At 69.2% G+C, this 55,926-nt stretch carries 50 protein-coding genes and 4 tRNA genes; 17 read left to right on the top strand and 37 right to left on the bottom strand.

Going from position 1 to position 55,926, the window contains the following annotated elements; translation table 11 throughout:
• Positions 1-131: 131 nt before the first annotated feature.
• The 7 genes from V1318_RS16075 to V1318_RS16045 all read right to left on the bottom strand — a co-directional run bounded on the left by V1318_RS16075 (position 132) and on the right by V1318_RS16045 (position 6,733).
• Positions 132-953: a trypsin-like serine protease gene (locus V1318_RS16075; protein WP_332940733.1), complete on the bottom strand. Its 822-nt coding sequence runs from the start codon at positions 951-953 to the stop codon at positions 132-134.
• Between the two features lie 1,317 nt (positions 954-2,270).
• Complete coding sequence (locus tag V1318_RS16070; protein WP_332940732.1) at positions 2,271-3,284, bottom strand: alcohol dehydrogenase; 1,014 nt, start codon at positions 3,282-3,284, stop codon at positions 2,271-2,273.
• Entirely contained in the window at positions 3,281-4,456 is a 1,176-nt protein-coding gene (locus tag V1318_RS16065; protein WP_332940731.1) for an FAD-dependent oxidoreductase, read from the bottom strand. Before V1318_RS16065 ends, V1318_RS16070 begins: the two co-directional genes overlap by 4 nt.
• Positions 4,453-5,121, bottom strand: a complete 669-nt coding sequence (locus tag V1318_RS16060; RefSeq protein ID WP_332940730.1) for a cupin domain-containing protein — start codon at positions 5,119-5,121, stop codon at positions 4,453-4,455. Before V1318_RS16060 ends, V1318_RS16065 begins: the two co-directional genes overlap by 4 nt.
• A 25-nt stretch (positions 5,122-5,146) precedes the next feature.
• On the bottom strand, positions 5,147-5,488 hold the full coding sequence (locus V1318_RS16055; protein WP_332940776.1) for a carboxymuconolactone decarboxylase family protein: 342 nt from the start codon (positions 5,486-5,488) through the stop codon (positions 5,147-5,149).
• Between the two features lie 62 nt (positions 5,489-5,550).
• Entirely contained in the window at positions 5,551-5,832 is a 282-nt protein-coding gene (locus V1318_RS16050; RefSeq protein WP_332940729.1) for a hypothetical protein, read from the bottom strand.
• 127 nt (positions 5,833-5,959) lie between these two features.
• The gene (locus V1318_RS16045) at positions 5,960-6,733 is read right to left on the bottom strand and encodes an SDR family oxidoreductase (protein WP_332940728.1); all 774 of its coding nucleotides are present in this window, start codon (positions 6,731-6,733) and stop codon (positions 5,960-5,962) included.
• 172 nt (positions 6,734-6,905) lie between these two features.
• Here V1318_RS16045 and gcvA point away from each other — a divergent pair, with 172 nt between their 5' ends.
• A complete protein-coding gene (gcvA, locus tag V1318_RS16040; RefSeq protein WP_332940727.1) occupies positions 6,906-7,817 on the top strand; it encodes a transcriptional regulator GcvA in 912 nt (303 codons plus the stop codon).
• A gap of 227 nt (positions 7,818-8,044) precedes the next feature.
• On the opposite strand, the gene V1318_RS16035 is transcribed toward gcvA, so the two are convergent.
• The 4 genes from V1318_RS16035 to V1318_RS16020 form a co-directional block, all read right to left on the bottom strand.
• Positions 8,045-8,120, bottom strand: a tRNA-Lys gene (locus tag V1318_RS16035).
• A gap of 50 nt (positions 8,121-8,170) precedes the next feature.
• A tRNA-His gene (locus V1318_RS16030) sits at positions 8,171-8,247 on the bottom strand.
• Positions 8,248-8,285: 38 nt separating this feature from the next.
• Positions 8,286-8,362, bottom strand: a tRNA-Arg gene (locus V1318_RS16025).
• 42 nt (positions 8,363-8,404) lie between these two features.
• Positions 8,405-8,481, bottom strand: a tRNA-Pro gene (locus V1318_RS16020).
• A 154-nt stretch (positions 8,482-8,635) separates the two neighbouring features.
• Here V1318_RS16020 and V1318_RS16015 point away from each other — a divergent pair.
• Positions 8,636-9,394 (top strand): Bax inhibitor-1/YccA family protein, encoded by a 759-nt coding sequence (locus tag V1318_RS16015; protein WP_332940726.1) that lies wholly within the window; start codon positions 8,636-8,638, stop codon positions 9,392-9,394.
• 66 nt (positions 9,395-9,460) lie between these two features.
• Here V1318_RS16015 and V1318_RS16010 read toward each other — a convergent pair whose 3' ends face one another.
• From V1318_RS16010 to grxC, 5 genes are all read right to left on the bottom strand, one after another.
• Positions 9,461-10,804: a Na+/H+ antiporter NhaC family protein gene (locus V1318_RS16010; RefSeq protein ID WP_332940725.1), complete on the bottom strand. Its 1,344-nt coding sequence runs from the start codon at positions 10,802-10,804 to the stop codon at positions 9,461-9,463.
• Between the two features lie 223 nt (positions 10,805-11,027).
• On the bottom strand, positions 11,028-12,041 hold the full coding sequence (locus V1318_RS16005; protein ID WP_332940724.1) for an isocitrate dehydrogenase: 1,014 nt from the start codon (positions 12,039-12,041) through the stop codon (positions 11,028-11,030).
• Positions 12,042-12,185: 144 nt separating this feature from the next.
• On the bottom strand, positions 12,186-12,635 hold the full coding sequence (locus V1318_RS16000) for a hypothetical protein (protein WP_332940723.1): 450 nt from the start codon (positions 12,633-12,635) through the stop codon (positions 12,186-12,188).
• 37 nt (positions 12,636-12,672) lie between these two features.
• Complete coding sequence (locus V1318_RS15995) at positions 12,673-13,074, bottom strand: carboxymuconolactone decarboxylase family protein (RefSeq protein ID WP_332940722.1); 402 nt, start codon at positions 13,072-13,074, stop codon at positions 12,673-12,675.
• On the bottom strand, positions 13,071-13,364 hold the full coding sequence (grxC, locus tag V1318_RS15990) for a glutaredoxin 3 (protein WP_332940721.1): 294 nt from the start codon (positions 13,362-13,364) through the stop codon (positions 13,071-13,073). Before grxC ends, V1318_RS15995 begins: the two co-directional genes overlap by 4 nt.
• Before the next feature lie 227 nt (positions 13,365-13,591).
• Here grxC and V1318_RS15985 point away from each other — a divergent pair, with 227 nt between their 5' ends.
• From V1318_RS15985 to V1318_RS15960, 6 genes are all read left to right on the top strand, one after another.
• Positions 13,592-15,232, top strand: coding sequence for a M48 family metalloprotease (locus V1318_RS15985; protein ID WP_332940720.1), 1,641 nt, complete (start codon positions 13,592-13,594; stop codon positions 15,230-15,232).
• 225 nt (positions 15,233-15,457) lie between these two features.
• The gene (gene phoB, locus V1318_RS15980; RefSeq protein WP_332940719.1) at positions 15,458-16,165 is read left to right on the top strand and encodes a phosphate regulon transcriptional regulator PhoB; all 708 of its coding nucleotides are present in this window, start codon (positions 15,458-15,460) and stop codon (positions 16,163-16,165) included.
• Between the two features lie 11 nt (positions 16,166-16,176).
• Positions 16,177-17,526: a phosphate regulon sensor histidine kinase PhoR gene (gene phoR, locus V1318_RS15975; RefSeq protein ID WP_332940718.1), complete on the top strand. Its 1,350-nt coding sequence runs from the start codon at positions 16,177-16,179 to the stop codon at positions 17,524-17,526.
• A 41-nt stretch (positions 17,527-17,567) separates the two neighbouring features.
• On the top strand, positions 17,568-19,667 hold the full coding sequence (gene ppk1, locus V1318_RS15970; protein ID WP_332940717.1) for a polyphosphate kinase 1: 2,100 nt from the start codon (positions 17,568-17,570) through the stop codon (positions 19,665-19,667).
• Positions 19,664-21,193 carry an exopolyphosphatase gene (gene ppx, locus V1318_RS15965; protein ID WP_332940716.1) on the top strand — a complete coding sequence of 510 codons (1,530 nt, stop codon included), beginning with the start codon at positions 19,664-19,666 and terminating at the stop codon, positions 21,191-21,193. The genes ppk1 and ppx overlap by 4 nt, the downstream gene beginning before the upstream one ends.
• Before the next feature lie 101 nt (positions 21,194-21,294).
• On the top strand, positions 21,295-21,678 hold the full coding sequence (locus tag V1318_RS15960) for a hypothetical protein (protein WP_332940715.1): 384 nt from the start codon (positions 21,295-21,297) through the stop codon (positions 21,676-21,678).
• A 22-nt stretch (positions 21,679-21,700) separates the two neighbouring features.
• Here the strand turns inward: V1318_RS15960 and mdoH are convergent, their stop codons facing one another.
• From mdoH to V1318_RS15930, 6 genes are all read right to left on the bottom strand, one after another.
• Positions 21,701-23,590 carry a glucans biosynthesis glucosyltransferase MdoH gene (gene mdoH, locus V1318_RS15955; protein ID WP_332940714.1) on the bottom strand — a complete coding sequence of 630 codons (1,890 nt, stop codon included), beginning with the start codon at positions 23,588-23,590 and terminating at the stop codon, positions 21,701-21,703.
• 11 nt (positions 23,591-23,601) lie between these two features.
• Complete coding sequence (locus V1318_RS15950) at positions 23,602-25,125, bottom strand: glucan biosynthesis protein (protein WP_332940713.1); 1,524 nt, start codon at positions 25,123-25,125, stop codon at positions 23,602-23,604.
• A gap of 219 nt (positions 25,126-25,344) precedes the next feature.
• Entirely contained in the window at positions 25,345-27,429 is a 2,085-nt protein-coding gene (locus V1318_RS15945) for a prolyl oligopeptidase family serine peptidase (RefSeq protein ID WP_332940712.1), read from the bottom strand.
• 159 nt (positions 27,430-27,588) lie between these two features.
• Positions 27,589-29,406: a hypothetical protein gene (locus V1318_RS15940; protein WP_332940711.1), complete on the bottom strand. Its 1,818-nt coding sequence runs from the start codon at positions 29,404-29,406 to the stop codon at positions 27,589-27,591.
• Positions 29,407-29,433: 27 nt separating this feature from the next.
• Positions 29,434-30,363 carry an ABC transporter ATP-binding protein gene (locus V1318_RS15935; protein WP_332940710.1) on the bottom strand — a complete coding sequence of 310 codons (930 nt, stop codon included), beginning with the start codon at positions 30,361-30,363 and terminating at the stop codon, positions 29,434-29,436.
• 36 nt (positions 30,364-30,399) lie between these two features.
• The gene (locus V1318_RS15930) at positions 30,400-30,810 is read right to left on the bottom strand and encodes a GntR family transcriptional regulator (protein WP_332940709.1); all 411 of its coding nucleotides are present in this window, start codon (positions 30,808-30,810) and stop codon (positions 30,400-30,402) included.
• 193 nt (positions 30,811-31,003) lie between these two features.
• On the opposite strand from V1318_RS15930, the gene V1318_RS15925 reads away from it, so the two are divergent.
• On the top strand, positions 31,004-32,185 hold the full coding sequence (locus V1318_RS15925) for a glycosyltransferase family 1 protein (RefSeq protein ID WP_332940708.1): 1,182 nt from the start codon (positions 31,004-31,006) through the stop codon (positions 32,183-32,185).
• Between the two features lie 5 nt (positions 32,186-32,190).
• Entirely contained in the window at positions 32,191-32,733 is a 543-nt protein-coding gene (locus V1318_RS15920; RefSeq protein WP_332940774.1) for a phosphatase PAP2 family protein, read from the top strand.
• Between the two features lie 109 nt (positions 32,734-32,842).
• On the opposite strand, the gene V1318_RS15915 is transcribed toward V1318_RS15920, so the two are convergent.
• The 6 genes from V1318_RS15915 to creB all read right to left on the bottom strand — a co-directional run bounded on the left by V1318_RS15915 (position 32,843) and on the right by creB (position 38,536).
• Positions 32,843-33,733, bottom strand: coding sequence for a carbon-nitrogen hydrolase family protein (locus V1318_RS15915; RefSeq protein ID WP_332940707.1), 891 nt, complete (start codon positions 33,731-33,733; stop codon positions 32,843-32,845).
• A complete protein-coding gene (locus tag V1318_RS15910; protein WP_332940706.1) occupies positions 33,730-34,338 on the bottom strand; it encodes a GNAT family N-acetyltransferase in 609 nt (202 codons plus the stop codon). Before V1318_RS15910 ends, V1318_RS15915 begins: the two co-directional genes overlap by 4 nt.
• Positions 34,339-34,418: 80 nt before the next feature.
• Positions 34,419-34,763, bottom strand: coding sequence for a hypothetical protein (locus V1318_RS15905; protein WP_332940705.1), 345 nt, complete (start codon positions 34,761-34,763; stop codon positions 34,419-34,421).
• 89 nt (positions 34,764-34,852) lie between these two features.
• On the bottom strand, positions 34,853-36,232 hold the full coding sequence (gene creD / locus V1318_RS15900) for a cell envelope integrity protein CreD (RefSeq protein ID WP_332940704.1): 1,380 nt from the start codon (positions 36,230-36,232) through the stop codon (positions 34,853-34,855).
• A 168-nt stretch (positions 36,233-36,400) separates the two neighbouring features.
• Positions 36,401-37,849 (bottom strand): two-component system sensor histidine kinase CreC, encoded by a 1,449-nt coding sequence (gene creC, locus V1318_RS15895; protein ID WP_332940703.1) that lies wholly within the window; start codon positions 37,847-37,849, stop codon positions 36,401-36,403.
• 9 nt (positions 37,850-37,858) lie between these two features.
• The gene (creB, locus tag V1318_RS15890; RefSeq protein WP_332940702.1) at positions 37,859-38,536 is read right to left on the bottom strand and encodes a two-component system response regulator CreB; all 678 of its coding nucleotides are present in this window, start codon (positions 38,534-38,536) and stop codon (positions 37,859-37,861) included.
• Between the two features lie 146 nt (positions 38,537-38,682).
• Between creB and rlmJ the strand changes: the two genes are divergently transcribed.
• Positions 38,683-39,546 (top strand): 23S rRNA (adenine(2030)-N(6))-methyltransferase RlmJ, encoded by an 864-nt coding sequence (gene rlmJ / locus V1318_RS15885; protein WP_332940701.1) that lies wholly within the window; start codon positions 38,683-38,685, stop codon positions 39,544-39,546.
• Between the two features lie 13 nt (positions 39,547-39,559).
• Here rlmJ and V1318_RS15880 read toward each other — a convergent pair whose 3' ends face one another.
• From V1318_RS15880 to V1318_RS15855, 6 genes are all read right to left on the bottom strand, one after another.
• Positions 39,560-40,006 (bottom strand): GNAT family N-acetyltransferase, encoded by a 447-nt coding sequence (locus tag V1318_RS15880; RefSeq protein WP_332940700.1) that lies wholly within the window; start codon positions 40,004-40,006, stop codon positions 39,560-39,562.
• Positions 40,006-40,986, bottom strand: coding sequence for a DUF1963 domain-containing protein (locus V1318_RS15875; protein WP_332940699.1), 981 nt, complete (start codon positions 40,984-40,986; stop codon positions 40,006-40,008). The genes V1318_RS15880 and V1318_RS15875 overlap by 1 nt, the downstream gene beginning before the upstream one ends.
• A gap of 112 nt (positions 40,987-41,098) precedes the next feature.
• Positions 41,099-41,737: a 2-dehydro-3-deoxy-6-phosphogalactonate aldolase gene (locus V1318_RS15870; RefSeq protein WP_332940698.1), complete on the bottom strand. Its 639-nt coding sequence runs from the start codon at positions 41,735-41,737 to the stop codon at positions 41,099-41,101.
• Positions 41,734-42,615, bottom strand: a complete 882-nt coding sequence (locus V1318_RS15865; protein ID WP_332940697.1) for a 2-dehydro-3-deoxygalactonokinase — start codon at positions 42,613-42,615, stop codon at positions 41,734-41,736. Before V1318_RS15865 ends, V1318_RS15870 begins: the two co-directional genes overlap by 4 nt.
• Before the next feature lie 28 nt (positions 42,616-42,643).
• Complete coding sequence (locus V1318_RS15860; protein ID WP_332940696.1) at positions 42,644-43,402, bottom strand: SDR family oxidoreductase; 759 nt, start codon at positions 43,400-43,402, stop codon at positions 42,644-42,646.
• 1 nt (position 43,403) lies between these two features.
• Positions 43,404-45,128, bottom strand: coding sequence for an SMP-30/gluconolactonase/LRE family protein (locus V1318_RS15855; RefSeq protein WP_332940695.1), 1,725 nt, complete (start codon positions 45,126-45,128; stop codon positions 43,404-43,406).
• A 92-nt stretch (positions 45,129-45,220) separates the two neighbouring features.
• On the opposite strand from V1318_RS15855, the gene V1318_RS15850 reads away from it, so the two are divergent.
• The 4 genes from V1318_RS15850 to V1318_RS15835 all read left to right on the top strand — a co-directional run bounded on the left by V1318_RS15850 (position 45,221) and on the right by V1318_RS15835 (position 52,303).
• Positions 45,221-46,372: a mandelate racemase/muconate lactonizing enzyme family protein gene (locus V1318_RS15850; RefSeq protein WP_332940693.1), complete on the top strand. Its 1,152-nt coding sequence runs from the start codon at positions 45,221-45,223 to the stop codon at positions 46,370-46,372.
• Between the two features lie 103 nt (positions 46,373-46,475).
• Complete coding sequence (locus V1318_RS15845) at positions 46,476-48,848, top strand: TonB-dependent receptor (protein WP_332940692.1); 2,373 nt, start codon at positions 46,476-46,478, stop codon at positions 48,846-48,848.
• Positions 48,849-48,915: 67 nt separating this feature from the next.
• Positions 48,916-50,625, top strand: a complete 1,710-nt coding sequence (locus V1318_RS15840; protein WP_332940691.1) for a hypothetical protein — start codon at positions 48,916-48,918, stop codon at positions 50,623-50,625.
• A gap of 223 nt (positions 50,626-50,848) precedes the next feature.
• The gene (locus V1318_RS15835; protein WP_332940690.1) at positions 50,849-52,303 is read left to right on the top strand and encodes a hypothetical protein; all 1,455 of its coding nucleotides are present in this window, start codon (positions 50,849-50,851) and stop codon (positions 52,301-52,303) included.
• Between the two features lie 99 nt (positions 52,304-52,402).
• Here V1318_RS15835 and V1318_RS15830 read toward each other — a convergent pair whose 3' ends face one another.
• Together V1318_RS15830 and V1318_RS15825 are read right to left on the bottom strand one after the other, a co-directional pair.
• Complete coding sequence (locus V1318_RS15830; protein ID WP_332940689.1) at positions 52,403-53,317, bottom strand: cation diffusion facilitator family transporter; 915 nt, start codon at positions 53,315-53,317, stop codon at positions 52,403-52,405.
• Positions 53,318-53,410: 93 nt separating this feature from the next.
• On the bottom strand, positions 53,411-53,746 hold the full coding sequence (locus tag V1318_RS15825; protein WP_332940688.1) for an MmcQ/YjbR family DNA-binding protein: 336 nt from the start codon (positions 53,744-53,746) through the stop codon (positions 53,411-53,413).
• Positions 53,747-53,810: 64 nt separating this feature from the next.
• Between V1318_RS15825 and V1318_RS15820 the strand changes: the two genes are divergently transcribed.
• A complete protein-coding gene (locus V1318_RS15820) occupies positions 53,811-54,365 on the top strand; it encodes a GNAT family N-acetyltransferase (protein WP_332940687.1) in 555 nt (184 codons plus the stop codon).
• 144 nt (positions 54,366-54,509) lie between these two features.
• Complete coding sequence (locus V1318_RS15815; protein ID WP_332940686.1) at positions 54,510-55,559, top strand: class I SAM-dependent methyltransferase; 1,050 nt, start codon at positions 54,510-54,512, stop codon at positions 55,557-55,559.
• Between the two features lie 125 nt (positions 55,560-55,684).
• Here V1318_RS15815 and V1318_RS15810 read toward each other — a convergent pair whose 3' ends face one another.
• Positions 55,685-55,840 (bottom strand): hypothetical protein, encoded by a 156-nt coding sequence (locus tag V1318_RS15810; RefSeq protein WP_332940685.1) that lies wholly within the window; start codon positions 55,838-55,840, stop codon positions 55,685-55,687.
• Positions 55,841-55,926: the final 86 nt, after the last annotated feature.

Here is a 55,926-nt window from a genome sequence, read left to right as displayed (position 1 = left end):
AACGGCTGCGGCTCGGATGAATTGGAATGGCTGCGCCTGAACTTTCGCACCGGGCGCAGGGGCCGGACACGATAGCCGGACAGTGTCCAGCGAGCGCCAGCGAGCGATCCGTCGCCGCGCCGCTTCGGCGCTCAGCGGGCCGGCCCGGCTTCGCCGCCCGCGATCGTCTTCCCGATCCAGTCCGCGTAGTTCCCCAACCGCACGCCGTAGCTGGTCTCGCCGTACCGGCCTGGGCGGACTTCGGTGCCGCTGACTTCGCCGCGCTTCCAGGCGGTGATGCCGGCGACCTGCCATTGCTTGCCCACGGCGACCAGGATCGGCCCGCCGCTGTCGCCGCTGCCGGCCGAGGCCTCCAGGGCAAGCGCGTTCGGCGGCCGGTCGAAGGTGTATCCGATCCATCGCGCCTCGACGGCGCTCACCCGGTTGTAGCCCTGGCGCAAGTCGGTCCGGTTCGGCCCGTGCAGAGGGTGCCCTTTCGATCCCGTCCCGGTGGCGCCGCGTCCCATGATACGAATGAGCTTGCCCATTGCCGGGCCGCTGTAGATCCGCGCTGGCGCAACGTCGCGCACCGGTTCGGAAAGCTCGATCAAGGCGATGTCGTCGGACGAAGCGACGAACTCGAAGAAGGCCGCCCAATCACCGGATTTCATGGCGGCGTCGATCATCTCCTGCGGAGGCTTCCTGTAGCCCGGATGGACGACGACCCGGCGCACCGCTCGGGGCGTACCGCCGACGACCACCACATCCACTGCGTGCTGCCAGCTGACAGCGTGGGCGGCGGTGACGACCCACCGCGGCGCGATGAGGACGCCATGGCCCTCGCCCGGCACATCGGCCAGCGCCGGAAACTCCGAGGCCGCCATCCGATATCGCAGATCCGGGACGTCGTCGCGAATGACGACCGCGCCGGCGCCGAACGACGCCAGGAGCAACAGCAGCGCGGCAGCCCGCATGCGCAACATCCGTTGTTGGGAACCCCATTGTCGGGTCCCGAGCGCCGCGTTGACTATAGGCCAAGGGTGACCCTTGCTTTCGGGCCGGAACGGGCGCCGCTATGCACGGCGGACGATGCAATTCGGGCCGACCGGCCCGACGCCCTCGCCGTCGCCCTCCCACAGGCTGCATCCATCGTCCTACCCGCCGCGCTCGAACCGGGCGGCGGCAACGACGGTCGCGCTGACTACTCCAGCATTGCCGGCGGGGCTATTCCACGCACCGACGATCGACGGCGTCAGCCTGCCGGCGGTGCTTTGCGTACTGCGCGCGGGCAAACACGCGGGAAAGCGATCGTCCGCCGTGAGAGCGGGGGCGCGCGGCTAAGTCTACGTCGGACATGCGTCCGGATACGACTGTTTGCCGCGCTCGTACCTCACCGAGCCGAGGCGAATCGCGTCGGGCGAAACCTGCCGAATCGGCAAATCGAGGGGCTCCGGAGCAACCGTCGGGGGAATGCATCCATCGCATCCGGCGTAACGCAAAACCGCTCTGCCGTTCTCCAGCGGACCCAGCACTTCGCCTTCGTATGAAACCGCACCGCCATCGCCTTCCGAAGAGAAGACGCGACCCGATGCGCAGAACACCGTCCGCTTGTGCAACACGATGCGCGTGTCCTGGATTTGGAGCGAGTCCTGATAGAACCACTGGGCGTCGATGCCCGGCTGGTCCAGGTTCGCGGCGCGTTCGAAACCGACTTAGGCGTTTGCGTGCCACGGCAAAGGCGGCGGAAGCGGCGGATCCGCGCGCACCGGCGCAAACACGGCGAGCAGCGTGGCAAGCGCAGCTCCCGCCACGAGACAAATGCGCGTGGCCATTGCGGTACTCGGTTGCGGCATGACCGTCTGTCTCCCTCGCATTCGTACGATCCGCAGGCCTGGATCAATCCGTTGGGAAGCGCATTGGCCATGGCGATCCCAACGGGTCGGCACGCGCCCAGGCCCAGGCGAAAAAAGCTGGGGAGCACTATGGATCGGAATCCGAGCGCCGATCGATCGGGCCAGCGCGCCGGTCATGGGTCGCGCAGCGGCGTCGGACGCTGGCAGGGGCGGCTTTCGAGGCCGAAAAAGAAAAGGACCTAGCGTTTCCGCTAAGCCCTTCTTTTGATTGGTGGGCCGTCAAGGATTCGAACCTTGGACCTACTTGATTCTAGAGTTTGGGCAACTTTGCTATTGAATCAATGGCTTAAGCCGTTTCTCAGCATCCTACCAGCCATTTTCCCGATGTCCGCTAACGGCCAGGAACGGACACTGGAAGAGGTGGCTAGCTGGCGTGCACTAGTGCCCCATCGTCAACACTATGCGGTACTTCACGCTCCCTGATTTCATTCGTTGATACGCGTCGCGTGCTCGCTCCAACGGCATCGTCTCGATGCGAGGGCGCACGTCGGCCAGAAGGCTGAAATCGAGGGTTCGCTCGTTCTCGTACGGCGACCCCGTGATGGATCCCACTACGCTACGTTCGCCAACGACCATGTGCCCAGCAGCAATCGGCAGAGGGTCTTTGCCGGCACCGAGCAAGACGAGGCGGCCGTTAGGCGCCAAACCTCGCATGAGTGCCGATACCGTGCTCGCGTGCCCAACGGTGGTCACGATGGCCTGTGCACCACCCATGCCTTGCAGCTTTGCCACGGGATCTTCCTGGTTTGTGTCGATGTAGACATGCGCGCCGAGCGCCAGTGCATCGCTTGCGATGTCAGTGCCACGCCCGATGGCGACGACCTTGAAGCCCATCTTGCGCGCGTACTGCAGGGCCATGTGCCCTAGACCGCCGATCCCAAGGATGGCCACGGTGTCGCCCGCTTGAGCGCCGCACTTCTTCAGCGCGTTGAAGGTGGCGATGCCCGCGCAGAGAATGGGTGCGGCTTCTTCGGAATTCAGTTCATCCGGTATGGATACCAACCCGGTTGCGCGGGCCAGCATCATCTCGGCGTATCCGCCATCGCTCGTGGCACCGACGAAGGGCTGGTACAACTGGAAGTGTCCTTGGCGGCATTGGATGCACTCATTGCAGTAGCCGCCCAGTCGGCCCACGCCGACGCGTTGTCCTACTTTCCAGATCGAGGGCGTATTGGCACCCAAGGCGGCGATGCGCCCTACCACTTCATGGCCGGGTACCCGCGGGGGCTGTACCGGCTCGGCCCGCTCGATGTCGCCGACGTCCGCGCCGCAGATCCCGCAGGCTTCGACCTCGATCAGCACTTCACCATTGTTGGGGGCAGGCGTGTCGCGCTCCACCAGCTCAAGGATGCCTGGCTGACTTACCTGCACGGCACGGTATGTGGCCTTCATTGTGAGCTTCCCATCTGGATCAGGGAGTTAACCGGGATGTCCGATCGGGCGGGGAGCGACTGCAGCCCCAGGCGCGCGGCATCGATGGCACCGGCGACATAACCGGGAAACTGCCGCGACCATTCGCTCGCGATGCCGGTGAGCCGGCTGCGCCAAGGGCCGGCTCCGGCACCGGCCGCGGGCGCTTCACCGTGCTGGCCGGCGCTCTCCAGGTCGGCGGACGTCGCTGTGTACGGATCGAGCGCCCAGTCTTTAAGGAATTCCGCTTTGGGCTGGGCGGCCTGCGGCCCGAACAGTCGTGCGAGCTGCGCGCGGCAATGGGCGCGCAGGACCTCATCCGCAACACTCTTGCGGATGCGCGCGGGGATGCCGAAGAACCCGAACAGTGCCGCGCTACCGCCAGGCATGGACGCGTCGTGGATTTCGCCCAGTGGTCCATGGGAGCTTCGGGCTTCGCCCGATAAGCCTTGCTCGCGCCAGAAGGGAACGTCGTAGATTGCAATGTACTTGGCGTGGGGAGCCATCCACGTCGCCGTCGCGCGCCATTGCTGGGCCAACGGCTGCGGCAAGGGTGGAGTGAAATCGATTCCCGCCTCGGCCAAACGGGGCGGAATCGCGAGGAGCACGTGTTCGGCAAGCCAGGTCGCGGTTCGGCCGGAAGCGTCGATGCTCTCGACTTCGACGTGGGAATCGGTGGCGCGCATCAGGCGTACCGCCTGACCGGTGACGATCCGCGTCGCGTCCAGCCTTAGGTGCAGCGCATCAACGAGCTCACCCATCCCGCCCACCAGACGCATCGAGGCCGGCGAGCTCGCGTATCCGCGCACGCGCATGGGTGGCTCGTTCGGCGCACGCTCCGCCAGCGTGTCGCCCGCATCGAACTGCTCGAAACGCTGCAAGTTCAAATCTCTGATCAAGCGATCCAGTTCGGGTTGGAAAGTGGGCCAGAACCATGTCGGACCCAAGTCGAATCGATCCACATCTTTCGCCATGCTGGCAGGCACAGGGCCTGGATTCGCCGGCATGGAGGCGGATGCAATCCGGCCTCCCACCCCATCGCGGGCTTCGAGCAGCACGTAGTCGTGGATACCCTGCTGTTCCAACAGGAACGCCGCATATAGACCACTCAGGCCGCCACCGACGATCACTACACGCAGCGGTCGCATGTTCATGCAGCCGCCTTGATGCCGAACGGTTTCCCGGTCTTGAGGTACAGCTTCGCGCCTCTCGCCCCGGTGGTAATTGAGGCGTGCTTGCCGGCGGGCAGTCGCATCCAGGTACCACGCGGGTGGGACTGCCCGTGGATTACCACGTCGCCAGCCAACACCAACAATTCGCCACTGTCTACGATGTCCGAAAATACGGTCTCGCCCGGCGGCACACGCTGCAGGCAGATCTGCTCGGCATCGTTTTCGACCAGCGGGCAAAACTCGCGCCCGTTCCGCCGATGCCAGGACACCTGATTACCGGTATCGACGCGCACACGGCGAGTATCGCCCGGCGCCATTTGCCCGAGCTTGACGAAGATGATCGCGCCTTCGTTGGTGAAGGGCCGGTGGCTCGACCCGGGCGGATTGCGCAGATACCACCCAGCCGGATAGTTCCCGCCCTCGTCGCTGAAGGTTCCGGACAGAACCAGAATCTCCTCGCCATCCGGGTGCACATGGCGCGGGAACCAGGCATCGGGCGCGTACCGCACGATGCTGGTGGCACGCGCCTTCTCCCCGCCGATGCGATCGAGCATTACCCGCTCTACACCGCTTTGAGGCGAGCACACCCATTGGTAATCATGGGGTGCCACAACGGCGGGGTTCTCGAAATCAGCGTTGATGCGCACAGGAGTCTCCGGATGCAGTCCCGGCTTACCTGACAGGCAGCTGCGCGTGGGCTTCGAGAACCCGTGCCGAGTAGGTCAACGCAGCGCCCGCGTTCAGGGCGATGGCGACGCCAAGCGCCTCGGATATCTCCTCCCGCGTGGCGCCGTGCTCCACCGCCTTCTTGGTGTGGAGGGAGATGCACCCATCGCAACGCGTCGTCACGGCTACAGCCAGCGCGATCAGTTCGTGGATCTTCGGCTCGAGGTGGCCGGTCTTTTCGGCGGCCTGATCGATCGCGACGAGACCGCGCATCACGTCAGGGCTCAGCTTGCCGTAATCGCCGACGCGTTCGAGGAGCGAAGCGCGATAGTTGTTCCAGTCTTGCATCATGGTGGGATTCTCAATTGGAGGAGATCTCGGGGAGCCGATCCGGGCCCGGAAACACGGCGTTAAGCGACCTGATAGATGCGCACGTCGGGCGCGGCATCGAGCAGCGGCTGGAGACCGCCGACGACATCCGTGGTGAACAACTCGCTGGTCAGGTAGGCACTCGCGTTCTGCGTGCTGTCGAAGCCGTGCAGCACCTGCACGTCCTCATCGCGCACCAGCAGCTCCTTCGACTTCGCGCCGGCGATCGTGTTGAGGAAAGGGGCTTTGTACTTTTGATAGATCGCCGCAGCGGCAGGCCGATTGGCATCGGCGATCTTCAGCGTGATTTGCAGGAAGGCCATGTTGCTTCTCCGATTGGCTGTTGGACGCACGAGCTCTTCGGCTGCCGCGCGGCCGTCAGCCGACCGCGCGACACCGCGGGTTGGTGCTGATTGAATTTCGCGAGACAGCGCCTCGCGTACTGCGGACTTAGTTGCGGCCGGCCATCACGCCGCCATCCACATCCCAGATCGAGCCGGTGACCCAGCTCGCCTTGTCCGACAGCAGGAAGGTGATCACCTCTGCCACGTCCTGCGGAGTGCCGACACGGCCGATCGGATGGAAGTTGTTGAAGCCCTGCAGCGCGCCATGCACCTCGGCCTTCGGGATGAAGCCTTCGTAGATCGGCGTCTGGACGACCGCCGGCGACACCGCGTTGACGCGGATGCCCTTCGGCGCCAGTTCCATGGCCAGGTGCTGGGTCAGCGAGTGCAGTCCGGCCTTGGCCATCGAGTAGGCCGACGACGGCGTGGCCGCGATGGCCTGCTTCGCCCACATCGAACCGATGTTGACGAAAGCGCCCTGGCGTTCCTTGGCGACCAGGTTGGCGGCGATCTTCTGCGTGACGAAGAAGAACGCCTTGTTCAATTTCATGTACTGGTCGTAGTCCGCGTCCTGGTGCTCCAGGAAGGGCTTCGGGAAGAACACACCCGCCGCGTTGACCAGCAGGTCAATGTCCGAATGCTGTTCGTCAATCGCCTGAAGCAGCGCAGCCAGCCCCGAGTCGCTGGACAGGTCGGCCGTCAGTGCCGCGACCGGGCCCAGCGCGGCCAGTTCGGCGCGAGCCTCCTCGGTCTTGTCCGCCCGGTGGCCCACGATGACCGCGCTGCCGCCTTCGGCGAGGACCATCCGCGCCGTCTGCAGGCCCATGCCGCTGGTGCCGCCGACGACCAGCAGCTTCTTGCCCTTGAATTGATTAGCCATGGTGAAAACCTCTGAACGCTGGAAGAAAAACTATTGATTGACCGGGCCAAAGGCCTTCGGCGCTAGCCGAGAGCCATGCGTAGTAGCCTTCGACGGGAAGGATTCTTCGCTTGCTTGCGCCTCGCGGCAAACGAGATAAAGTGTCCAAGCCTGATAGAAAACCTTTATCGCCATGAAGACGCCGGTTCATCTGAACGCCTTGCGTGCCTTCGAGGCCAGCGCCCGCCATCAGAGCTTTTCCGCGGCGGCGGCCGAGCTGCACGTCACGCCCGCCGCCGTCGGCCAACTCGTGCGCACGCTCGAAGACTGGCTGGGCACGCCTTTGTTCCATCGCGGCACCAGCGGCAAGGCGCGCCTGATTCCCACCGAAGCGGCAGAGCGTGCGCTACCGGATATACGTGCCGGTTTCGATCGGCTGGTGGTGGGTCTGGAGCGGCTCAAGGAGGAAGCGACGAGCGGCGTGTTGACTGTCACTGTCAGCCCCGCGTTTGCCGCGAAGTGGCTGCTGCCACGCATCGACAGGTTTCAAGCCGCTTGCCCTGATACGGATGTGCGCCTGGAAACCAGCCTCAAGCCGGTCGACTTCGTCGCCCAGCGCGTGGATATCGGCGTGCGCTATGGCACCGGTAACTGGCCGGGTCTCACGGCGGAAAAGCTGTTGGATGAGGAGATCTATCCGGCATGCTCACCGGAGTTGCTGCGAGAGCCGGGGCGTTCGCAAACCCCAAGTGACCTGGCGAAAGAAACCCTGATCCACGACCTGTCGATGGAAAGCCATGCAGGGTTTCCGTCCTGGAATGCGTGGCTGCAGCGAGCAGGCGTGACCAACGTGACCGCCACGCGCGGTATGAAGATCAACAATTCCGCGGCGGTGCTGCAGGCGGCGATTGAAGGGCACGGCATCGCTCTCGCACGTAGCGTGATGGCAGAGGATGATCTTGCGGCAGGCCGACTGGTACGCCTGTTTCCGGAAGTCGAATTCCCTTCCGCATTGGCGTACTACGTCGTCTATCGTCCCGAATGCTCCAGCTTGCCGAGACTGGTGGCGTTCCGCGATTGGCTGCTCAGAGAGGCCGTATCGTAGGGGCACGACGGCAGTGCAACGGGATTGGGCTGTGACGGCTTTGGGTCGAAAGCGGACATTAGCGCCCCGCCGCGGAAGTGGCCGCGTGGTCGGCGCACGCTCGATCAACTGCCCTGCTCCCCGCAGACTCCTGGCGCGCGTCGGTCGCGCGTTGCGCTGCGCGCTCCATTTTCCCGGACCGGGAAAAGAAAAAGCACCTAGGCTCGCGCCTAAGTGCTTGTTCGGATTGGTGGGCCGTCAAGGATTCGAACCTTGGACCTATTGATTAAGAGTCAACTGCTCTACCAACTGAGCTAACGGCCCGGTACATCAGGAGCGAAATTGTAGCAGAAGCTTTTCGGTCCTTACAACAATGGGGTGGCTGAGGGGACTCGAACCCCCGACATCTGGAATCACAATCCAGTACTCTAACCAGCTGAGCTACAGCCACCGTAAAACGTGAACGTACTGCGTAAATCGGTTGCGAATTGGCGCGCCCGGCGGGAATCGAACCCACAACCACCGGCTTAGAAGGCCGGTGCTCTATCCAGTTGAGCTACGGGCGCCAGTCGAACCATCTTAACTGACGCCCCAGCCTGCCAGCGGGATGGTCGGGGCAGAGGGATTCGAACCCACGACATCCAGCTCCCAAAGCTGGCGCTCTACCAGGCTGAGCTATACCCCGAGCCGGGACTCTCGTTGCGCGCCAACGCCGCGAAAGGTCGAGTAGTTTGGGCGGCACCGCCGCCGCTGTCAACGAGGCAGCGACGAAAACCGCCGGCGTGTATGCTCCCGGCATCGTGAACAACCGTTCATTCGGGACATCAGGGGGCAAAGGTATGCGCAGCGGAAATCCGGCATTGAAGGAATCGACCTTCCTCGACCTCGCCACCGGCTCGGTGGTCCAGGGCGACAGCCAGGCCATGAGCTTGAACGGCACGGTCAACAAGACCGGCCTGCTGTTGCTGCTGACCGTGATCACCGCGGCTTACGCCTGGAGCCAGATCCGCATCACCCCCGAGGGCGCGACCGGCCTGATGCCGTTCATGCTGATCGGCGGCCTGGGCGGCTTCGTCCTGGCCATGGTGACGGTGTTCAAGAAGACCTGGGCACCGGTGACCGCGCCGGCCTACGCGCTGGTCGAGGGCCTGTTCCTGGGCGCGATTTCGTCGATGTTCGAGGCGCGCTTTCCGGGCATCGTGATGCAGGCGGTGATGCTGACCTTCGGCACCCTGTTCGCCCTGCTGCTGGCCTACCGCTCCGGCCTGATCAAGGCCACCGAGAACTTCAAGCTGGGCGTGGCCGCCGCCACCGGCGGCATCTTCCTGCTGTACCTGGTCAGCTTCGGCATGAGCCTGTTCGGCAAGAACATCCCCTACATCCACGAATCGGGCCTGATCGGCATCGGCTTCAGCCTGTTCGTGGTGGTGGTGGCGGCGCTGAACCTGGTGCTGGACTTCGACTTCATCGAGACCGGCGTCGAGCAGCGCGCGCCCAAGTACATGGAGTGGTACGCCGCGTTCGGCCTGATGGTCACCCTGGTGTGGCTGTACATCGAGTTCCTGCGCCTGCTGTCGAAGCTGCAGTCGCGCAACTGAGCGCAGCGACAGCCGAAAAGAAAAGGGGCGCGATCGCGCCCCTTTTTTTCGTCCGCGCCCCGCCCCTCAGCCGCGCTCTTCGGCCGCCTGTGCCAGAGGCTGCGGCGCGCGCCTGCGCGAGGACCACAGCATGGCCAGGACCGTGATCGCGCCCAGCAGCCAGCTGTAGTGCACGCTGCCGGCCAGGGCCAGGGGCGAGACCGCGCCCAGCGAGGCGGCCAGCAGGATCTGCGCGCCGTACGGCAGCACGCCCTGGGTCACGCAGGCGAAGATGTCCAGCACGCTGGCCGCGCGCGCCGGCGGCACGCCGTGCTGCTGGGCGATGTCGCGGGCCAGGCCGCCGCTGATCAGGATCGCGACGGTGTTGTTGGCGGTGAACACGTCGGTGGTGGCCGACAGCGCGGCGATGCTGACCTCGCCCGCGCGCCGGCTCTTGTGCCCGCGCGCGAAACGGCCGATCGCCTGGGCCAGCCAGGCCAAGCCGCCGGTGGCCTTCATCAAAGCGCCCAGGCCGCCGACCAGGAGCGACAGCAGGGTGATCTCGACCATGCTCTCGAAACCGTCCCAGATGTGCCCGGCGTAGGCCGCCAGGCCGAAATCCTCGGCCAGGACGAAGCCGAAGCCGCCGGCCACCAGCAGGCCCACGCTCAGCACCACGATCACGTCGACGCCGGCCAGGGCCAGGCCCAGCACGACCAGGTAGGGCAGGATCAGCCAGGCCGAGACCGGCTCCAGCGGCGCCACCGGCGCGGTCTCGCCGACGAAGCCGAGCACGACCAGGGTCAGCAGCGCGGCCGGCAGGGCCAGCTTGAGGTTCTCGCGGAACTTCTCGCGCATGCTGCAGCCCTGGGTGCGGCTGGCGACGATGGCGGTGTCGGAGATCACCGACAGGTTGTCGCCGAAGGTGGCGCCGCCGATCACCGCGCCCAGCACCAGCGCACGATCCAGGCCGGAGGCGTCGGACACGCCCAGGGCGATCGGGGCGACCGCGGCGATGGTGCCCATCGAGGTGCCCAGCGACAGCGAGATGAAGCCGGCGACCAGGAACAGGCTGGGCAGCAGCAGGGCCGGATGCACGTGGCCGATGCCGAGCGAGACGATCGCGTCGACCGCGCCGATCGCCTTGGACACTTCGACGAAACCGCCGGCGAGCAGGAAGATCAGGCACATCAGCACCACGTTGCTGTCGCCCATGCCCTCCAGCAGCGTGTCCAGCGGCTTGAGCTTGCGGCGCCAGGCGATGAAGGCCGCCAGCGCCAGCGCGGGCAGGATCGCCACCGGCGCGCGCAGTTGGTAGAAGCCCATGGCCTCGCCGTGGGCGGTGAAGTAGATCCCCGCGCCGAAGAACAGCGCCAGGAACAGCAGCAGCGGCGTCAGCGCGAGCGCGCTGGGGCGGACCGGGGCATTCATCGCTTCATCCGAATGGAACTAATGAACTATCTATTTTGCGGTGCAACATGGGCGCTGTCGAGGGCCGTGCCGGGCCCAGTGGCGCCCGGCGGTTCAGGCTGGGCATCAGCGGACGGGCCGGCCCCGCCCCACTCCGCCTCCCGCCAGCGGGAGCAGGCTTCAAGCCTCTAAAACGCAACGAGGCGCCCGAAGGCGCCCCGTGGCGGTACCGCATGCGCCCGAATCAGGCGGCGGCGCGGCTGGCGATGGCCTTGGCGAAGGACATGGTATTGCCCTCGCCGCCCAGGTCCGGGGTCAGCGAATCCTTGGCTTCGAGCGTGGCGATGATGGCCTCGCGCAGCTTGGTCGCCTTCTCGGGCTGGCCGATGTGGTCCAGCAGCTGGGCCGCGCCCAGCAGCAGGGCGCAGGGGTTGGCCTTGCCCTGGCCGGCGATGTCCGGCGCGGTGCCGTGCACGGCCTCGAAGATCGCCGCGTCGGTGCCGATGTTGGCGCCCGGGGCCAGGCCCAGGCCGCCGACCAGACCGGCGCACAGGTCGGAGATGATGTCGCCGAACAGGTTGGTGGTGACGATGATGTCGAACTGCTCCGGACGCATCACCAGCTGCATGCAGGTGTTGTCCACGATCATCTCGTTGCACTGGATGTCCGGGTACTGCTGCGCCACTTCGCGCGCGGTCTTCAGGAACAGGCCCGAGGTCGACTTCAGGATGTTGGCCTTGTGCACCACGGTGACCTTCTTGCGGCCGGTCTTGCGGGCCAGGTCGAAGGCGTAGCGCACGATGCGCTCGGAGCCGCGGCGGGTGATCTTCTGCACCAGGGTGGCGGTCTCGCCGTCCGCGGTCAGCGACTGGCCTTCGCCGATGTAGGCGCCTTCGGTGTTCTCGCGCACGGTGATCAGATCCACGCCCGAGGGGAAGCGCGACTTGGTGTTCGGGAACGACTTGGCCGGACGCACGTTGGCGTACAGGTCGAAGCGCTTGCGCAGTTCGACGTTGATCGAGCTGAAGCCCTCGCCGACCGGCGTGGTCAGCGGGCTCTTCAGGGCGATGCGGTTCTTGCGGATCGAGTCCATGGTCGAAGCCGGCAGCAGCTCGCCGTGCTTCTCCAGCGCGACCAGGCCGGCATCGGCGAATTCGTAGGACAGGCCGACGTTCATCGCGTCGAGCACGTGCAAGGTGGCGTCCATGATCTCCGGGCCGATGCCGTCGCCACGGATGACCGTAATGGTTTGCGTCATGAGGGAGTTCTTCCAGCAATAGGGCGCGGCGCAAGCGGCGCGGCGCACGAGGTGTGAGCCCCGTAATTATGCCGGAAGCGGCCCCGGCCTGCATTCGGCTGCGTATTGGACGATGGTCGGGTGGACGCGCCCGGGCGCTGAAAGCTAGGCGGGACGGGGCTGCGCCGGGCCGGGACGCGCGAATGTCGCGTTCATGCTTCGGCCAGCCTTGCCGCGCGCCAGCTCGACGCGCGAGGGCGCCCGCCCCCCCCGGCAGCGCCGTAGGGTGTGGTGAGCGCATGCGAACCGCACCGCCGCGCCATTTCGGCCCATGGCGATGGTGCGGTTGTCACCGCACCCTACGAGCGACGCGGGCAGGCCGTTCATGGGCAGCCGTAGGGTGTGGTGAGCGCATGCGAACCGCGCCGCCGCGCCATTTCGGCCCATGGCGATGGTGCGGTTGTCACCGCACCCTACGAGCGACGCGGGCAGGCCGTTCTTGGGCAGCCGTAGGGTGTGGTGAGCGAATGCGAACCGCGCCGCCGCGCCATTTCGGCCCATGGCGATGGTGCGGTTGTCACCGCACCCTACGAACGACGCGAGCAGGCCGTTCATGGGGCAGCGCCGCTACGGACGCCACCCCGCCTTCGCCTCAGCCGTGATCGTGGCCCGCCGGGGCCGCGGCCTCGCCCTGTTCCAGCCGGTCGAGGAAATCGACCGCGCGGCGCAGATGCGGGATCACGATCGAGCCGCCGACCACCAGGCCGACCGAGAAGGCTTCGAACATTTCGTCGCGGTTGACCCCGGCTTCCTTGCATTGGGCCACGTGGTAGCTGATGCAGTCGTCGCAGCGCAGCACCATCGAGGCGACCAGGCCCAGCAGCTCCTTGGTCTTCAGGTCCAGCGCGCCGGGCTGGTAGGTCTGGGTGTCGAGGGCGAAGAAGCGCCGCACGACCTGGTTGGGCTCGGCCAGGATGCGTTCGTTCATGCGCTTGCGGAACGCGGTGAACTCGGCCACGCGGTCCTTTTCGCCCGTATCGTCGGCCGCGCTCATGCCGCACCCGCCAGAAGAGGTTCGAGGCCGCCGGCGCGATGCAGGGCGATCATGTCGTCGTAGCCGCCCACGTGGGTGCCGCGGATGAAGATCTGCGGCACGCTGGTGCGCCGGGTCAGGCTCATCATCTTCTCGCGCTGGGCCGGGTCCAGGTCGATCCGGACCTCGGTCCAGGCCTCGCCCTTGCTCTTGAGGAAGTTCTTCGCGGCCACGCAATAAGGGCAGATCGCGGTGGTGTAGATCACGATCTTCTCGGGCGCTTCGGACGGCGCGGTATCGGTGACGCTCAAGACGGTTCTCCTGATGAAACTCGGCGGGGTGCTTGCGGTCGAATATGGGCCCGCAGGCTGCGCCATTAAACCGCGCCCGCGGAACGCTGTCGTCCACCGGCGCCGTCCAGGGGCCCGTGGGAGGCTCCAATTAATGGACGATTCACACCGCCGGGCATGGCGGACCGCATCCTGCCGTGCGAACGTGCACTGCCGTCCGCGACCACCCGCGACCGAGGAACGCCTGCTTGCGCCGCATCGCCCTGCTCTCCGCCGCCATCACCCTCGCCGTCGCCAGCCTTTGCGCGCCGGCCCAGGATTCGAGCCTGCCCGACATCGGCTCGTCCGCGGGCGAACTGCTGACCCCGGCCCAGGAGCGCGAATACGGCGCCATGTTGCTGGCCCAGCTGCGCCACTACGACTATCTGCTGGAAGATCCGCTGATCAACAGCTGGCTGGACACCCTGGGCACGCGGCTGGCCGCCAGCAGCGACCGCCCGCGCCAGCCCTTCACCTTCTTCGTGATGCGCCAGCGCCAGATCAACGCCTTCGCCACCCTGGGCGGCTACATCGGCGTCAACGTCGGCCTGGTGCTGGCGGCCGAGCGCGAGGACGAAGTGGCCGCGGTGCTGTCGCACGAAATCGCCCACGTCACCCAGCAGCACGTGCTGCGCGGGGTCGAGCGCGCCCAGCGCGACCAGTTGCCTATCCTGCTGGCCATGCTGGGCGCGATCGTCGCGGCCCAGGCCGCCGGCGGCAATTCCGCCGACGACGCCGCCCAGGCGGCGATGGTGTCGGCGATGGGCCTGATGCAGCAGCGCCAGATCGACTACACCCGTTCCAACGAATCCGAGGCCGACCGCCTGGGCATCCAGACCCTGGCGCGCAGCCAGTACGACCCGACCGCGATGGCCGATTTCTTCGCCAAGATGCAGGCCAAATCGCGCAGCAACGCGGCCGGCTATTTCGGTCCCACCCCCGACTACCTGCTGACCCACCCGGTCACCACCACCCGCATCAGCGAGGCCAAGGCACGCGCCGAGCAGATCGCGCGCAGCACCGTGGTCGCGACCACCACCACCCCGAACGCGACCCGCAGCGAGCGCATCCCCAAGAACGGCTACAGCCTGCCCGGCGACGCGCGCGGGCTGGACAACCCGCTGCTGCCCAGCTCGCTGCGCCTGCAGGGCTATGCGCTGTCCGGCGGCGACACCGGCCAGTTCGAGTTCGCGCGCGAACGCATGCGCGTGCTCAGCGCCGAGTCGGCGCGCGACGCGATCGCCGAGTACGAGCGCCTGGGCAAGGTCAAGCTCGACGATGCCCAGCGCTACGGGCTGGCGGTGGCGCGCATGCGCGCCAACCAGGCCGGCGCCGCGGCGCCGGTGTTCGCCGAACTGCTGGAGCAGCACCCCGGCCACCTGTGGCTGAGCCTGGCCTTGAGCGAGGCCGAAGCGCTCAGCGGCAAGACCGCCTCGGCCGACGCCCGTTTCGAGTCCCTGCTGCGGCAGATGCCCAACAACCGCGCCGTGGCCCTGACCTACGCGCGCACCCTGTCCGAGCGCAACACGCTGGAGGCCGGCAAGCGCGCCCAGGCCGTGCTGCGCCCCCTGCTGGGCGCGTCCAGCGAGGATGCCCTGTTCCAGCAGGCGTTCGCACGCGCCTGCGAGATCGCGGGCGACCCGATCCGCGCCGGCGAGGCCTATGCCGAGGCCGCCTACCTGGGCGGGCGCCCGGAACAGGCCCTGGTCCAGCTGAACACGCTCAAGAAGCGTCCGGAGCTGGATTACTACGCCCGCGCCCGCATCGAGGCGCGGATCGCCGCGATCACCCCGACCGTGCTGGAGCTGCGCCGCCAGGGCGTGAAGGACGAGGACCTGCGCAGGCGCTAAGCGCCCGCGCCCGCGCCTGGGGATCAGGGATAGGGGGACTTGTCACAGTCCCGCCGCGGCGCATACACCCGCCAACCGCCGCGGTTTTGCCCACCGAATCCCCAATCCCGAATCCCCAATCCCGGCCTTTAAGACATTGTCACGCGGGCGTCACAAAACGGTAGTGTACTGGCGCGGTTTCAGGCAGCCCTGTTCCAGCCCCGCCTCCACTCCCCCGGTGACCGCGTGCAGAAGCGCATCCTCATAGTCGAAGACGAACCCGCCATCCGCGACATGGTGTCCTTCGCCCTGCGCAAGGGCGAATACGACCCGATCCATGCCGGCGACGCGCGCGAGGCCCAGGCGGCGATCGCCGACCGCGTCCCCGACCTGATCCTGCTGGACTGGATGCTGCCCGGCACCAGCGGCCTGGAGCTGGCCCGGCGCTGGCGCAAGGAATCGCTGACCCGCGAGATCCCGATCATCATGCTGACCGCGCGCGGCGAAGAGAACGACCGCGTCGGCGGGCTCGAGGCCGGCGTCGACGATTACGTGGTCAAGCCGTTCTCGGCGCGCGAGCTGCTGGCGCGGATCCGCGCCGTGCTGCGGCGCTCGCGCGAGGACGACGAGGACGGCAGCGTCGGCATCGGCCCGTTGCGCATCGACGGCGCCGCCCACCGCGTGTTCGCCCAGGGCGACGGCGGCGACCAGGCCGTGCAGATCGGCCCCACCGAATACCGCCTGCTGCACTTCTTCATGACCCATCCGGAGCGGGTGTACTCGCGCACCCAGCTGCTGGACCACGTCTGGGGTGGCAGCGTCTACGTGGAAGAGCGCACGGTCGACGTGCACATCCGCCGCCTGCGCAAAACCCTGGAGCCGCACCACCTCGACGGCATGGTCCAGACGGTACGCGGCGCCGGTTATCGTTTTTCTGCCTCACTCGCCGCGTAAGCTTGGCGGGTATGCCACCCCGCGCCCGATCCGCCTGGTTCCGCACCCTGGGACAGCTGCTGCTGATCCTGGTCGCCGCGGCCGTGGCCGGGCTGCTGATCGGCCAGCCCTGGCCGACCGTGACCCTGGCCGCGCTGGGCGTGGTCGCCTGGCACTACTGGCGGCTGCGCAGCGTGCTGATCCGGCTGACCGCGCGCCAGCGCCTGACCCCGCCGCTGGGCGAAGGCATCTGGAACGAGCTCGACCGCCTGCTGCACCGCAGCCAGGCCGAGATGCGCGGGCGCAAGCGCCGCCTGATCGAAATGCTGCGCGCCTACCGCGCCGCCGCCGCCGCCCTGCCCGACGCGATCGTGGTGGTGGAGCGCAACAGCCAGCGCATCCAGTGGTTCAACGAGGCCGCCAACGGCCTGCTCGGCCTGCGCTACCCGCGCGATATCGGCGGCTCGCTTTCGCAGAAGCTGCAGCCGCTGCAGCTCGCCCACTGGCTGGCCGCGGGGCGTAACGCCGAGCCGCTGGAAGCCGCCTCGCCCTGGAATCCGGCCGCCACCCTGAGCCTGCGCCTGATCCCGTACTCGGAAAACCTGTGGCTGCTGGTCGCGCGCGACGTCAGCCGCCTGCTCCAGCTGGAGCAGATGCGCCGCGACTTCGTCGCCAACGTCTCGCACGAACTGCGCACGCCGCTGACCGTGGTCCACGGCTATCTGGACATGCTGGACCCGGCCGAACACCCGGACTGGGCGCCGATGCTGGCCGAGATGCAGCGCCAGTCGCAGCGCATGACCCAGTTGGTCGAGGACCTGCTGATGCTGTCGCGGCTGGAATCGCAGGACAGCCTGCCGGCCGAGGAGACCGTGGTCATGTCCTCGATGCTGTCCACGCTCAAGCGCGAGGCGGTGGCGCTGAGCCAGGGCCGTCACGAAATCGCGATGGAGGACCTGGCCGGGGTCGACCTGTGGGGCTCCAACAAGGAGCTGCACAGCGCCTTCTCCAACCTGGTCAGCAACGCCATCCGCTACACCCCGGCCGGCGGCTCGATCCGGATCCGCTTCCGTCCCGAGCACCAGGGCCTGGGCCGCGGCGTGGTGCTGGAAGTGATCGACAGCGGCTACGGCATCCCGGCCGCGCACCTGCCGCGCATCACCGAACGCTTCTACCGCGTGTCCACCAGCCGTTCGCGCGAGAGCGGCGGCACCGGCCTGGGCCTGTCCATCGTCAAGCACGTGCTCAACCTGCACCAGGCGCGCCTGGAGATCGCCAGCGAAGTCGGCCGCGGCAGCAGCTTCGCCTGCCACTTCGGCACCGACCGGGTGCGCAGCCGCGACAACGCCTACTTCGATACCCTGCCCGACGTTCTGCCCTGATGCATCCCAGCGCGCCCCATCCGTCGAGTCCCGAGTCCGCCATGAACGCCGCCCTCACCAACGCGCTGCCCGACGCCAATCACGACGGCGACCCGCTGCGCGACCACAGCCTGTACTTCAACCGCGAGCTGTCGCAGCTGGACTTCAACTTCCGCGTGCTGGCGCAGGCGCAGGACCCGCAGGTGCCGCTGCTGGAGCGGCTGAAATACCTGTGCATCTCCTGCACCAACCTCGACGAGTTCTTCGAGATCCGCGCCGGCACCCTGCGCCACGCCCAGGACCTGGGCCTGATCCCCGGCGCCGACGGGCTGCCGCCGTCGACCGTGCTGTCGCGCATCCACGACCGCGCCGCCGAGCTGGTCAAGGCCCAGTACGAATGTTGGAACGAGGTGGTCCGGCCGGCGCTGCGCGACGCCGGAGTGCGCGTGCTCGGCCGCGACTCCTGGAACGCCGCCCAGACCCGCTGGCTGCGCGCCTACTTCCGCGACGAGATCATGCCGGTGCTGTCGCCGCTGGGCCTGGACCCGGCGCATCCGTTCCCGAAGATCCTCAACAAATCGCTCAACATCGTGGTGGTGCTGGAAGGCAAGGACGCGTTCGGCCGCGCCGGCAACCTGGCCATCGTGCGCGCGCCGCGCTCGCTGCCGCGCATCATCCAGATGCCGGAGAACGTCTCCGGCGGCAAGCACGACTTCGTGTTCCTGTCCTCGGTGCTGTCGACCTTCGTCGACGAGCTGTTCCCGGGCATGGAGGTCAAGGGCGCCTACCAGTTCCGCGTGACCCGCAACTCCGAGCTGCTGGTGGACGAGGAGGAGGTCGACAACATCGCCCTGGCCCTGCGCGACGAGCTGGTCGGCCGCGGCTACCTGCGCGCGGTGCGCCTGGAGATCGCCGAGCAGTGCCCCAAGCCGATCGTGCGCAGCCTGCTGGAGAACTTCGACCTGCCCGAGAACGCGGTCTACCGCATCAACGGGCCGGTCAACCTCAACCGCGTGATCCAGGTCTACGACCTGGTCCAGCGCCCCGAGCTCAAGTTCCCGCCCTACCAGCAGCGCCTGCTGCCGGGCATAGAGAGCATGTTCGAGAAGGTCGGCAACGGCGACGTGCTGCTGCACCACCCCTTCGAAGCCTTCACCCCGGTGCTGGAGCTGATCCGCCAGGCCGCCGAAGACCCCAACGTGCTGGCGATCAAGCAGACCCTGTATCGCGCCGGCAAGGATTCGCCCATCGTCGAGCAGCTGGTCCAGGCCGCGCGCAACGGCAAGGACGTCACCGTGGTGGTGGAACTGCGCGCGCGCTTCGACGAGGAGGCCAACCTCGGCCTGGCCGACCGTCTGCAGGAAGCCGGCGTGCAGGTGGTGTACGGCGTGGTCGGCTACAAGACCCACGCCAAGATGCTGCTGATCGTGCGCCGCGAGGGCCGTAAGCTACGCCGCTACGTGCACCTGGGCACCGGCAACTACCACAGCGGCACCGCGCGCGCCTACACCGACTTCGGCCTGATCACCGCCGATCCGGACATCGGCAACGACGTGCACCTGATCTTCCAGCAGCTGTCCGGCCTGGCGCCGTCGCTGAAGCTCAAGCGCCTGCTGCAATCGCCGTTCACCCTGCACGCCGGCGTGCTGATGCGCATCGACCGCGAGACCAAGCACGCGCGCGCCGGCAAGCCCGCGCGCATCGTCGCCAAGATGAACGCCCTCAACGAGCCGCAGGTGATCCGCGCGCTCTACCAGGCCTCGCAGGCCGGCGTGCAGATCGACCTGATCGTGCGCGGCGCCTGCACCCTGCGCCCGGGCGTGCCGGGCGTGTCCGACAACATCCGGGTGCGCTCGATCGTCGGCCGCTTCCTCGAGCACCACCGCGTCTACTGGTTCGGCAACGACGGCGAGCCCGACCTGTTCTGCTCCAGCGCCGACTGGCTGGAACGCAACCTGCTGCGCCGCGTCGAGACCGGCTTCCCCATCCTCGACCCAGCCCTGGCCGAACGCGTCTACGACGAAGCCCTGAGCAACTACCTGGCCGACAACCTCAGCGCCTGGGAACTGCGCGCCGACGGCGAGTACGAGCGGGTCGTGCCGCAGGGCGACGCCATGCCCCATTCCGCACAAGCCACGTTATTGGCGAAAATCTGCGGATGAACGACGCCTACCCGACCACCGCCCTGCCGCTCCAGGACGGCGACCTGCTCGCCGCCGTCGACCTGGGCTCGAACAGTTTCCACATGGTGGTCGCGCGTTACGTGCTGGGCCAGCTGCGCACCGTCGACCGCCTGCGCGAGACCGTGCGCATGGCCGAGGGCCTGGACCGCAAGGGCGGCCTGGCCCCGGACGTGCGCCAGCGCGCGCTGGAATGCCTGTCGCGCTTCGGCCAGCGCATCCGCGACGTGCCGCCGCAACGGGTGCGCGCGATCGCGACCAACACGGTGCGCCGCCTGGCCGCGCCGCAAAGCTTCCTGATGCCGGCCGAAACCGCGCTGGGCCACGCCATCGAAGTGGTCGCCGGCCGCGAAGAGGCGCGCCTGATCTACCTCGGCGTGGCCCACGCCCAGCCGTCCAAGCCGGGCGACCTGCGCCTGGTGATCGACATCGGCGGCGGTTCCACCGAATGCATCATCGGCAGCGGCTTCGAGGCCATCGAGCGCGAAAGCCTGCAGCTGGGCTGCATCGCCACCACCCGCCGCTTCTTCGAGAACGGCAAGCTGTCGAAGAAGAAGTGGCGCGACGCGCTCACCGAAGTCACCGCCGAGTTCCAGCAGTTCGCCGGCACCTACCGCGCGCTGGGCTGGCAGGAAGCGCTGGGCTCGTCGGGCACCAACAAGGCCATCGGCGAGATCTGCGCGGCCATGAAGCTGACCAAGGGCGCGGTCACCGCCGAGGCCCTGCCGGTGGTGCGCGACCGCCTGCTGCAGGCCGAGCGCATCGAGCTGATCGACCTGCCGGGCCTGTCCGCCGACCGCCGCCCGGTGATCGCCGGCGGCATCCTGGTGCTGGAAGCCGCATTCAACGCGCTCGGCCTGAGCCGGATGGCGGTGAGCAAGGCCGCGATGCGCGAAGGCGTGCTCTACGACATGCTCGGCCGCGGCGGCGCGGACGACCCGCGCGACGCTTCGGTGGCCGCGCTGATGCAACGCTACGGCATCGACGAAGGCCAGGCCGCGCGCGTGGAAGGCACCATGCTGCGCCTGTTCGACCAGGTCGCCGGCGCCTGGGCGCTGGACCCGGACGACCGCCTGATGCTGCAGCGCGCCGCGCGCCTGCACGAGCTCGGCCTGGCGATCGCGCACAGCCAGTACCACGTGCACGGCGCCTACGTGGTCGAGCACTCCGACATCTCCGGCTTCTCGCGCCAACAGCAGCAGTTCCTGGCCGCGCTGGTGCGCACCCATCGCCGCGGCATCCCCAAGAGCGCCTTCGACGCCCTGCCCGACCGCCTGCTCGCCAGCGCGCGCCGCAGCGCGGCCCTGTTGCGCCTGGCGGTGCTGCTGCACCGCGCCCACGAGGGCGATCCGATTCCGCAGCTGGACGCGCATGCCGACGGCAATACCCTGACCCTGACCGTGTCCAAGCGCTGGCTGGATTCGCGTCCGCTGGTGCGCGCCGATCTCGAGGGCGAGCCGCAGGACGCGGTCGGGCTGGGCATCTCGCTCAAGCTGCTGGCGGCCTGAGCCCGGCGGTAGTGCGAGCGCGGTCACGCGCGGCCGCGCGCGCGATTGCGCGCACGGCGGCGCTCGCCGATCATGCCGGCGTCTGCGACCCGGATCCGCCCATGCCGCCTTCCCGCCTCCGTTCCGCCCTGGCCTGGGGCACGCTGCTGTCCGCCGCTTCCGCGCTGGGGGCCTGCGACGCGCAACAGAAAACCGGCGCCGCCGTCGATGCCGATCTGCCCAAGACCACCGCGCCCGCCGCGGACGGCGCGAACGCCAGCCGCACGCTGTACCTGCTCGACGACGGCCGCGTGTACAGCCCGCAAGGTCCGCTGGAACTGCCGCTGGCGGTCCGCGAGCTGGGCCCGGCCGCGACCACCGAGGTGATCCTGCAGGGCTGCAAGGCCGATATCGACTACCGCTACATCGCCTTCGCCCTGCGCACGCTCAAGGCCAGCGGTTACGAGCGCATCACCCTCAAGGGCGGCGGCGCCGACTGCCGCTGAGCGCGCTTGGCGCGATGCCGCTTCACGGCGGCGTCCGCGGCCCGCGTCGCAGTTCCGCCGCGCGCCGCAGCACCTGCGGCGGGGCGATTTCCTCGGGCGTGCGGAAAATGCCGACCCGGCGCAGCCAGCGCCCCGGCGCGCGCGCCGAGGTCAGGGCCACGATCGGCATCGCCAGCAGCAGGCCGGCGATCACCGGCGACATCCACGCCGTCAGCGACGGCGACACCGCGTAGGACATGCCCAGCGCCAGCACGCCCAGCAGGGTCGCCCCGCCGTAGCTGCGCACCAGCCCCGACAGCGGCAGGGTGCCGTCGTCGCGACGCTGCGATTCCCAGCCCGAATCCTTGCCCGCCAGCACCTCGGCGATGCCGCGCGACTGCACGTACATGGTCACCGGCGCCATCAGCGCGGCCAGCAGGGTTTCCAGCAGCATGCTCAGCGCGGCGCGCAGGACGCCGCCGCAACCGCGCCGGGTCGCCGCGTCCGTCATCGAGGCCACGTAGCCCATCAGCTTGGGCGCCAGCAGCACGGCCATGGTCGCCACGAACACCCAGGTGAAACGCTCCGGGTCCTGCTCGCGCCAGTACTGGGTCGGCGAGAAGCCCGGCAGCGAGATCTGGCTCCAGACGAAGCCGGCGCGCTCCAGCGGAATCGCCAGGCCGATCAGCATCAGCATCGCCCACATCGGCGCGGTGAAGTAATGGCCGATGCCGATCAGCAGATGCCAGCGGCTGACCCAGTGCAGGCCGCGCGCCGGCAGCACCGCCGAGTGCTGCAGGTTGCCCTGGCACCAGCGGCGGTCGCGCACCAGCATGTCGGTCAGCGAGGGCGGTCCCTCTTCGTAGCTGCCGGCCAGCCCCGGCACCATGTGCAGCGCCCAGCCGCCGCGCCGCAGCAAGGCGGCCTCGACGAAGTCGTGGCTGAGCACGGTGCCGCCGAAGGGGCGATAGCCGCGCAACTCGGGCAGGCCCGCGTGGGCGGCGAAGGCGGCGGTGCGGATGATCGCGTTGTGGCCCCAGTAGTTGCTCTCGGCGCCGTGCCACCAGGCCACGCCGTGGGCGATCACCGGACCGTACACGCGCCCGGCGAACTGCTGCATGCGCGCGAACAGGGTGTTGCCGTTGACGATCATCGGCAGGGTCTGGATCAGGGCCACGTCGGCATGGCGCTGCATGGCCGCGGCCAGGCGCACGATCACCTCGCCGGTCATCAGGCTGTCGGCGTCCAGGATCAGCATCTGCGGATAGGCGCCGCCGAAACGCCGTACCCATTCGGCGATGTTGCCGGCCTTGCGCTCGGCGTTGTCGTCGCGGCGGCGGTAGAACAGGCGCTGGTGCCCGCCGGTGCGCTCGCGCAGGGCCGCGAAGGCCTCGCGTTCGGCCTGCGCGATCGGTTCGCGGGTGGTGTCGCTGAGCACGAAGAAATCGAACCGTTCGAGCTGCCCGGTCGCGGCCACCGATTCGTAGATCGCCTGCAGGCCGGCCATCAGCCGCTGCGGATCCTCGTTGTAGGTCGGCATCAGCAAGGCGGTGCGCACGCCGGGTTCCGGCAGCGGCCCGGCCTCGCCCAGACCCAGGCGCGCGCGCCGGCGCGAGACGATCTGGACGAAACCGGCCAGGGCGCTGAAGAAGGCCAGCGCGATCCAGGCGAACAGCGCCACGAACAGCATCAGCAACAGCGCCTCGAGCACGTTGATGCCGTTGCCGCGCAGCACCCACCAGATCTGGTAGGCCGCTACGAAGGTCATCAGCGCCGATCCGCCGAGGATGTAGCCGCGCCGCCAGGCCATGCCGCGCGGCTCGGTGGGCAGGCGCGGATTGGCCAGCGCGCCCTCGCCCAGCGACTGGATCGGCATCTCCAGCGGCGTCTCGGGCGGCAGGATCGTCGCGACGTCGACGGCGGTCGCGTTCATGTCCGCCGTGCTCATGCGGTCCAACGATAGAGCCAGATTTCGGACAGGGGGCCGCGCGCGTCTTCCAGGCGCATGCGCAATTCGACGCTGCGTTCCTGCCCGGGCTCGAGCTCGAACGCCACGCGCCAGCTGCCCGGCGCGGGCATCGCATGCGCGACCACGTTGGCGACCTTGCCCTTGGAGGCCGAGACCACCGCGCGCGGTTCGCTGCCGGCCGGCAAGCGCGCGAGCGCGCCGCCGGCCAGGTCGATCACCACCCGCCGCGCGCCCTTGCCGCCGGCGCCGATGCGCGTGCCCGCGACCGTGGCCAGCTGCGGCAGCCATTCGTGGCGGTCGCACCAGTGCAGGCGGTAGTCGAAACGGTGTTCGCGCCCGGCCGCCAGCGCCTGCGCCGGACGCCAGTAGGCGACGATGTTGTCGTGGAATTCGTCGGCGGTCGGGATCTCGATCAGGCGCACGCTGCCCTCGCCCCAGTCGCCGACCGGCTCCACCCACAGGCTGGGCCTGCGCTCGTAGTGGGCCTCGCTGTCGGCGTAGTCGGCGAACTCGCGCTTGCGCTGCATCAGGCCGAAGCCGCGCGGCGCGCGGTCCTCGAACGCGCTTTCCTGCAGCACCGAGGGATTGTGCAGCGGGCGCCAGATCTGCTCGCCGCGGCCGTTGATCAGGGCCAGGCCGTCGGAGTCGTGCACGGCCGGGCGGTAGTCGTCGATGCCGTTGCGGTCGTTGGCGTCGAACTGGTACATGCTGGTCAGCGGCGCGATGCCGGCGCGGTCCAGGCTCACGCGCGGATACAGGCGCATGCTCACGTCGAACACGGTTTCCGCGCCCGGCACGATCGCGAAGCGGAACGCCGCCGCCGCGCTCGGGCTGTCCATCAGCGCATGCACGATCGCGCCGCGCGCATCGCGCGCGGGCCGCTCCAGCCAGAACGCGCGGAACACCGGAAATTCCTCGCCGGCCGGGTCGGCGGTCTTGATCGCCAGGCCGCGCGCGGACAGCCCATAGGCCTGGCCCTTGGCGACCGCGCGGAAATAACTCGCGCCGAGAAAGGCGCAGACCTCGTCGAAATACTCGGGCCGGTTGAGCGGCGCGTGCAGGCGGAAACCGGCGTAGCCCAGATCGTTCTCGCTGGGCGCGCTCACGCCCTCGAAGCGGAACTGCGAAGGCCGGTAGGTCACCGCCTGGGCGCGGCCGTCGCTGACCTCGTATACGTCGACGCGGTCGCGGAAAAAGAAGCCGCGATGGAAGAACTGGGCCTGGAACGGCAGGCCGAGGCCGCGCCACAGCGCCTGGTCGGGGTTGTAGCGGATGCCGCGGTACTGGTCGTAACCGATCTTCTCCAGCGAGGCGGGCAACTGCTTGGACTGCGGCTTGAAGGCCTGCGCGGCCAGGGCGCGCGCGAGCGCCGGCACGGTGTCCTCGCCGAACGCGGCGGACGCGGGCGTCGCCGCGGTCTTGGCCGCGCGCGCATCCGCGCCCCACAGGCCCAGCAAGGGCCACGACAATCCGGCCAGGATCACTTCTCTTCGGCGCATGCGCGCTCCCATCGATTACGTCTGGGCGCGATTGTAGGGAGTGAGTTGTTAAGGAAGCCGCGATTTGCGGCCTGGCGCAGGCTCGAACTGTGCCATCGATTGCAAGTAATCGTTTACAGGCGCGCCGCGGCGCGCACGAAAAAAACCCCGGCTTGCGCCGGGGTTTGGGGGACGAACCAAGACGATCGCGCGTCGGTTCGAAAAATCGGCGACCTGGCGTCAACGCGCGCCGGCGGCGGCGGTTGACGCGCCCGGCGGCGCGCGCAGCCCGGCCAGGTCGCGGCCGGCCAGGCGCAGGTTCCGGCGCAGGTGCGCGCGCAGCTCGGCATCCGGCGGGCGCGGCGCGGCGCCGCCCAAACGGCGGTGCAGCAGGCTCTCGAGCAGGAACAGATAGGCTTCGCGCGTGCGCGGATCGACCAGCTGGTGGCCGCCCTGCGCGTCCACGAACAGGCTCACGTCCTTGTCCAGGGCGCGCAGGGTAGCAGCGTAGTGCAGCACGCTGCGAATCGGCACGCGCTCGTCGTCGCCACCGGCCAAAAGCAGCACAGGCCGGCGCAGGCGCTGCGCGTTGGCGACCGGCGATTGCGCGCGCAGACGCTCGGCGATCGCGGGATCGGCCGGGTCCAGCGCCAGTTGGCGCATCGTCGCCGACAGCGGAATCCCGCGCGCGAGCTGGTCCTGGCTGCGCGCATACGAGCGCAGTACCCAACCGAAATCCGCCGGCGGCACCGCCGCCACCGCGACCTTGAACAGCTCCGGCTGGAAGGTCACGCCCTGCAAGGCCGAATAGCCGCCGAAGGAGGCGCCGACGATGCCGACGCGCTCGCCATCGCCGATGCCCTGGGCGAGCAGATAGCGCACGCCCTCGACGATGTCCTGCTGCACGCGGCCGTTGCCGAAATCGCCGCGCCCGGCGCTCATGTAATCGCGGCCGTGGCCGGTGGAGCCGCGGAAGTTGGGCTCGAACACCGCATAACCGCGATTGGCCAGCAGTTGGGTCTGTGCGCTGAATTCCGGGCGAGTCAGATTGAAGGGGCCGCCGTGCACATTGGCCACCAGCGGCGCGCGTGCAGCGTCCACGCCCGGCGGCACCGACACGAAGCCATGCAGGCGCATGCCGTCGGAGGCGCGATAGACGAAGGCGATCTTGCGCGCCAGCGCCGACTCCGGAATCCGCGCCAGCGCGCTGCGGCCGTGGCGGAAGCCGGCATCGGCGAGGATCTCGCGGAAGCCGCCGCCGGCGGGGTCGTACAGATGCAGGCGCTCGCCCTTCTGCGAGCCGGCGCGCTCGTGCACCAGCCAGCGCGCGTCCGCGCCGCTGCCGACTTCGATGCGCAGATTGCGCCCGCGATAGCGGCCTTCGATCGCCGCGACCGCACGCTGCGCCTGCGGCGTGAGGCCGTAGTTGGCCGCCACGGTGCTGCGATAGGCGGCGATCAGCGGCTGCCGGCTCAGGGGCTCCAGCACGACCTGATCCAGATCGGCCTGCGCGCGCGGATCGGCATGCACGGTGCGCAGGACGCCGTCGCCGTCCAAACGCGCCAGGCGCAGATGGCCGTGCCCCACGTCGGTGCTCAACCACAGGCCGCCGGCATCGCTGGCCAGTGGCGAACATCGCTGCAGGCGCGTGCAGCGCATCGCCACGCGCAGGTGCGTGCCGTCCTTGCGGTAGATCGTGTAGCCCTCGCCTTCGACCAGGGTCAGATGGCTCAGCCTCCCGTCGGCGTCGAAGGCGCTGTCGACGATCTCCCGGGCCGACTCGTGCAGCAGGGTCTGACGGCCCTGCAGGTCGATGCGGTACAGCCGCCAGCGCCGCGCCAGACGCGACACCCTGGGCGGGCTTTCCAGCACGATCGCCGCGGCCGGCCGGACCGGATCGGCCGTTTCGAAACTGCGCGGCCAACGCCCGCCCAGCTTGGCGATCGCGCCCGAGCCGGCCTGTCCCGCCGCGGCCAGCGCGTACAACTGTTGCGGAGACTGCAGGAACAGCCAGCGGCCGTCGCGCGACCAACTCAGTTCGGCGGCTTCGGTGTGCGCTAGCAGCCGTCGCGGCGCGCCGCCCGCGGTCGGCAGCAGCCAGACGCCGCGATTGCGTTCGCCCTGCAGCAGGTAGGCGACCTTGCGGCCGTCCGGCGACAGCCAGGCGCCGAGCAGAGCGGGCCGCGCCAGGAAATCCGCGCGCGCATAAGCCGGCGTCGGGGCGCGCGCGCGTTCGGCGGCGACCGCCGCGCGCAGCGCCGAGGCCTCGTCGGCATGCGCGCGCGCGCACAGGCACAGCAGCAAAGCGACCAGGGAATCGCGCAAGCCGGCACGCCAGCGCGTGCGGCGGCCAGCGGCCACGTCAAGTGCGCGCGAACGCGCCCGCGTCGCCGGAGCGATCGAACCAGGATGCATGGATTTACTCCTGCAGGCCCCGCCAACGCGGGGCGACGATGGAATCGGCGAAGGCGCCGGCGCGAAGGGCTAGGCCATCGCCGCTTGCGCCGATGGCAGTTCGTCCAGCGTTTCGCGCGGCCGGTACATCAGCCACAGGCTCATCAGCGCCGGCAGCCCGATCGCCGCGCAGGCCGCGACCCAGATGCACCGCGCCGGGAACGAAAGCGCGGTACGCGACAGGCGCCACAGCGCGCCGAACACCGACAGCAGCAACAGCGCGCCAGCGATCATCCGCGCCACGCGCGGTACCGACGGCGTCGCCATTTCCTGCCCGGGCAAATAACCCGACTGCCACCGCAGCACCGCGCGCTGCGCGCGGTACAGCAGCGGCGACGTGTACCAGTTCTGATAGCGCCAGGCGACCGGGTAATCGGTGCGCAAATCGCGTCGCGCCACCGCCGTGGTCCGGCCGGCGTCGTCCACGCGCGACAAGACCTGATAGGGCAAGGCGCCTTCGGCGTTGTGCGAGGCGTAAGTGAACAGGAACGAGATCAGGTAGCCGTCCAACAACTCCATCAGGTCGATGCGCACCAGGTCGCCGCTGAGGCCGGGTACCGCCACGCGTTGGCGCGGGCTCAGCACGCCGTCGTCGTTATCGAGTGCGCGCAGGTCGTAGAAGTACAGGGCGCGATCGCTGAGCAGCAGCGCGCTGTCGCCGGCCTTGTCGATCCCGGTCAGGACCTCGCCGCGCGGCAGGCGCGCGCGCGGCAGCACGCGGCGCTCGTCGCTGTCGTACTGATAGACCGCGCCGCGCGAAAACAGCAGCCCCTCGGGGCCGGGCTGCACCGGTTCGGGGAAGGCGGCCTCGCCGTCGGCGCCGAGGCGGCCGACCGCGCGCTTGTCGACCAAGCTGTAGCCTTCAAAGCGCATGCTGTCGTGGCTGAACACCCAGCGCACGCGCCGTGTCTCGTCGTCGAACTCCATCGGCGCGCGGTTGCTCAGTTGGTGGCGTTGCGGCAGGCCGCGCAGGCCCGGACCGGTGCCGAAGATCTCCGAGATCCGGGCTTGCTCGCGCCACAGCGCGGCCTGCGGATCGCGGCTGCCGGCCAGGCCCATGAGCAGCAGATCCCTGCCTTCGGAGAACTCGGCCTCCTTCTCGCCGCCGGGCGGCGCCACCGCCATGTTGTTGGGGTGCGAACCCTGCGCGATCCAGGCGAACTCGACCCCGAAGCCCAGCATCACCAGCGCGAACCACATCGCGAACTGCAGCGGGATCGCGGTGAGCACGGTGGCGGCGACATCGCGCGGCGGCGCGCTCAGATCGGGCTTGAACGCGATCAACAGCATCGCCGCCAGCAGCGCGATCGCGCACAGCTGCAGCGCGATCGCGCCCAGGCCGGTGGCCCGCGCCAGCAACAGCCCCAACAGCAGCACCAGCGCCGACCAGCCGTAGCGCTTGTCGGCCAGCATCGCGTAGCCGCCGGCCAGATAGCCGCACCAGGCCAGCAGCAGGCCCGAGACGGCCAACCACAGATGGCGCGCGTCGAGCACGCGCGCGGTCATGAATTCCTGCCAGGCCGCTGCCGCCAGCAGCGGCAGCAGCACCGCGATCGCCAGCAGGAACGCGCCGGCGCCGCACAGGCCGAGCGCGACGCGCCAGTGCGGCAGCGGCCGGTGCAGCAGGTTGAGCCAGGCGTTCGGCCGCCGATAGCCGCCCAGCTGGTACAGGCCCAGCAGCAGGCCGCTGAGCGCGTAGAAGGCGCCGAGCGCCTGGTAGACCTGATAGGGCTGCTGCGCCAGGTCGACGACCCGGCCCATGAAACCCAGCACGATCAGTTGCACGGTTGCGTACGCGATGGCCCAGGCGCGGAAGCGCAGCAGTTCGGCCTTGAACAAATCCCACATGGCGTTTCCCCAATGAAGCGAGCTGCGTCAGCCCGCGGCGCCGGCGGCGGCGAGCGGTGCGGCGTGGTTCTTGGCCAGGAAGCCGTTGACCGCGCGGTCCAGGCTCACCGGCATGCTTTGCATCGAGCGCGCGCCGCTGGCGCGCAGGAAATCGGCGAAGTCCTCGTCCTGGTCCAGCACCAGGTAGTGGTGCAGGCCGTCCAGGCGCTGTACCTCCAGCAGGCCGGGCACGGTCCTGGGATCGGGCCCCTTGAACGGAATATCGGCGACCCAGTGGCGCACGCGCGCGCAGAAGTCTTCCGGCGCCGACATGTTCCTGAGCTGGCCGCGCTCGAGGATGATGAGGTTGTCGGCGACGCGCTCGATCTCCTCCATCTGGTGCGAGCAATACACCACCGTGCAGCGATCGCTGGCGTTGCTGTACATCAGCGATTCCAGGAAGGCGCGCTTGGCGACCACGTCCAGGCCCAGGGTGGGCTCGTCCAGCACCAGCAACTCCGGGCCCTGCGCCAACGCGATCGCCAGGTTCAGGCCGGCGCGCTCGCCGCGCGAGAGCTGGCCGACCTTCTGTTCGGGCAGTACGTGGTAGTGGTCGAGCACGCCGCGGAACGCGGCCTCGTTCCAGCGCCGGTACTGGCGGCGGTGCATGTCCACCACCGCCGCGACCCGCATCCAGCCCGGCAGGGTGTGTTCCTCGTTGACGAAGCCGATGCGCTCGCGATCGCCGGGCATGAGCCGCTGGCTGTCGCGGCCGAGGATGCTGGCCGTGCCCGCGCTGGGCGGCAGGAAGCCGAGCAGGATCCGGAACAGGGTCGATTTTCCGGCGCCGTTGGCGCCGACGATGGCGTGGATGCGGCCGCGCGGAATGCTCAGGTCGAGGCGATCCAAAGCCAGCTTGCGGCCGTAGCGCTTGCTCAACGCACGGGTCTGGATCACGTAATCGTCGGTATCGGACATGGCGGCGGGCCTAGGCTCGGAGGCGAACGTCAGGGGTCATGCGGTCTTGCGCGGCACCAGCGCCAGAAACTCGCGCTGCAGGCGCGCCTGCAGCTCCTCCGGGGCGTAGCCCAGCGCGATCACGTCCTGCATGAAACGCTGCACGGCGTCCTCGAGGCGGCGTTCGCGCTCGGACTCGCTCAGGCGTTGCCGCACCGGCGCCACGTACAGGCCCAGGCCCTGGCGCGCCTCCAGCCAGCCTTCGGCCGCGAGTTCGGCGTAGACCTTGGCGACCGTGTTCGGATTGATCGTCAGCTGTTGGGCCAAGCCGCGCACGCTGGGCAGCTGATCGCCGGGCGAAAGCTCGGCGGTGGCGATCTTCATGCGCACCGCATCGGCGATCTGCTTGCCGATCGGGCGCGGATCGCCGGTCGCGATCTGGATCATCAGGGGGCGGGTACGGGCCATCGGGCGTTCCTGGACTGTACTAACTGTACTGTTGTTACTAGTACAGTTCAAAACGCTCTCGCTGTCAACGCGGTTCGTCGCCGTATCCGGGGTTTCGTCGCAAGGCCGGCCGTCGCGCGTCATGGCGCGGTCATGGCCCTGACATGGCCGCTTAACGACTTGCGAACAGGCTTGCCCAAACCGGGAGCCGCGCATGCGCTACGCGATCGTCACCGAGACCTACCCGCCGGAGATCAACGGCGTGGCTCTGACCGTGCAGGGTCTGGAGCAGGGTCTGCGCGCGCGCGGCCACGAGGTCGCCCTGGTGCGCCCGCGCCAGCTGCACGAAAAAACCAGCGCCGCCCACGAACTGCTGGTGCGCAGCCTGCCCTTGCCGCGCTACCCGGGCCTGCGCGTGGGCCTGCCGGCCACGCGCCTGCTGACCGAGCGCTGGCGCGCGCAGGCGCCGGACGCGATCTACGTCGCCACCGAGGGCCCGCTGGGCTGGTCGGCCGTGCGCGCGGCGCGGCGCCTGGGCGTGCCGGTCGCGACCGGCTTCCACACCCGCTTCGACGAATACATGCGCGACTACGGTCTGCCCTTCCTGGTCGGCGCCGCGCTGCGTTGGATGCGTCGCTTCCACAACGACGCCGACGCCACCCTGGTGCCGACCCGCGAGCTGGCCGAGTTCCTGCGCGCGCAGGGCTTCCAGGACGTGGTGCGCCTGCCGCGCGCGGTCGACACCGCGCTATTCGATCCGGGCCGGCGCAGCGATGCGCTGCGCCAGGCCTGGGGCATCCCCGACGGTGGCCTGGCCGCGATCTACGTCGGCCGGATCGCCCCGGAAAAGAATCTCGACCTGGCCGTGCGCGCGTTCCGCGCCTTGCAGCGGCAGCGCCCGCAGGCGCGCTTCGTCTGGGTCGGCGACGGCCCGGCGCGCGCCAAGCTGGAGCGCGAGCATCCGGACTTCGTGTTCTGCGGCGTGCGGCGCGGCGCGGCCCTGGCCGAGCATTTCGCCAGCGGCGATCTGTTCCTGTTCCCCAGCCGCAGCGAGACCTTCGGCAACGTGACGCTGGAAGCCATGGCCAGCGGCGTGCCCACGGTCGCCTTCGACTACGGCGCCGCCCACGAGCACCTGCGCGACGGCGAACACGGCGCCGCGATCGCCGACACCGACGACGCCGGCTTCGTCGCCGCCGCGGTCCGCATCGGCGCCGACGACGCGCTGCGCGCGGCGATGTCGCGCGCCGGCCGCGCCGCGATCGCCGGCCTGCGCCCCGAGCAAGTCGCGGCCGACTTCGACGCCGTGCTGACCGGGCTGGCCGAAACCGCACCGCGCCGCCCGCCGCGGCACGGCGAAACCCTGGCTGTGCAAGACGAACGGGAGGTCGTATGAACCGCATGCCGTTGCGCAAACGTTTCAACGCCGGCGATTCGGGCTGGTGTCTGCGCGCCAACCGGGTTTGCGAGCGCAGCGGCTCGCGCGCCTACTTCGCCGCGATCAGCCGCCTCGGCGACGGGGTGTTCTGGTATCTGCTGATGGGCACCCTGGTGGTGGTGGACGGCTACGCCGGCCTGCTGGCCTCGGCGCACCTGGCCGCGACCGGCGCGATCGCGCTGACCCTGTACAAGCTGCTCAAGCGCTGGACCCGGCGGCCGCGCCCGTTCGCGTCCGACGCGCGCATCCACGCCTGGGTCGCGCCGCTGGACGAGTTCAGCTTCCCGTCCGGGCATACCCTGCACGCGGTCGCCTTCAGCCTGGTGGCGATGGCGCATTACCCGGTGCTGGCCTGGCTGCTGGTGCCGTTCACCGCCAGCGTCGCGCTGTCGCGGGTGGTGCTGGGCCTGCATTACCCCAGCGACGTGCTGGCCGCGACCGCGATCGGCAGCGCCCTGGCGGGCTTGTCGCTGTGGCTGGTGCCCGGGGTGTCGCTGTTCGCTTGAGTCCTGAGTCCTGCGGCTACGCGACGGTGCGGTTCGCTGCGCTCACCGCACCCTACTGATGGAGCCCGCGCCCGCTTGCGGAAGTAGGGCGATCAGGCCATGCAGGAAGCTAGGGCTTGCCCCAGGGCCCGAGCGCCGCGCGCTCGATCGCCGGCGCGCCCTGCCCTGTCCAATCGCGGTCGTTCGCCACCTGCGCCTGCGCGCGGCTGGCTTCCAGCGCGACGAAATCCAGCTCCGCCACCGCCCAGGCCTGATCGCCGCGCGTGACCGCGACGATGCCGTCCGCCGGCAGCCCCACGTCCATCGGCGCGTAGATCGCCGCCTCGCCGGTGTTGATATCCAGTGCCGGGCTCCAGGCCGCGTCGCCCGCGGTCACCGCCTGGGCGACGAAGCAGCGGTTCTCCAGCGCGCGCGCCAGGCAGCCCACGCGCACGCGGGTGGCGCCGGCGTCGGTGTCGGTGCAACTGGGCGCGATCAGCAGACGCGCGCCCGCCTCGCACTGCGCGCGCACCGGCAAGGGGAACTCGATGTCGTAGCAGACCGCGATCCCCGCGCGCAGCTCGCCCATGGCAAACACGCGCAAGGCGTCGCCGGCCTCGATCACCGCCGCGCGCTTTTCGAAGCCGGTCAGCTGCAGTTTGTCCTGCCACAGCACGCCGCCGTCGGGGGCGAAGGCGTAGCTGCGGTTGCGGTAGCGTCCGCGGCCGTTGTCGAGCAGGAAGCTGCCGGCGACCACGTGCATGCGCAGCTCGCGCGCGAGCAGGCCGTACAGTTCCAGCCAGGCGCCGTGGTAGGTCTGGATCGCGACCAGCGAGGCATGCAGATCGCCTTGGGTCGCGGCGCCGAAGCTGGCGCCCAGTTCCAGCGCCAGGTACTCGGGCAGCACCGCCAGCTCGGCGCCGGCGCGCTTGGCTTCGCCCAGCCAGCGCGCCTGTTTGTCGGCGAATTCGGCGAAGCTGCGCGGCGCATCGATGCGGTATTTGGCGACCGCGACCTTCAACGCTGCCGCTCCAGCGGGCGCAGCCAATAAGCCAGCGTGTGCGCGACTTCACCGCGGCCGACCTCGCGCCAGGGCAGGCTCGCGCGCAGCTGCGGATGCGCGCGGTAGCCGCGCTTGCCCCAGAACGCCTCGTTGCCGCGCTGGAACGGCGGCCGGCGCCGGTCGTCGCTGTCGCGCTCGACCGCGCAGAAGGCGGTCCAGTCGAAATCGCCCAGCGAGCGCGCATGCGCTTCGCGTTCGTCGAAGAAGCGATGGCCCAGGCCGCGACCGCGGTAGGCCGACAGCAGCACCGACTCGCCGCAATAGAACACCCGCGCCGGATCGAAGTCGCTGTCGGCGAACGGCGCCAGGAAGGCGTCGGACTCGTCGCCCAGCGGCAGGCCGGTGGAGGCGCCGACCACCTGATCGCCGTCGAAGGCCAGCACCGCGATGCTGCGCCAGGAGCGCAGATAGGTCTGCAGGTACTGCGCTTCGTAGTGGCTATCGCCGTCGTACAGATACGGCCACTCGCGGAACACCGCGATGCGCAGGCGCGCGAGATCGTCCAGATAGGGGGCGATCGCCTCGCCCACGTAACGGCGCACTTCGATCGGAGACGCGTTCATGGCATGCAGTTTAGGCCAAGCCGGCGGCGCGGATGCCGATAGCCGACCGGCGCAGCAGCGGCCCGATCGGCGGCCGGCGCTCAACGCGGACGACGGCGTCGCAGCCAAGTGCGGCGCGCCCGGCGCAGTATCCAGGCGGCGCCCAGCGCCGCGGTCGCGGCCAGCATCGGCAGCAGCCACCCGTACGACAAGCTGAGCGCGAGGGTACTGGGCGCGTAGCGCATGTGCGCCTCCTCGTCGCCGAACGATTCGGCCCGAGCGACCGGATCGAGCACCTCGTCGGTGAACGCCATATCGACCGACCAGCCCAGCAGCACGGCGACGAGCCAGCGCGCCGGCATGCGCCGCGGCCGCGGAAGCCAGGCGGTCGCCGCCGCCACGACGGCGGGCAAAGCCCAGCGCAACCCGGCGGCGAGTTCGAACATCGGTTGCGATCCGATATCCGCGCACATGCACCTCTCCCCAGAAAAGAGCGGCCGCGGGCGTCCTGCCCGCGGCCGCGACAGCGCCGGCTTCAGCGCACCAGCGGGCGCGTACCGGCGAGCTGGTACCAGTCGACCTTGCGCGTGATCACCATCACCGCGGCCAGGATCAGGAACAGCAGGCCCGCGCCCATCACCAGCGCGTTGTCCTCCGACACCAGCAGGCCGTAGAGCGCGCCGTACAGGGTCGCCAGCATGGCCGCGAAGCCCAGGCCGCGGCCGACGCTGCGCAACACCGCGCTCAGGTAGAAACCGAGCAGGCCGATACAGGCCACGCTCGCGGCCAGATAGGCCCAGGCGAAGGCGATGTGCTCGCTGAGGCTGACCAGCAGCAGGAAGAAGATCGCCAGCGCCAGGCCGACCAGGCCGTACTGGATCGGGTGGATCGGCAGCTGCTTGATCAGTTCGAAGATGAAGAAGCCGACGAAGGTCAGCAGCACGAACAGCAGGCCGTACTTGCTGGCGCGATCGGCCTGCGAATAGACATTGACCGGGTCGACCAGAGCGACCGCGACCGCGTCGATGCCGCCGGTGGCGATGCCGTCGCCGCCCTCGCTGCTGGCCAGCGCGTTGCCGTCGTTGACCACCGGCACGGTCTTGCCCTCCAGGTACTGGCGCTGCGCGCTGGTGGCCAGCGACGACACCTGCCAGTCGGCGTTGAAGCCCTGGGCGCCGATATCGGGGGTTCGCGGCAGGAAGCTGCCGCCAAAGCGCGGATGCGGCCAGGTGGACTGGATCGCGAAGCGGTTGCTCTTGCCCAGCGGCACCAGCGCCAGCGATTCGGTGCCGGCCAGGTTGAAGTCGAGCTGGGCGCTCAGGGCCAGGCTCTGACCGGGCTGCGGCACCGCCAGACGGGTGTGCACGCCGCCGCCGTCGCGGCTGCCCATGCCCTCTTCGATCGCGACCGGCTTGCCGTCGATGCGCAGAGTCGGGGTGGACAACAGGCCGCGTACGTCGGCGAAACCGTAGCTCAGCCAGGGTTGGCCGATCTTGCGGCTATGGCCGAGCGGCAGGGTCGCGTTGGGCACCTCGGCGCGGAAATCGGCCTTGGCCTGGGCCTGCCACTCGTACACCCGCACCTCATGCAGGCCGAGGCGGCGCGTGCTGGGCTTGAGCGGGCCGCGCACGTCCAGGGTGGTCGGGAAATAGGTCCAACGACCGCTTTCCTCGCGCAGCACCTTGCGCACGAAGCCCTTCTCGTCCTTCTCCTCGGCTTCGAAGGTGTCGGTGTACGGCACCACCAGCACCGGCCCGGCGAAGGCCTGGGGGCCGGCGTAGCTGCGCGCGATCGAGGCGACCGCCTGGGTGCGGTAAGCCTGACGGTCGGTGATCACGCCGCGGATCATCAACAGCGGAACCAGGATCGCCAGGGTCATCCCCAGCACCAGAAATATTTTCAACCAAAGTCGCATGTCCCCTCTCCTGTCGTTGCGGTGACGGCAGGATGGGCAGGCCCTGGGTGGGGAGGATGGGGGGTTGGTGAAGCGTCGGTGAAGTGCTTGGGGCTAGAGTGAGCGCAGAGTAGTGAGGAGTGAGTAAGAGCGCTCCGAAGCTTTCGCTCACTACTCGCTCCTCCGCGCTCACCTCTCGCTCTTGAGCACCAGGCTGGCCAAAGCGCCGCCGCCCTCGCGATTGGCCAGGGCCGCATGGCCGCCGTGCAGGGCCGCGACTTCGGCCACGAAACACAGGCCCAGGCCGCTGCTGCGGCTGCCGCCGGCCGGGCGCGACAGCGAATAGAAGCGTTCGAACACGCGCGACAGGGCGTACTCGGGCACGCCGGTGCCGCGGTCGCCGATGTCGACGCGCTGGGCCACGCCGTCGCGGTACAGGCGCAGCGCGATCTCGCCCTGCGCGGGCGAAAAATCGGCGGCGTTGTCGATCAGGTTGACCAGGGCCTGGCGCAGCAGGAAGGGATCGCCGTCCAGCGCCGGCAGGCCCTCGGCCAGGTCCAGGCTCAGCCGCAAGCCGCCCTGGGCCAGGCGCGGCGCGCACTGCTCGGCGGCCTCGCGCGCGATTTCGGCCAGGTCCACCGGCTCGGGATTGTCCAGGCGCTGGCGGTGCTCGACCGCGGCCAGGGCCAGCAGCTTGTCGATCATCTGCGCCAGCCGGTCGCTCTGGCGGCGGATGCTGGCGGCGAAGCGCGCGCGGTCCTCGTCCGCCATCGGCGCCTCGCCGGGGCGCGTCTCCAGCAGCTCGGCGCTGCCACGGATCGCCGCCAGCGGGCTCTTCATCTCGTGGGTCAGGGTGTGCACGTACTGCTCGACGTACTGCTTGCCCTCCAACTGGGTGCGCATGCTCTCCAGCGCGCGTCCGAGTTCGCCGAACTCGCCGACCGAGGCCGGCAGCTCGGCGCGGCGGCCGGCGCTGACCGCGTGCGCGTAGCGGCGCAGGCCGTTGAGCTGGCGCGACAGCCACCAGGCCGCGAACAGGCCGATCAGCAGCGCCGTGCCCATCAGCACCCCGCCCCAGCGCAGCACCACGCGCTGGCTGCGCTCGATGAAGGGCGCGATGGTGCGGTTGGGCTTGGCCACGGTCAGCGAACCGATGATGCGGCCGGCGGAGTCGCGGATCGGCGCGGCCACGTGCATCACGGTGGAATTGGGATCGTCCGGGTCGGTCGGGGTGGAGCGTGCGCCGTAGCGGCCGCGCAGGGTCAGGTAGACGTCGTTCCAGCGCGAATAGTCGCGGCCCAGGTCCTGGCCGCTGCTGTCGAACACCACGATGCCGCGCGCGTCGGTGACGTACAGGCGGTAGTTGGTGGCGCGCTTGCCGAAGCCCCAGATCTCGGCGCCGAAATCGCGCCCGCGCAGCTCGCGCACACGGCGCGCGAAGGCGCCGTCGTTGATGCGTCCGGCGATGAAGTCGTCGGTGGCCAGCTCGGCCAGCACGTTGGCCGAATCGACCAGGGTGTCTTCCATGGCCTGACGCACGCCGGGCTTGACCTCGGCCAGGAACACCCGCGTCAGCAGCAGCGCGGCCAGCGCGACGATGCAGAAATACCCCAGAAAGATGCGCAGCCCGATCTTCATGCGCGCGGCTCAGTTCGCATCCAGCGAATAGCCCAGGCCGCGGTGGGTGCGGATCGGGTCGGCCTCGCCGTCGATCTCGCGCAGCTTGCCGCGCAGGGTCTTGATGTGGGTGTCGACGGTGCGGTCGCCGCTGTCCAGGGCGTCGCCCCAGACCCGGTCCATCAGCTGGGCGCGCGACAGCACCGCGCCCGGCCGCTGCAGCAGCGCGGCCAGCAGGCCGTATTCGTAGCGGGTCAGGTCCAGCGGCTGGCCGCGATAGCGGATGCGCTTGCCTTCCGGATCGTGGCGGAACGCGCCCTCGGCCGCGGCCGGCGCTTCGGCCTGGGCGCGACCGCGGCGCAGCACCACGCGCACGCGCGCGACCAGTTCGCGCGGCGAGAACGGCTTGGTCACGTAGTCGTCGGCGCCGATCTCCAGGCCCAGGATGCGGTCGGCCTCGGCGTCGTGCGCGGTCAGGAAGATCACCGGCAGATCGCGCTCGCGGCGCAATTCGCGGCACAGGGCGAAGCCGCCGATGTCGGGCAGGCCGACGTCCAGCACCGCCAGGTCGTAGGCCTGGCGCCGGGCTTCGCGCAGGGCCTCGCCGCCGGTCAGGCAGTGCTCGGCCTCGAAGCCCTCGGCGCGCAGCGCGTAGAGCACGGTGGCGGCGATCGCGGGTTCGTCGTCGACCAGCAGGATGCGGGGCATAAGGCCGGGATTCGGGAATGGGGAATAGGGAATCGTTAGGAGCCAAGCATAATGGCTACGCCCTGGCGACGCTGCTTCTGTATGGTGCAGGTCTCAGCACACCCGCTGTCGATTCCCTATTCCCTATTCCCTATTCCCGGCTGCAAATGAACTACCGTCACGCCTTCCATGCCGGCAACCACGCCGACGTGCTCAAGCACGTCGCCTTGCTCGCGCTTTGCGACGCCCTCACGGTCAAACCGGCGCCGCTGTTCGCGGTGGATACCCATGCCGGACGCGGGCTGTACCCGCTGGACGGCAACTCGGCGCTGCGCACCGGCGAGGCCGAAGGCGGCATCGCCCGGCTCCAGGCCGAGGCGCCCAAGCATCCGGCCATTGCGCGCTATCTGGCCGCGGTCAAGGCCTGCCGCGCCGAACACGGCGCCTCCGCCTACCCGGGCTCGCCCTGGCTGCTCGCGCATGCCCTGCGCGCTGACGACCGCATCGCCGCCTGCGAACTGCAACCGGAGGAAGCCGCGCAGCTCAAGGTCAATTTCGCCCGCGACGCGCGCGTGGCCGTGCATGCGCGCGACGGCTACACCGGGCTCAAGGCCCTGCTGCCGCCCAAGATCGGCGCGATCCGCTACAACCGCGGCCTGGTCCTGATCGACCCGCCCTACGAAGCCCAACTGGAAGAATTCGATACCGCGATCGGCGCCCTGCGCGAATCGCTGGGTCGCTGGCCGCAGGCCTGCTACGCGCTGTGGTACCCGATCAAGCTGCGGCGCTCGCTGCAACCGTTCTACCGCCGCGCCGCCGCGCTGCCGGCCAAGTCGGTGCTGGTCGCCGAACTGCTGGTGCGCGCCGACGACTCGCCGCTGCGCATGAACGGCAGCGGCCTGCTGCTGATCAATCCGCCGTGGCAGCTGGACCAGACCCTGGGCGCGGTGTTGCCGCTGCTGGCCAAGGCCCTGGGCGAGACGCCGGCGGCGAGCTCGCATCTGCAGTGGCTGGTCCGGCCCGAGGCCTGACCGGCGCGCGGCCCTAGCGCGCGGGCCGTCGCATCTCGACCAGGTCGTAGCCCGGCGCGAATCCGTCGGCCGCCAGGCGGGTGGCGACGAAGCCGTGGCGGGCGAAGAAATCGCGGCTGAACTGGGTGGTCTCGATCAGGATGGTCTGGAACGCGGGCTGCGCGGCGATGCGCTGCAGGCGCTCGCACAGCAGGTGTTCGCCGTAGCCGCGCCGGTGCAGGTCGCGGCGCACCATGCCCCAACACAGCGCGGCCACGCTCGGCGTCTCGTCGAGGGCGGCGTAGCCGCCGCAGGCGACGATGCCCTCGTCCGCCGCCTCGATCACGAAGTAGTCGTCGATCTCGTCCAGGGTCTGGATGAAATCGGCGCGTTCGAGCTCGGCGAAATAATCGGGCGCGTTGCTGGAGAACAGCGCCAGGCAGGCCGCGCGATCGGCCGGCACGTAGGGACGCAGCCGCATCAATAGCAGTCCCAGTGGTAGGCGACGCGGCCGAATTCGCCGCGCTTGAGATCGTCGGGGTCGATGAAGAAGTTGGCGATGCCCGAATCGCCCCACATCATGCTGTCGTCGCTGTCGAGCTGCAGCAACAGCACGCGTCGATCGCCGGGATCGCGCGGGTCGCTCTGGGTGAAGTCCGGATGGCCGCCGAACTTGTGGCCGCTGCGCGACAAGGTTTCGAACAAGGCATCGTTCAGGGCATCGCGATCCTGCTCGGGATGCGCTTGCACATAGGCGTCGATGCGGTCGTCCAGCGACGCGCCCATCGCCGCGGGCCAGCCGCTGTCGTTGCCGCCCAGGCCTTCGCGCCCGGCGACGAAGCGCATCCGTCGTGGCGTGACCGGGTCGAAAGGCAGGCGCTGGCTGTCGGCCGCATCCGCCGGCGGCGCCACCGCCGGCGCGCTCGCGTCGGGCCAATGCACCACGCGGAACCCCAGCGGCCGCATCAGCGCGTCCATGCCGTCGTGCTTGGGGTCGTCGAAGTTGGCGCCGTAATAGTCGCCGCGATCGGAGATGAAGAACTGCAGTAGACCTCGCTGCGGCGCGCCGTCCAGGCGGGCCTCGGCCAGATCGATCTGGGCCAGCAGCACCAGTGGCCGGCCGCCGGGATCGCGTGGGTAATCGCGGCCCGCGGCCCAGTAGGCGCGGCCGCCGAGCTTGCTGGCCTCGAGTTCGTCGCGTGCCATCGGCGTCAGCGTGATCCGCGCCACCGGGCGCTCGCTGGCTTGCAGCCGCGGCCGCAGCGATGCCAGCACCGCCGCGGCCGCCTGTTCGGTGCGCGCCTGCGCAGCGGCGTCGGGCATGCCCGGCTTGGGCGAACGCGCCTCGGCGTCCAGGCGCTCGCCCATGGCCGCGGCGTAGCGGTAGGCGGCGTAGCCCAATACGCCTGCGGTCGCCGCCATTATCGCCGTCGACAGCAGCACCGAATGCAGCGTTTTCATGCCAGCTCGCTCCCTAGCGATCGCGCCGATTATGAGGCCCGCACCGGCTCATCGACGCGTGCGCGCTCCAGCGGCGCCAAGACCTGCTGCGATCCGCGGCCGAGCCAAGCCCTTAGCGGTTCGCCGATTCCAGCGTCAGCCGCTCCCACTCGCGAACGAATCTCAAGGCCGTGTCGTGGACCTGGGCGGCGCTCATCTCCGGTCGGAACAGGGCCGAGCCCACACCGACGCCGTCGGCTCCGGCCGCGCGCCATTGCCCCAGGTTGGAGACCAACACGCCGCCGACGGCGAACACCGGGACGTCGGCCGGCAGCACCGCGCGCAAGGCACGCAAGCCGCCGGGCCCGCCGCTGTCGGCCGGAAACAATTTCAGGCCGTCGGCGCCGGCACGCAGCGCCTGGAACGCCTCGGTCGGAGTGAATACGCCGGGCAGGGAAATCAGGCCCGACGCGCGGCTCTCCGCGATCACCAGGGCATCGGTATTGGGGGACACGATCAGGCGGCCGCCTGCCTGGGCGACCGCGGCGACCTGGCCGCCGTCGAGCACGGTGCCGGCGCCGACCAGGGCGCTTCCGGCGAACTGCGCGCTCAAGACCCGGATGCTGGACAGCGCATCGGGCGAATTGAGCGGAACTTCCATGACCCGCACGCCGGCGTCGAACAGCGCCCAACCGATCTCGAGCGCGCGCTCGGGCACCAGGCCGCGCAGGATCGCGACCACCGGATGCGCGAGCAGGAAGGACAGGTTCACGCCTGCCCGCCCGCGGCCAGAATGCGCGACAGACCGCCTGCCACGCAGGCGTCGGCGTCGAGCGCGATGGGCGCGGCGGCGCCGACCGCGGCCAGCGCCCGCGCGTAGCGCCGCGCCAGCTCCGGCGCGCCCACGATCAAGGTCGGCGCGCCATCGCCGGGGCGGAGGTCGACGCTCTCCCGGCAGGCGGCGATCTCCGCGCCGATCAATACGCCGGACAGATAGTCGCGGATTTCGCCTTCGTCCAGGCGCCGGGTGGCGTAGCCGGAACGCACGGAGAACAGCGCCGACGACAGCGGGTCGCGCAGGCCGACGGCGAGGCCCCGATCGAACGCCGGCCAAGCGGGTTCCGCAGCCGCCTCGGTCTTCGACCAACGCGCAGCGAGCGCGGCGAACAACTCGCCGGTGATGCAGGTGCGAAAATCGGCAATGCGCCCTGCGCTCGCACGCACCCACTTGGAATGCGTGCCCGGGCAGATCACCAGCGCCTCGGCATGGGCCGGATCCAGCGCGATCGCGCCCAGCACCTGGGTTTCCTCGCCGCGCATGACTTCGACGCCGGCCGATGCGCTGTCGCGTTTCACTCCGGGCACGAGGCGGATGCCGGCCTCGACTTCGACCAGCCCCGCGCGCAGCTCATCCGCGCCGGCGGGACAGTCGCGATACGCGAGCTCCCGCCAGCCGTTGCGCGCGCCGGCCATGCCGCAGACCAGCACAGGCAGCCCCTGCGCACGCCAATCGCCGAGCAGCCCTTCGAGGACGGCCGGGTGCTCGCCCGCACCCAGCGAGATCGCGCCGCAGGCGGTCTCGCGGCGCGCGATCACGCGGCCGTCCGCGGCGATCAGCAACGCGCGCAGATGGGTGCCGCCCCAGTCCACGCCGATCAGCGCAGCTCGCGCGGACAAATCAGACCACCCCGCCGTCGACGACGAAAGTCTGACCGGTGCACATCGCGCTTTCGTCGGCGCACAACCACAGCGCCATCTCGGCCACGTCGCCGGGGTTCAGGTGGGTTTTCAGGCACTGGCGTTCGAGATAGCGCACGAACTTGCTCGGGTCCAGGCGCCCTTTCTCCAGCTGGCGCTCGGTCAGCACCCAGCCCGGTGCGATCGCGTTGACGCGGATGCCGGCCGCGCCGAGTTCGCGCGCCAGACTTTTGGTGAGCCCCGCCACCGCCGACTTCAGGGTCGCGTACACCGGCACCCCGACCGCGCCCATCATCCAGGAGATCGAACCGAGATTGACGATCACGCCGCGTCCGGCGGCGCGCATCGGCCCCGACACCGCCTGGGCGAGAAAGAACTGGTGGCGCAGGTTGACCGCGACGCGGTCGTCCCAGTCCGCGACGGAGACCTCGCCCAGGGGCTGGGCCTGATCGTTGCCGGCGTTGTTGATCAGGGCATGCGGCACGCGGCCGTCGAGCAGGCTTTCGACCGCGCGCAGGCTGGCGTCGATGTCGCGCAGATCGCACACCGCATAACGCGGCAGCGCGTGGCCGCGGTCGGCCACGCGCGATGCCGTATCCGCCGCCGCCCGCGCGTCGATATCGAGGAAGAACACTTCCGCGTCCTGGCGCGCGAAGGCCTCGACCATGGCCGCGCCGATACCGCTGCCGCCGCCGCTGATCAGGATCGGCTTGCCCGCGAGCGAAGGATAGATCGCCATCTCAGCCGCCGTACTCGCCGACCGGCGCGCCCGGCACCTCGACCTGCACCGCCAGGATGCTGCCCGACAGGGGCGCGGCCGCCAACTGCGTGGCCGACAGGCGTATGCGCGCGGAGGTGATGTACAGCGTCTTGAGATCTTCGCCGCCGAAGGCGCAACTGCTCGGCCTCGGCACCGGCAGGTCGATCGTGCGTTCCAGGGTGCCGTCCGGAGCGTAGCGCCGGACCGCCCAGCCGTCCCACATCGCGCACCACAAATGGCCCTGCGCGTCGATGGCCAGGCCGTCGGGCATGCCCTCGCTGCTGTCGAACGTGGCGAAGACCGCCTTGTTGGACAGTTCGCCGGCCGCCAGATCGTAATCGTAGGCGTAGATCGTGCGGCGCCCGGAGTCGGCCAGGTAGAAACGCTTGGAGTCCGGGCTCCAGCCCATGCCGTTGCAGATGTGGAAGCCGCTCTCCATCTCGCGCAGGCTGCCGTCCACGTCCAGGCGATAGAGCGAGCCGCGGTCCGGGCTGGCATCCAGCGCCAGGGTGCCGGCCCAGAGCCGGCCCAGCGCATCGCACTTGCCGTCGTTGAAACGCCGCCCCGACATGCCCGGCGGGCTGGCCAGCGGCGCCATTTCGCCGCTGCGCAGATCCAGGCTGCGGAAGCCGCTCTGGGTGGCGGCGACATAGCCGCCGCGCCGGCGCGGCACCACCATGCCCACCAGTTCGCCCAGCGGCGTGGTGCGGGTATCGCCGGTACTCAGATTGGACAGGTGCACCGAAGGCGCGAGGATATCGACCCAGAGCAGCGACTGCGCGCTGCCGATCCAATACGGGGCTTCGCCCAGGAAGGCGCTGTGCGGAATCGCGCAACGCACTTTGGCGTCGGCCGCGTGGCTCGGGCTGACGGCGCTGGAAATGGACATGAAGGTTTCACCCACGTTGCCGGAAATGCGCCGTGCACCTTCGATGACGTCGCGCCCCAGCGCATGCAAACGGTCGGAAGGAAGGCGGAACGACGGCCCGCTGATGCTGATCGCGCCGATGGCTTCGCCGCGGTGGTCGAGGATCGGCGCGGCCACCGCGCTGATGCCCAGGTGCGATTCTTCGACCGATACCGCGTAGCCACGCGCCTTGATCAGGTCCAGTTCGCGTTGCATCTCGACCGGATTGAGGATCGAGTTCGGCGTCAGCGCCTTGAGCGCGCTGGAGGCCAGGTAGCGCTGCAGTTCCTCCGGCGGCCGGTAGGCCAACAAGGCCTTGCCGACCGCGCTGGCGCCTGCGGACAGGCGACTGCCCACGCCATTGGCCATGCGCATGGCCTGGATGTGGTCGCGCTGGTCGATGATCAGCACCTCCGCACCGTCCAGCACGCCCAGGCGGGTGGTTTCCTGGGCCAGCTCGCGCAGGCGCAGCAGTTCCGGCTCGGCCGCGCTGCGCAGGTCGAACTCGCTCCAGACCCGATGCGCCATCTCGAACAGGCGCAGGCCCAGGCGGTAGGTCTGGGAGCCCTCCTCGAAGCGGATCAGGCGGAAATCGATCAGCGTCTGCAGCATCCGGTGCAGGGTGCTCTTGGGCATGCCGGAGTAGCGCATCAGGTCGCCGAAGCGCAGCGGATGCGGCGCCTCCGCGATCAGGCTGAGCAGGCTGAGCCCCTTGGACAACGCTTGCGCGCCCGGAATGGCGAAGCGCTTGTCGTTATCCCCATCGTCTTCTGGCGGTACCTTGCCGGCACTTTGCATGTCTGCGTCCCTACTAATCCCAACATATGGGCTGACGGTTCCAATCCTATATGATAGAACGGCAATTCCGCAAGCCGACCGCGAGATTGCCGATGAAGATCACCCAAGTCTCCCATTGGATGCTGCGCATCCCCCTGACCGAGTCGATCGCCTGGGCCTCCGGCGCGCGCACCGGCGCCACCCGCCTGGTCTGCAAGATCCAGACCGACGCCGGCATCGTCGGCTGGGGCGAGACCATCTGCCTGATCGAACCGGTACGCGCGGTGTTCGAGAGGATCGTGGCGCCGCTGGCCCTGGGCTACGCGCCCAGCCAGGTCGAGCGCTTCGGCCGGCACGTGCTCGGGGCGGGCTACTACCACCACAAACGCGCCGCGGTCATGGCCATCGCGGCCATGGAAATGGCGATGTGGGACGCCCTGGGCAAGGCCGCCGACCAGCCCCTGCACGCGCTCTGGGGCGGCCTGTGGCGCGAGCGCGTGCCGGCCTCGGCCTACCTGTTCCTGGCCGACCCCAAGGCCTGCGCCGACAAGGCGGCCTGGTTTCTCGACCAGGGCTACGGCACCTTCAAGGCCAAGATCGGCTTCGGCGAGGCCGCCGACTACGCCATCCTCGCCGCGGTCCGCGCCCGCATCGGCGACGCCCCGCTGCGCGCCGACGTCAACGGCGCCTGGCACCCGGGCACCGCCCGCCGCCAGCTGCGCCGGTTCGAAGCCCTGGACCTGGCCTACATCGAACAGCCGCTGCCGTTGGAGAACCTCGAAGGCCACGCCCACCTGCGCCGCGCCCAATCCACGCCGGTGGCGCTGGACGAGAGCGCTTACACCCTGGAGGACGTGGCCGCGATCGTGCGCGCCGATGCCGCCGACGTGATCCTGCTCGACCCGCACGAAGCCGGCGGCCTGTGGCAGACCATCAAATCGGCCGCGATCGCCGAGGGCGCCGACCTCCCGGTGACCCTGCACAGCGGCGCCGAGCTCGGCATCTCCCAGGCCGCCTACATCCACCTGGCCGCCTCCATCCCCAACATGAACCTGGCCATCGACACCGAGCGCGCCTACCTCGCCGCGGACGTGGTGCGCAATCCGCCCGCCCTGAAGGACGGCGCCTACGAGGTGCCGATGGCCCCCGGTTTGGGCGTTGAAATCGATGAGGCGGCCCTTGAGACCTACCGGGTCGGCGACATCGCCGGGGCCTACCTGGACCCGGCCCGACCCGGCTGGTTCCCGACCAAGCCGGCCTTTTGACCAAAATACGGAACATAGTTCCTTATCTTGGAAAAGCCTGCTATAAGGTCCGTGAAGCCGGCCGAACCGTGTGGGCGCGGCGATGCACCTCGGGAGGGTGACCATGCAAACCAAGTACCTAGTGCTGGCGGTCCTGACGGCACTGGCCGCGCTGGCGGCCGAACCGGCGCAGGCCCAATCCAAGCCGCCGGCCTCCGCCGATGCGACGGCGCAAACCGATCCGGAGCCGGCCGCCGATGCCGGCGCCGACGCACCGTCGGCGACCACGCTCGACGCGATCACCGTCACCTCGCAACACCGCCGCGAAAACGCGCAAAAGATCCCGCTCGCGGTCTCGGTGGTGAGCTCCGATGCGCTGGAGCGGATAAACGCCACCGACATCAGCAACCTGGCGACCCTGGTGCCCAGCGTGACCTTCTCGGCCGGCAACGAGCTGCGCAACAACTCGATCCGCATCCGCGGCGTCGGCACCGACGTGTTCTCCACCGGCGTCGAGCCCAGCGTTTCGACCGTGGTCGACGGCGTGGTCCTGCAGCGTCCGGGCTCGGCCTTCAGCGACCTGGGCGACATCGAACGGGTGGAAGTGCTGCGTGGCCCGCAAGGCACTTTGTTCGGCAAGAACTCCTCGGCCGGCGTGATCAACGTGATCACCCGCAGCCCGGATTTCGACGGCGTCGGCGGCGGCCTGTCCGCGCTGGTCGCGCAGGACAACGAGTACCGCCTCAACGGCGACGTCTCCGGCCCGCTCTCGCCCAACTTCGCCTACCGTCTGGCCGGTTTCTACCGGACCCAGGACGGCAACGTCGACAACCGGGCCACCGGCCGCAGCGTCAACGACCAGGAAGCCTACGGCGCGCGCGCCAAGCTCGCCTGGCGCTCCGACGACCAACGCTCGACCGTGCTGTTCAGCGCCGACTATTCCAAGCTGGATGCCGATTGCTGCGCCCTGCCCCTGATCGTGGCCAGCAACAATCCGCGCGCGGTCGCCACCGGCACGCCGGTCGGCCGCGGCAACGACCAGGTCAACAACGACGTCTCGCCGTTCGTGCGCCAGAAGAACTACGGCGCCTCGCTGACCGCCGACATCGCCCTGGGCAATCACACGCTGACCAGCATCTCGGCCTATCGCAAGTTCGACAATCGCAGCGACGTCGACCTGGACAACACCCAGGGCCGTTTCATCCGCTCCAATTTCAACATCGAATCCAGCCGCACCACCTCGCAGGAACTGCGCCTGGCCTCGCCCACCGACGGCCGCTTCGACTACGTCGTCGGCCTGTACTACTTCGACGGCTCGGTCTACAACTTCCTCGACCGGCGCGGCCTGAACATCGGCGCGGTCGCCGCGATCGCGCCCGACGGCAGCATCGTGCCGGTAATCCCCGGCGACGAAGGCGTGCTGACCGGCCATTCGGTGGTCGACACCCGCAACGTCTCGGTGTTCGGCCAGGCCAACTGGCGCCTGACCGATCGCTTCACCCTCACCGGCGGCTTGCGCTATCTGGACGAGCACCAGGAACTGCGCTTCGTCCGCCCCGTGTCCGGCTATTTCAACGGCTCGGCCGCGCCGCCCACCAATCCCGCCTTCGGACCCGTCGTGGGCCGCTACAGCGACAGCGCGACCATCGGCAAGCTCAGCGCCAGCTACGATTTCACGCCCAAGATCACCGGCTACGTGAGCTACAGCACCGGCTACAAGAGCGAGGGCCTGGCCGCCACGCTCGGGCTGTCGGCGGCGCAGTTCGCGGTGCTGCCCGCGCCGGCGGAAACCTCGACGCTGATCGAGGCCGGCCTGAAGACGCAACTGTTCGACGACGCCCTGCGCCTGAATCTGACCGGCTTCCGCACCCGCTTCGACGACTACCAGGCCCAGACCTTCAACGCCGCCACCGGCCTGGTGGTGCTGACCAGCGCCGGCACCGTCGCGGTGGACGGCATCGAAGCCGAATTCGCCCTGCGCCCCAACCAGTACCTCAGCCTCAGCGGCGGCGTGACCTACCTGGATGCGCGCTTCCTCAACGTGCCCAACGGCCCCTGCTACACCGGCCAGACCGCGGCGCAGGGCTGCGCGCCCTCGGCGCCGGGCCGGCCGGCGGTGCAGAACCTGGACGGCAAGCCGTTCATGAACGCCCCGCAATGGCGTTACACCCTGAGCGCGCGCCTGGAGGGTCCGCTCAGCGAACGCTTCGACGGCTACCTGCAGGCCGACTACCGCTGGCAGGACCGGGTCGTGTTCGACATCAGCCAGAACCCGAACATGAGCCAGGACGCCTACGGCGTGGCCGATCTGTCGATGGGCCTGATCTGGGGCGGCGGCAAGTACGACCTCGGCCTGTTCGTCAAAAACCTGTTCGACGAGCAATACGCGGCCAACATCATGGCGGTCAGCGGCGCCGGCGGCGCCAACGCCTACGCCCAGCAACTGTCGCGCGATTTCCGTCGCTACGCCGGCCTGACCTTCCGCGTGCGCTTCTGAGATCCGTTCGTCCGCCGCGGGCGGGGATTCCATCCCGCGGCTTCCCATCCCGTTGCTGGCGAGAATCATGGCGCTGATCGACTGCATCGTACTGGCGGCTTACCTGATCGGCACCCTTGCCGTCGGTCTGCACTACGCCGGGCGCAATAAACGCTCGCAGGACATGTTCGCCGCCGGCGGCCAATCGCCGTGGTGGGTGTCGGGCCTGAGCGGGTTCATGACGCTCAAATCGGCCGGCACCTTCGTGGTCTGGGGCGGCCTGGCCTATCGCGAGGGCGTGGTCGCCATCGCCATCAATACCTGCATCGGCTTGTCGGCGATCCTGGTCGGCCTGTTCGTCGCCGGGCGCTGGCGCCGCACCGGCGTCACCACGCCGGCGGAATTCGTCGAGCTTCGCTTCGGCAAGGGCGCGGTGCAGCTGTACACCTGGGCGATGATGGGCGTGCGCATCGTCTCCACCGGCGTGGCGCTGTACGCGGTGTCGGTGATGCTGGTCGCGCTGGTGCCGCTGGAACCCGGCCACGTCCTGCGCGACCCCGTCACCGGCCATTTGTCGCTGAAGTTCGCGATCCTGCTGTTCGGCGCGGTGGTCATCACCTACACCGTCGCCGGCGGCCTGTGGGCCGTGTTGATGACCGACGTGCTGCAATTCATCGTGCTGCAGCTGGCGGTGCTGTTCGTGATCCCCCTGCTGCTGTTGAAGGTCAACAGCGGCGTCGAGCTGGCCGCGCTGCCGGCCGGCTTCTTCTCGCCGACCTCCGACCAGTACACATGGTGGTTCATGGCCGGCTGGGTCGGCGTGCACTTCTTCCTGGTCGGCGCGGAATGGGCGTTCGCGCAGCGCTACATCTGCGTCCCCAGCGACCGCGACGCCAAAAAGAGCGCCTACCTGTTCGGCGCGCTCTATCTGATCAGCCCGGCCTTGTGGCTGACCCCGCCGATCCTGTTCCGCATGCTGCGCGCCGACGCCGATCCCGAGCAGGCCTACATCCTGGCCAGTCAGCTGGTGCTGCCGGCGGGCATGCTCGGACTGATGATGGCGGCGATGTTCTCGGCCACCGCCAGCGCGATCAGCGGCCAGATCAACGTATTCGCCGGCGTGCTCACCGAGCAGTTCTACCGGCGCCTGTTCCGGCCGGCCGCGAGCGACGCCCGCCTGGTCGCCGCCGGGCGCTGGTTCACCCTGCTGATCGGCGTGGCCCTGGTCGTCGTCGCGTCGCTGGTGCCCTACCTCGGCGGCGCCGAAAAGATCGTGCTGACCCTCACCGGCATGCTGTTCGGGCCGTTGATGGCGCCGACCATCTGGGGCCTGCTGAGCGGACGCATCGGCATGGCGGCGGTCACCGCGACCGCGGGACTGAGTTTCCTGGCCGGCCTGTGGGTGAAGTTCGGCCTCGACGGCGCCTTGGGCTCGCCGGCCCTGGCGGCGTGGGTGCAAGCGAATCCGCGCATCGCCGACGTGCTGGTCGGCGCGGTGCTGCCGGTCGCCATCCTGACCGTCGCCCATCTGCTGCGGCGCAAGCCGCAACCGGCCTGGAGCGCAGTGCAGGCGCGCGTGGACGCCTATGCGCCGACGCCGCCGGGCGAGCACGGCGTGGACCACGCGCCGGCCAAGGTGGTGGCGCTGTCGCTCGGCGCCTCGGGCCTGCTGACCCTGGCGCTGCTGGCGTTCAACCGCGACGGCCGCGCCGCGCTGCTGGTGTTCGGCCTGGCGCTGCTGGCGATCGCCTGGGCGGCCTGGCGCGTGTCGCGCCGGCGCACCGGCGCGGCGCGCTGACGCCGGCCGCGCCACGCGTCGCGGCCGCAATCGCGCCTCCCCGTCCCGACATTGGAGCCACTCTGATTCCACCACCCATTTGATTTAGGACCCCAGGAGTCCCGGACACCCCACGCGGGCATCGCGCCCGCTCCACGTCCCCGCTCTCGGCGGATCCGCCGCGGCGCCACGGTGTCGCGGCTAGGCGCATCGGACCCGATTCCCGGGTCCGGGAGGAGGAGCGATGAAACAAGCGAAAAAGTGGCAATCGTTGCTGTACGCCGGCTGCGCGGTCGCGCTGGCCGCGTTCGCGCCATTGGCGACCGCACAGCAATACAACGTGCGTTTGGACGTGCCCAAACAGGTGATCTGGGGCCTGGGCGTGGAAATCCAGAGCGATTCCATCGGCTCGGGCAACAACGGTCTGCCGACCGCGACGACCTCGGTGCCGCACGACCTGACGGCGAGCGAACGCAGCCGCCTGGCCACCGACCTGATCGGACGCGGCTACGGTTTCCGCTATATCCGCCTCGCGGGCGGCTTGTACCTGCGCGGCCTGCGCAACGACGGCAAGAACCTCGACGGCCGCTGGCCGGAACAACTGCCGGAACTGGCGACGCTGATCCAGCAATCCGGCGTGGAAGGCGTGAACCTCGAGTACTGGTCGCCACCGCCGGCGTGGAAATCGACGGACAGCTATATCGGCGGCTCGCTCAAGCAATTCGACGCCACCTTCCTCGGCCAGTTCGGCGACGCGGTGGTGGGAGACATCGACCACCTGCAGGCCAACGGCATACCGGTGGTCCAGTTCGGCCTGCAGAACGAGGCACCCCACTCGGCGACCCTGCCGTACTCGCACTGCTACTACACCGACAGCCAATACGTCGCCGCCTACAACGCGGTGGCCGCAAAGGTTCGCGCCGCCCACCCCGACATCCATCTGCACGCCAACAGCTGGGACGGACAGAAACGCGAGGCCCTGCGCAACGGCTTGGACATGAACCTGGTCGATGCCTGGACCTGGCATAGGATCGGCTACAACTCGAACGACCAGATCGACAATGCGGCGATGTTCAACGCCAACCGCATGGGCAAGGCGGTCTACAACAACGAGTTCGAATACCTCAGCGGCGGCACCTCCGAGGCGCGGATGATGAACACCGCGCAGTCGATCATGAACTGGTTCACCTTCGTCGACTCGCCGACCTGGTATTGGCTGCACGCGCTCAAGCCGACCTACAACTCCGAGGCCGAGGGCTATGCGCTGGGCTACTGGCGGCCGGCCGACGACACCGACTTCAGCAAGTTCGCCCACATCCAGCCGGGCCACTTCGATTACGAACTGCGCAACTGGCGGGCGATCGTCGGCTTCCTGGAATGGATGCCGTGGAACTCGCAGCGTTACCAGGTGGACGAACCCTTGTTTACCGATTCCAATGGCGTATCCCGGCCTTACAAGGACAAGCGCATCCTCGCCTTCCGCCAGGGCGGGCCCGGCGGCAAGCTGGTGGTGGTGCTGACCAACCGCGACGCGGCCACGCCCACCTACACCTTCAACATCAACTTCGGCAGCACCGGCAGCTTCAAGGGTTACCGCTACCGCGTGAACCAGTGGAAGCAGGCGCTGACCACCGTGAGCGGCCCGGTCGCGGCGATCAACGTGCCCACCAATTCGATCGAATTCTGGGTACAGCAATGACCGCCGCCGGCATCGGGGCCGCCGCTCCCTGACCCTGCGCGCGCGCAAAAAGCGAAAAGCCCGGCCATGGCCGGACTTTTCTCGGTGCGGTACCGCGCCTCAGAGGCCGGCCTTGCTGTCCGGCTCGAAGAAGCTCCAGCGCACTTCCGGGAAGGCCTGCTTCATCGCCCGCTCGACCGTGTTGATCTGCTCGGTCAGGGCCGCGACGCTGTGCTCCTCGCGCATGCGCGCCTGCACCGAGACCATGACCTCGTTGCCCAGCTGCAGGGTGATCAGGCTGATGACCTGGGCGATCTCCGCACGGCCGTCGAGGAAGTCGCGGATCTGCTGCTGGCGCGCCGGGTCGACGCTCTGGCCGATCAGCATGGCCTTGACCTCGATGGCGACGAACACCGCGACCACGATCAGTAGGGCGCCGATGGCGATGGTGCCGATGGCGTCCCAGATCGGGTTGCCGGTGATCACCGCGGTCAGCACCGCGGCCAGCGCGAACACCAGGCCGAACAGCGCGGCCAGATCCTCGCCGAAGATCACCACCAGTTCGGCCTGGCGGCTCTCGCGGAACCACTGCCACAGGCTGCGGCTGCCGCGCGCCTTGTTGACCTCGACCAGGCAGGCGCGCATCGACACCGCCTCGGCGGCGATGCCGAAGGTGAGCACGCCGGCCGCCCACCACCACTGCTTCAGCGGCTCGGGGTGCTGCAGCTTATGGATGCCCTCGTACAGGGAGAACATGCCGCCGACGGTGAACAGCATCACCGCGACCAGGAAGGACCAGAAATAGATCGCCTTGCCGTAGCCCAGCGGGTAGTCCGGCGACGGCGGCCGCTTGGCCTGGCGCATGCCCAGCAACAGCAGCAGCTGGTTGCCGCAGTCGGCCAGCGAGTGCACGGTTTCGGCCAGCATGGCGCTGGAGCCGGTGAAGAACGCGGCCACGCCCTTGGACACCGCGATCGCGAAATTGGCGCCTAGCGCGAACAGAATCGCGCGGGTCGAATCACCACCACCTGCCATGGTCGTCCTGCTCGTGAGGTTCGGAAGCGGCGGAGTCTAGCATCCGCGCCCGCGCGCCCCGGGGCGCCGCACGCCGCCCCTGCGGCGGGCCGGTCAGTCGGCCAATTCGCGCTGGCGCTTCTTGCTCAGGCGGGCCCGGATCAGCTCGTAGCTGCGGCGCAGCAAAGCCTGCAGCTCGGCCGCCGGCAGGCGTTGCGGCTGGGGCACGTTGACCCAGTGGGCGCGGGCCAGGAACGGCGCCGGACGGAAGCCGGGGCGCTCGGTCAGCTCCAGGAAACGCTCGTCCTCGACCCGGAAACTGATGCCGCCCGGCTCCGGCCCCTGCAGCCGGCAGGCACAGAACATACGGTCGCCGACGCTGAAGACCGTCACCTCCTTCCACTTCAGGTCTTCGACCACCCCCGGCCAGCCGCCGACCCAGGCACGCAAGATTTTTCGTCCATGTGATCCCGACATGAAGCCGTAAGCCCCTCCAGTGTGCCAATATCCGGGCATGGCCGCGCGCGAAAGACTCCCGCCTTGGCACGAGCGTCAGCGTCTCCCCAACGGACGCGAGTTGCTCATTCGTCCGATCCGACCGGAGGACGCAGAACCGCTGCGCGCCGGCTTCGGCCTGCTGCAGCCCGACGAAGTCCGCCAGCGCTTTCTTTACGCGCTGAAGGAACTCACCCCGGAGATGGCCGAGCGCTTCACCCGGATCAATCCCAAGACCGAATTCGCCCTGGTCGCCGCCGAGCCGCTGCCGCCCGGCGAGGCCCTGGTCGGCGCGGTGGCGCGGGTGGCCATCGACGACAACGGCAAGGACGCGGAGTTCGCGATCCTGGTCAGCCACTTCATCGCCAACATGGGCCTGGGCCGCTACCTGATGACGCGGCTGGTCAAATGGGCGCGCGGCAAGAAGGTCGAGCGCATCTACGGCGACGTGTTCGAGCACAACCACGCCATGATCTCGCTGGCGCAGTCGCTGGGCTTCGAGCGCGAATTCCAGCAGGACGCGCCCGGCCTGATCCGGGTCTCGCTGGACCTGCGCAAGCCCAGCCCGGCCTGAGTCCGGGCCCGGCGCCCTCCCCGTTCCCGCCCCCCGCCGACCGGCGGCTGTCCGTCCGCGCGCGCCCGGCGCGTTGGCTCCAATGCATGGGGCTGGCGGCAGGCCTTGCCGCGCATCCACGGAGGGACCGGTCGGAACGCGGATATGAGCATCGATGAAGCACGCCTCAACGAATTCCTGGGCCGCGCGGTCGGCGACCTGGGCGCCGCCATCAGCGCCACCCTGATCCTGGTCGGCGACCAGCTCGGCTACTACCGGGCGCTGGCGAAGGAAGCCCTGAGTCCGGCCGAACTGGCCGAGCGCACCGGCACCCACGAGCGCTACGCGCGCGAGTGGCTGGGCAACCAGGCGGCCGGCGGCTACGTCCAGTACGACGCCGACGACGGACGCTACCGGCTCAGCGAGGAACAAGCGCTGTGCCTGGCCGATCCCGGCGGGCCGGTCGACCTGCCCGGCGCCTATTCCATCGTCGAGGCCGCGTTCCATGCGCTGGAACGGACCAAGCAGAACTTCCGCAGCGGCGCCGGCATGGAATGGGGCGAGCACCACCCCTGCCTGTTCCACGGCACCGAGCGCTTCTTCCGCGCCGGCTACAACGCGCACCTGCTGGGCGAATGGCTGCCGGCGCTGGACGGCGTACTGGACAAGCTGCGCCAGGGCGGCAAGGTCGCCGACGTCGGCTGCGGCCACGGCGCCAGCACCACCCTGATGGCCAAGGCGTTTCCGAACACCAGCTTCATCGGCTACGACTACCACCCGGCCTCGATCGAGACCGCGCGCCGCCGCGCGCAAGAGGCCGGCATCGACAACGCCTATTTCGAGGTCGCCGACGCCACCGGCTACAGCGGCCGCAATTTCGACCTGATCGCTTTCTTCGATTGCCTGCACGACATGGGCGATCCGGTAGGCGCCGCGCGCCACGCGCGCGAGGCGCTCAAGCCCGACGGCCACTGCCTGCTGGTCGAACCCTTCGCCGGCGATCGCGTCGAGGACAACCTCAATCCGGTCGGCCGGGTCTACTACGGCGCGTCCTCGCAGATCTGCGTGCCCGTTTCCCTGGCCCGCCACGGCCCGGCCCTGGGCGCGCAGGCCGGGCAAGCGCGCCTGCAGCAGGTCATGAGCGAAGGCGGCTTCACCCGCTTCCGGCGCGCCACCCAGACCCCGTTCAACCTGGTGCTGGAAGCGCGGCCCTGAGCGAACCCGGCGGAATCGCCACGCAAGGCAATCACCGATTCCGCGCGGGCCATGCCCGTGCGGGATGGCGACGACCGCGTCGTCGAGGCCATTCGCCACCCCGCGACGATGCGGTTCGCCTAGGCTCACCACATCCTACGGCCGGCGTAGCGATTGCGATTGCGATTGCGATTGCGATTGCGGTTGCCGTTGCCGTGGCCGTGGCCGTGGCCGTGGCCGTTGCCGTGGCCGTGGCCGTGGCCGTGGCCGTGGCCGTGGCATTGGAATCCATAGCCCCGCACTCATGCGAGCAACCGTAGACCCGAAGGGCGGCGCGCAGGACGCGCGCCGTTTTTCGAATGGACAGGGACGTCCATTCGAAAAATCC

It is taken from the genome of Lysobacter sp. CCNWLW3, from assembly GCF_036697405.1.
GTDB lineage: Bacteria > Pseudomonadota > Gammaproteobacteria > Xanthomonadales > Xanthomonadaceae > Lysobacter.
The sequence above is the reverse complement of the archived record's forward strand: the minus strand, read 5'-3'. Positions and strand labels throughout refer to the sequence as shown.

What these genes read in the sequence shown, in the direction of transcription:
- mdoH (WP_332940714.1), bottom strand. Translation starts at nt 23,590, where the DNA reads ATGAACGCGACCGCCGTCGACGTCGCGACGATCCTGCCGCCCGAGACG.
- V1318_RS15850 (WP_332940693.1), top strand. Translation starts at nt 45,221, where the DNA reads ATGAAGATCACCCAAGTCTCCCATTGGATGCTGCGCATCCCCCTGACC.
- V1318_RS15860 (WP_332940696.1), bottom strand. Translation starts at nt 43,402, where the DNA reads ATGGCGATCTATCCTTCGCTCGCGGGCAAGCCGATCCTGATCAGCGGC.
- V1318_RS15995 (WP_332940722.1), bottom strand. Translation starts at nt 13,074, where the DNA reads ATGAGCGCGGCCGACGATACGGGCGAAAAGGACCGCGTGGCCGAGTTC.
- phoR (WP_332940718.1), top strand. Translation starts at nt 16,177, where the DNA reads ATGCCACCCCGCGCCCGATCCGCCTGGTTCCGCACCCTGGGACAGCTG.
- V1318_RS15855 (WP_332940695.1), bottom strand. Translation starts at nt 45,128, where the DNA reads ATGCAAAGTGCCGGCAAGGTACCGCCAGAAGACGATGGGGATAACGAC.
- creD (WP_332940704.1), bottom strand. Translation starts at nt 36,232, where the DNA reads ATGCGACTTTGGTTGAAAATATTTCTGGTGCTGGGGATGACCCTGGCG.
- V1318_RS15830 (WP_332940689.1), bottom strand. Translation starts at nt 53,317, where the DNA reads ATGGCAGGTGGTGGTGATTCGACCCGCGCGATTCTGTTCGCGCTAGGC.
- V1318_RS15815 (WP_332940686.1), top strand. Translation starts at nt 54,510, where the DNA reads ATGAGCATCGATGAAGCACGCCTCAACGAATTCCTGGGCCGCGCGGTC.
- creB (WP_332940702.1), bottom strand. Translation starts at nt 38,536, where the DNA reads ATGCCCCGCATCCTGCTGGTCGACGACGAACCCGCGATCGCCGCCACC.
- V1318_RS16075 (WP_332940733.1), bottom strand. Translation starts at nt 953, where the DNA reads ATGCGGGCTGCCGCGCTGCTGTTGCTCCTGGCGTCGTTCGGCGCCGGC.
- creC (WP_332940703.1), bottom strand. Translation starts at nt 37,849, where the DNA reads ATGAAGATCGGGCTGCGCATCTTTCTGGGGTATTTCTGCATCGTCGCG.
- V1318_RS15835 (WP_332940690.1), top strand. Translation starts at nt 50,849, where the DNA reads ATGAAACAAGCGAAAAAGTGGCAATCGTTGCTGTACGCCGGCTGCGCG.
- V1318_RS16050 (WP_332940729.1), bottom strand. Translation starts at nt 5,832, where the DNA reads ATGGCCTTCCTGCAAATCACGCTGAAGATCGCCGATGCCAATCGGCCT.
- V1318_RS16000 (WP_332940723.1), bottom strand. Translation starts at nt 12,635, where the DNA reads ATGAACGGCCTGCTCGCGTCGTTCGTAGGGTGCGGTGACAACCGCACC.
- V1318_RS15950 (WP_332940713.1), bottom strand. Translation starts at nt 25,125, where the DNA reads ATGCGCCGAAGAGAAGTGATCCTGGCCGGATTGTCGTGGCCCTTGCTG.
- V1318_RS15930 (WP_332940709.1), bottom strand. Translation starts at nt 30,810, where the DNA reads ATGGCCCGTACCCGCCCCCTGATGATCCAGATCGCGACCGGCGATCCG.
- ppk1 (WP_332940717.1), top strand. Translation starts at nt 17,568, where the DNA reads ATGAACGCCGCCCTCACCAACGCGCTGCCCGACGCCAATCACGACGGC.
- V1318_RS15940 (WP_332940711.1), bottom strand. Translation starts at nt 29,406, where the DNA reads ATGTGGGATTTGTTCAAGGCCGAACTGCTGCGCTTCCGCGCCTGGGCC.
- V1318_RS16005 (WP_332940724.1), bottom strand. Translation starts at nt 12,041, where the DNA reads ATGACGCAAACCATTACGGTCATCCGTGGCGACGGCATCGGCCCGGAG.
- V1318_RS15820 (WP_332940687.1), top strand. Translation starts at nt 53,811, where the DNA reads ATGGCCGCGCGCGAAAGACTCCCGCCTTGGCACGAGCGTCAGCGTCTC.
- V1318_RS16045 (WP_332940728.1), bottom strand. Translation starts at nt 6,733, where the DNA reads ATGGCTAATCAATTCAAGGGCAAGAAGCTGCTGGTCGTCGGCGGCACC.
- V1318_RS15905 (WP_332940705.1), bottom strand. Translation starts at nt 34,763, where the DNA reads ATGTTCGAACTCGCCGCCGGGTTGCGCTGGGCTTTGCCCGCCGTCGTG.
- V1318_RS15935 (WP_332940710.1), bottom strand. Translation starts at nt 30,363, where the DNA reads ATGTCCGATACCGACGATTACGTGATCCAGACCCGTGCGTTGAGCAAG.
- ppx (WP_332940716.1), top strand. Translation starts at nt 19,664, where the DNA reads ATGAACGACGCCTACCCGACCACCGCCCTGCCGCTCCAGGACGGCGAC.
- V1318_RS15910 (WP_332940706.1), bottom strand. Translation starts at nt 34,338, where the DNA reads ATGAACGCGTCTCCGATCGAAGTGCGCCGTTACGTGGGCGAGGCGATC.
- V1318_RS16055 (WP_332940776.1), bottom strand. Translation starts at nt 5,488, where the DNA reads ATGCAAGACTGGAACAACTATCGCGCTTCGCTCCTCGAACGCGTCGGC.
- V1318_RS15925 (WP_332940708.1), top strand. Translation starts at nt 31,004, where the DNA reads ATGCGCTACGCGATCGTCACCGAGACCTACCCGCCGGAGATCAACGGC.
- gcvA (WP_332940727.1), top strand. Translation starts at nt 6,906, where the DNA reads ATGAAGACGCCGGTTCATCTGAACGCCTTGCGTGCCTTCGAGGCCAGC.
- V1318_RS15875 (WP_332940699.1), bottom strand. Translation starts at nt 40,986, where the DNA reads ATGAAAACGCTGCATTCGGTGCTGCTGTCGACGGCGATAATGGCGGCG.
- V1318_RS16010 (WP_332940725.1), bottom strand. Translation starts at nt 10,804, where the DNA reads ATGAATGCCCCGGTCCGCCCCAGCGCGCTCGCGCTGACGCCGCTGCTG.
- V1318_RS16065 (WP_332940731.1), bottom strand. Translation starts at nt 4,456, where the DNA reads ATGAACATGCGACCGCTGCGTGTAGTGATCGTCGGTGGCGGCCTGAGT.
- V1318_RS15845 (WP_332940692.1), top strand. Translation starts at nt 46,476, where the DNA reads ATGCAAACCAAGTACCTAGTGCTGGCGGTCCTGACGGCACTGGCCGCG.
- rlmJ (WP_332940701.1), top strand. Translation starts at nt 38,683, where the DNA reads ATGAACTACCGTCACGCCTTCCATGCCGGCAACCACGCCGACGTGCTC.
- V1318_RS15880 (WP_332940700.1), bottom strand. Translation starts at nt 40,006, where the DNA reads ATGCGGCTGCGTCCCTACGTGCCGGCCGATCGCGCGGCCTGCCTGGCG.
- V1318_RS15920 (WP_332940774.1), top strand. Translation starts at nt 32,191, where the DNA reads ATGCCGTTGCGCAAACGTTTCAACGCCGGCGATTCGGGCTGGTGTCTG.
- V1318_RS16070 (WP_332940732.1), bottom strand. Translation starts at nt 3,284, where the DNA reads ATGAAGGCCACATACCGTGCCGTGCAGGTAAGTCAGCCAGGCATCCTT.
- V1318_RS15840 (WP_332940691.1), top strand. Translation starts at nt 48,916, where the DNA reads ATGGCGCTGATCGACTGCATCGTACTGGCGGCTTACCTGATCGGCACC.
- V1318_RS16015 (WP_332940726.1), top strand. Translation starts at nt 8,636, where the DNA reads ATGCGCAGCGGAAATCCGGCATTGAAGGAATCGACCTTCCTCGACCTC.
- V1318_RS15960 (WP_332940715.1), top strand. Translation starts at nt 21,295, where the DNA reads ATGCCGCCTTCCCGCCTCCGTTCCGCCCTGGCCTGGGGCACGCTGCTG.